Here is a 57,671-nt window from a genome sequence, read left to right as displayed (position 1 = left end):
TGAAACATCGGGACAATGGCCAGGATACGGTCGGCCTCGCTCACTGCCAGGGCGTTCGACGTGCAGGCGGTCAGTGCATGTAGGTAGGTCGAACGGTGGCTGTAGACAACACCTTTGGGATTTCCAGTAGTCCCGCTGGTGTAGCACATGGCCGCGGCGGAACGCTCATCGATCTCGGGCCAATCGAAAGTCTCCGGTTGCTGCGCCAGGATCTCCTCGTAACGCAACACCGTCTTCCCGCATCGCTGCAGCGGAGCGAGGTCGCCGCCCCCGGTGGCGATGACCGTATGCACCGACTCCATCGCTGGTAGCGCACTAGCCAACAATGGCGCAACCGACGCATCCACCAGGATGATCTGATCGCTGGCATGGTTGGCGATGTACGCGAGTTGCTCTGGAGCCAAACGAATGTTGAGGGTGTGCAGCACCGCGCCCATGGAGGGAACCGCGCAGTAGGCCTCGAGATGTTCTTGGTTACTCCACTGAAAAGTGGCCACCCGTTGATCTGCCGTTATTCCGAGCCCGCGCAACGCATTGGCAAGTCGGCCCGCTCGCCCCAGGACGCTACGGTAGGACATACTTCGGTATCCAATTCCGTCGGGGGTGATCACCTCGCTGTTTCCGTGAATGGAGGCGGCATGGCGGACAATTGCCGAGATTGTGAGCTGGACGTCTTGCATCGTGCTGTGCATTACGCATCGGCCCTTCAGGCGAACAGGTCTGGATGGCGACTCGCATCGCCTATGAGCGTCCCGTAGTGGGTTCTGAGCGCTTGCAGGATCTCTGCCAGCGGTAGATCGTCGAAGGCGCCTCGATCCCTCAGATATTCCATGTGTTGTGTGCCGTCACCGGCGAACCCGTGCAGCAGGGCGTCTGTGCGCCCGTCGAAATCAATTGGCGGGACGCCGAACCGTGCGCATAGCTCGCGATTGAACGCCGGAGTTGCCTTGACCCAGACACCGCAGAGATGCATGAGGCTGTATCCGTGGTAGACGAAGACGTCGGTACCGCCCATCCGCTCACGCAATGTCTCGGTCTGAAGGTGGTTTCGGACATCGGCGAACCCCAGCCGCGCTGGGATGCCTGCTGCTCGGCAGGCCGCCGTCAAGAGCACCGCCTTCGGGACGCAGTAAGCGCGGTCTGCAGTTGCGATGGTGCTGGCGCGATACGCATGCGGGTCATCGGTCACGGTGTAGGGGTCATACCAAATCGAGTCGCGGACCGCAGTGAAGATGGCTATGGCCTTCGTGGTGTCGTCGACCGCGCCGCGGGTCGCCGATGCAACGAAGTCGCGTACCGATTCATGTTGCCAATCGAGGAACTCCGTGGGCTCCAGGTAAGGCGAGTTCTCACCGCTCATCGGTGCCGCAACGTCACAGGCAGTCCGTCCACGGGAATGGGCAGCGAGGTGTTGTCCCAACGCACGTGATAGTCGTTTGGGACCGTCCAAGTGTAGGTACGCAACATCTGGTGCAGGATTGCCTTCACCTCGAGTGTGCCGAACTGCATCCCAATGCATTTGTGCGCCCCCCCGCCGAACGGCACCCAGGCGAATCGGTGCTGTTGGTCCTCGCGCCGGGGCTCATCGAAGCGCGACGGATCGAAACGGTCCGGGTCGCTCCATATTCTGCGGTCGAAGTGATTTACGGCGGGTGTGATTGCGCACAAGGTTTCACGGGGGATGTGATAGCCGTCGATGGCGACATCGCGGACGGTCTTGCGCATCACCAGCGGAACGGGCGCCAGCAGACGCAGAGCTTCTTTGAGGATCAGATCGAGGACCGTCATCCGCTCCAGTTCGTCGATATCTGGCGAATCGTGACCGAAGGACCGCGCCTCCGCCGCTGCCTTCTCCTGCCACTCAGGATGTTTAGCGAGGAAGTAGGTGACAGCAGTGGTGGTGATCGTGGAGGTGTCATGGGCGGCCATCATGAGAAAGATCATGTGGTTGATCACATCCTCGTCGGAGAACCGTTCACCGTCTTCTGTGGTCGCCTGGCAGAGGGCGGCGAATAGATCGTCGGTCTCGCCTGCACGCGCGGCCGGCAGGTGTCGGGAGAAGTAGTCCTCCAACACGCGCCGCCCATGCACGCCGGCGCGGAACCTGGTGCCCGGGAGTGGAACTCGCACAAAGGAACTCGCCGCGCGAACAGTGGACACGAACGCCTCGTTGACAGCAGCGCTCTCGTCCTTGCCGCGGCCACCCATGAAGACATCCGTGGCAATATCGAGGGTGAGATTCTTCAACAACGGGTAGATCCGGACCGACGGACCGGTCGGCCACGCGGGCACGGCTGCGCGAACGCACGGGGCCACCTGCCCGACATATCCGGTCAGGCGAGGACGCGTGAACGCCTCCTGCATGATGCGCCGGTGCATCAAATGTTCGTCGAAGCTCATGAGCATCAACCCGCGATGGAAGAAAGCATCGATCAGGAAGGACCAGCCATCTTGAGAAAAGGCCTTGGCTTCGCTTGTGAACGCCTCACGCGTTGCGTCTGGACCGGCGATGACCACCATTTTGGTACCGAATGCGCCCATCCACGACACCGAGCCCAAACGTTCGTAACGCTCCCGACTGAATTCTGAACCAAATCGGATGTAGTCGACAGTGTGCCCCAGCAACGGGAGTCCAGCGTCCCCTAGGACGGCTCTCAGCCCAGATCCGGCGGGGGCCGGCGCAAGTTCCCGGACTCTCCAGTCCCGACTCCACTGTCGCCATTTGTCATCGACGACGCGGGGGGCGGGCGCCAACAGGACAGACGTCAACCGCTCCTTGGGGTGACGCGTGATTGCGAGAAGCTGATTAGCCACGATGCCTCCTGGGCGCTCTGCTGCACGGGTATCTGGTAATAGTTTACATAGATGTGCTGAATGTCAATATTCGAACAGTTAACAGTGAAATGTTAGACACCGCCTGCGACCCGGATCATCTGCGCAGCCTCGCGCGGTTCTCACTCGGGCCGTCTAACTGAAGGCGTTCAACGTGCCTGAATAGATAATCGTGACTGCGTGGTTTGCGGGTGAGGATCCGGTAGGCAAATGTAGGCCCAGGCCAGTTCGTCGGGATCGCGCCACTCGAGGTCGTGTACCAGCTCGCGCAAAGCGCCCACACCGACCTTCGCAGCCGCCGGCTCAATCGTGTGTTGTAGCTTTGCTCGATGTCTGGCCTGACGTCGACCGTACGCCCTGGGTCACTCGCCAAAATCTTGATGAGGGCACCGACATAGCGGACCTGAGACTCGATCATGTAAATGATCGACCCGGAACCGACATTCGTGTTCGGGCCATAGAGGAGAAAGAGATTCGGGAACATCGGGACTGTAATGCCCAGGTATGCGTGCGCCTGCGTCCCCCACACCTCGTCCAGAGTCACTCCGCCCCAGCCGCGAACACGCATCGGGGCGAGGAAGTCGGTAGCGCGGAAACCTGTTCCGTAAATGACGACATCCGCGCGATGGAGTACGCCATCGTCGGTCACGACTCCCTTGTCGCAAAGCTTCGCAACCGCGTTGGTCACCAACGAGACTTCACCGTTGGCAATCGCGGGGTAGTAATCATTCGAGAACAACACCCGCTTGCACCCCGGCGCATCTGATGGCGTGAGTTGCCGGCGCAGCATTGGATCGGCAACCTGCCGATGGAGGTGGTAGCGGGCGACCGCGCCGAGAATGCGTGACAAGGGCTTCGCGTCGACCAACGTCACTGCGAGCACTTCAAAAATCAGCCATACCGCGAAACGCTCAAGACGCAGCCACAGCGGCAGAACCTTAATCAGCTGTTGGTGAAGACGTCCGTACCTGCTGTCCCACTTCGGCAAAATCCAAGGCGCCGTGCGCTGATACAGCGTTACGCGCTGTGCCTCGTGTGCGATCCGTGGCACAAACTGTATCGCGCTTGCGCCTGTCCCGATGACGGCTACTTCCTTGCCGCGCAGCGATACCGAATGGTCCCAACGCGCCGAATGAAAACGCGGCCCCTCGAAGGTGTCTTCGCCGGCAATATTCGGCGTATGAGGTCGCGAGAGCTGCCCCACGGCCGAAATCACGACATCGCACCAGATCGTCTCGCTGGATCCGGTCACCAAACGCCAACGGCCGGCCTGTTCATCGAAGGTCATCTCGACGACTTCGGTCCGCGTGCGCAAATGCAGGTCCATTCCGTCGGCCAGGACGAGTCGGCGAAGATATTGGAGTATCTCGGGCTGTTCTGCATAACGTCTCGACCAACGAGTGTTGGGCTTGTCCGAGAGTGAGTACAACGCTGACGGCACGTCGCAAGCCGCTCCTGGATAGGTGTTGTCGCGCCAGACGCCGCCGATGTCTGCAGCCTTTTCCACCATGGTGAAGTTGGTGAATCCGTCCCTCTTCAGCTGATGGGCCATGGCGATACCCGCGACGCCGGCCCCGATGATCACTATCGACGGATCGTGTCCTCGAGGATCCCTCGCAAAGCCGCCTGTCATGAGACAGCTAAGAAGCAGTTGATGGCGCGGTGGCAGTGGAGCATCCACGGTCCCAACACTTTCACCGGTGGGCCGAAGCTTTCAGGAAGTTTCCAGCGCGGTGGATCGCCTCACGAGCCTCGGGCAGGATTCGGAACATGGCTTGGAACACGTGGATCTGTCCCCGGTACACCTGTATCTCAACGCTTGATCCGGCCGATCGGAGGCGGTCGGCAAGATGCCTCGAGTCATCGATCAACATTTCTCTTCCGCCTACCTGAATCAGGATCGGTGGCATGGACCTGAGGTCTGCGTCGAGCACGCTGATTCGCTCATTGCGGTGATCTGCACCAGCCACGTACAGGTCAAGAGCGCGGGCCGCGGACCGAGCAGAGGCGAAAGGATCACGGCGGCGAAGTTCGCGTGCCCTCGCGAGTTCACATGTCAGATCCAGGACCGGAGACATGAGAAGCATCGAATCCGGCAGCGGCAGTCCGTCACTACGTGCGCCAAGGGCGGTGGCCATCGTGAGCTGGCCGCCCGCCGAGTCCCCGGCCACCGCAACACCGCGTTCGCCGGAAGCCGAAGGCTGCCCTGTGACGAGCCAGCGGTATGCGTTCAGTGCATCGTCGGCGGCAGCGGGAAAGGGATAGCGTGGAGCTAGCCGATACCTCACCGCAAAGATGGGCCGACCGCTCGCGGAGGCAAGTTCACCGAGCAGGCCGCGGTGGGTAGCCGGTGAGCACATGGAGTAGGCGCCGCCATGAATGTAGAGCAACGGAACCGCGTGTGGATCGACTGCAGGAGAAGTGATCCAATCCCCGCGTATCTGATTCCCGGCGAACTCGGTATCTATTGTGCGAACCGCCACGCTTCGGCGGGGCCGCGATCCCACAAGCGCCATCCGGAGTACGCGATCCATCACCGCGAGGCCGTGGGCGCTCGACGGGATGAGTTGCGACAGCGGACGCAGTGTGTTTCGCGAAGTCATTGCCACGAAATGACTTGCAAGACTGGGGCGCCGGTCCGCCGCATCAGTGTTGGTCACCGTGCGCCAACGGATTCTGCGCGACGTTCAAATCGGTAATCGGAGAGCCGGAAGGTGCGGCTACGCCAGTAAGTCTCCAGGGTAGTTGACGGACGCAACGGAACATCGCCGTGTTTGTCGAAATAGTAACTGTTGGCATTGGAACAGCTCGGCTGCCAGAAAACCTGTCGATGTCGGCGGCTAACCATGTCACCGAAGTAGCGATCGTTCGCCTGCTGTCTGACCTCTACGTAATCAGCCTTCAGCGTGCGCGCACGACGAAGACAGCGGACGATATGCCGACTTTGCGCCTCGATGAGTGTGAAGTACGAGGAGCCGTTGTAACCATAGGGACCGAAGATATTGAAGTGATTCGGGAACCCTGGGACGCTCACACCCTCGAAGGCTTGGAGGCGGTGCTCATCCCACCAGGCAGACTGCTCCACTCCACCGCGTCCCTTCAGCACATAAGTCGGCATATTGCCCGACTCCATCACTTTGAACCCGGTGGCCAAGACCATGACATCGATCGGATAACTCTTGCCATCTTCAGTGTGAACCGAGGCATGGTCGACATGGGTGATGCCGCTGGTCTCGAGCGAAACATTGCGACGGTTGTACGTTGCGAGATAGGAATTGTGGAAACTCGGTCGCTTACAACCCAACGAATAGCGAGGAATGAGTTGGTCTCGAGTCACCGGATCGTCGACCGCCCGACGCATATAGCGTTTCGCCGCCTCTTCCATGAGGTCCGACACAGGGATCAACGAGTGAAAATGAGCTGCGATGGGAAATGTGAACTCGACGAACGCCTGACTCGCAGTGCGCGTCATCAGTTGTGCCCCTGGCACCAACCGCATCACTGTCGCGGCCCAGCTCGGTATGGAGAAATCCGGCTTCGGCAAGCAGTAAATCGGCGTTCGCTGGAAGACCGTCAGACTTGATGCGATCTTCGCGACTTCGGGAATCAGCTGCACCGCAGATGCCCCAGTCCCGATCACCGCCACCCGCTTACCGGTGAGATCTTTCGTATGGTCCCATCTGGCCGTATGCAGCGTCACGCCGGCGAAGTCGCGCACTCCTGGAATATCAGGCCACTTCGGCCGACTGAGAACGCCAGAGCAATTTATCACAAAACGCGCGGTCAGATTCTGACCAGAGGAGCAGCTCAGCCGCCATAGTGCGGCGCCTTCGTCGAAACAGGCTTCGTCCACAGTCGTGTTGAACCGGATGTAATTTTGGAGTCCGTATTTTTCTACACACCGCTCTGCATAAGCCTTCAACTCATCCCCGTGAGCGTAAGTACGTGACCAGGATGTTCGCATCTCATAAGAGAACTGGTAACTATAGGACGGAATATCGACCGCTATTCCCGGATACGTATTCCAGTGCCATGTACCGCCGACGCCATCGGCGTCATCGACTATAAGAAAGTCCGCAAATCCGGCCTTCAACAGGCTGATCGCTGTACCAATCCCAGAAAACCCGGCTCCGACTATTACAATTTCGTAGTGCTGCCCAGACTCAGAACCCATTACTTCCTCACGTGCGCTTTGATGTTTACCCTATCCGCTGCTGCAGTTCAGCGTGTTTGTGTCAACTTCAGGTCAGCATCGTCACGCCGAGTGATATCGTAATCCCGCATATCCAGACGGGACAGTTCCCTGGTGAACTGAGTCGCAAAGCCCGGATACATCGTGCCGTTATAGCCATCCTCTGTTAAATACCAGCTGCTGCAACCCGAGTTCCATGTCGTGCGTCGTAACCGCCGCTGAATATTGGAGTGGTACGCGTTTTGGCTATTCTCTTTCACATCCAGGGTATGGACTCCGTTACCTTGGTCGCGCAAGAGCTCGATCGCTTTTACGATGTAATCGATTGCCGCCTCCATATATAGAAGAGCGGAGTTGTGGCCAGGACCGGAATTAGGCCCGAAAGTGAAGAACAAATTCGGATACCCGGCCACACTCACGCTCTTGTAGGCAAATCTCCCCTCAGACCACGCGTCTTCGAGTTTTCGCCCGTCGCGCCCCAGGATCGGAAATGGCGTACCGCGTTTACACACATCGAAGCCTGTCGCGAATACTATGCAGTCCACCTCATGCTCGATGCCGTCGGCGGTTCGAATTCCGTTCGGAGCCAGTGTGGCGATCGGCCAGCTGACGAGTTTGCAGTTATCGGCCTGGAGAGCAGGGTAATAGTCGTTAGTCATAAGCATGCGTTTGCACCCAGGTCTGAACTGCGGTGTTAGCTGACGTCTCAACCAGGTATCCTTCACCTGCCGACGCAGATTCGCCTTCGCGGCCGCTTGGATGACAGATGTGGCAGCGGTATCCCAAACCATGCCCACGGCCATGACCTCATGCGCCCAAAACCACGCACCTCGTAGGGCCTGTTCGGTTGCCGGCATGCGCTTGAAAGTCGAACGCGCCCAGGCCGGATGCCGGAAATTCACCCTCGGTAGGACCCAGCCGGGCGTCCTCTGAAACACCTTGACCGACGCCGCCAACTGGACCAATTCGGGAACGATCTGCACAGCGCTCGCCCCGGTCCCGATAACCGCCACCCTCTTACCGCTCATGTCATAGGAGTGGTCCCACCGAGCACTGTGAATCTTTTTCCCCTCGTACGACTCGATGCCACGAATATCCGGGAAACTGGCGTCAGCAAGTGGTCCGCTAGCCATCACGACTGAACGGCCCCGATACCGCCTGCCGCCGGTCGTGTCGACAACCCACTCTCCGGCATCCTCGTCGAATTCCAGTGCACTCACGTCCGCACCGAAATGAATGAACCTCCCAAGATCGTATTTCGCGACAATCGCGTCGATATAGGCGAGGATCTCTGCGCTCCCCGAGTATGCGCGAGTCCAGCCTGGGTTCGGCTCGAACGAGTAGGAGTACAGCAATGACGGAATGTCGCAGGCGGCGCCGGGGTAAGTGTTGTCACGCCAGGTGCCCCCGACGCGATGTGATCGCTCCAAGATGACAAAGTCGTTAACGCCCGCTTGAAGCATTCTCATCGCCGTACCGATACCCGCGAAGCCGGCGCCGACGATCAAAGTCGTTACCGTGTCCGTCATTTAGCGACCGGTTCATAGGTCAGTTCATCCGTCCATGAAGGCGGTCGCCCGAGTACTTGCACGGGGAAGATGTCGATCGCATTGCCTAAGCGCTGGGAAACGAAGTGAAGGGGTTGGGACCGCTTGATCGAGGAGGACATGTGGGCCTTCAAGATGTGATATCCAGGCACCCTCCGCGTGTGCTCACTGCGGTCCCCGACATTGCCATATCGCGTCACCGCGTTGTACAGCTTCTCTTCGGATAGCCCCATCGCGTTGAGATTCATCAACATGCGCGTGAGAAGCGGTATATACAGCAACGCGCCAGTGAGAATACGGGGGTCCATCACAGCGCCGACCGTTTGGATTGCATGGATTCGCATGGGACTGGCGCCGAGGTCATTCAGGACTTGAAAACCTACTGCAAGGTGCCGCGATTCGTCGCTGTTGACCTTATTGAATACTTCCCCGCAAATTGGGTCGTCGACCTCATCAAGGAGAAATTTCAGCAGGGCCCCGTCCAGCGCGGTCTCCAGTGCGGGAATCGCGGCGCCGATGACAGTCAGAGGAAGAGCCTCAGCGTACCGATCTAGCCACTCGATCACGAGACGGATGTTCTTATTCGGTACAGGCTTTTCGCCTTCCTCGATCATGCCCCAGCGACGCATCAGAGCAAGTTCGGCGTTGGCGTGACGCTGCTCCTCGGCGTGAAAGTAACGGTAAATGTCTCCGAGCGCTTCGAAGGGCGCCTTCGGGGCCATCGCAGCAAAGGCGCGCGCTCCGACATGCTCAATCCACACCACGTCGGACATGAATTGCTTGAGTTTGGGACGCTGTTCGTCGGTGATCAACTCCGCACCAGGGGCGCCCCAATCGATATCGGCGAGAGCCCATTGCTTGTTCTTGATCGTCTCGAGCATGTCGCTATATGCGAACGCCATTTCACTGCTCCCTCTGTTCGGCTGGATCGTTCCATGAGGCCACGCGCTCCACCAGCCCCAACGCCCGCGTAAACTGACCGGGTAAAGCTCTTTTCAGTTGCCACAAAATTTTCGCGTCCAGTTGGGGCACTACATAGATTTGTCCGCGATCGTGCGCGTTCAAGGTCGTTCGAGCCACTTGATCCGGCGAAATGCCGGTCCACCTCATCAGGTTGGTCGCGAGTTTCGCCGCCGACTCCTCAATCTGAGGATTTTTGGCGATGTTCGTCTTGACGAAGGTGGGGCAAAGCACTGTGACATTGACGTTAGTACCGCTCAGTTCGGCCGCCAAGGTCTCGGACAGAGCGAGCACTCCGGCCTTACTCACGTTGTATGCCCCCATTCGGGGCGCCGAGCCGAAACTCGCGGCGGACGCCACATTGATCACTCCGCCACGGCCGTTGCTCCGGAGCCGGGGAACGAAAGTCTCGCACCCGTAGATAACACCCCAAAGGTTGACAGAAATCGCAGCGTTCCAGTCCTCGACCGACGTAGCGCCGATGCGATTGCCGCCCGCACCGATTCCGGCGTTGTTGATCACCAGGCTCGCCGCCTTGCCAAACCAGTCTTCACTGGCATCAGCGAGGTTACGGACCTGCTCAAGGTCGGTGACGTCGCATACGACGTCGAAACCCTCGCCGCCGGCCTGCCTCACCAACTCGGCCGACTCTTTCGCAGTGATGGGGTCTTTGTCCGCACACACAACACGTCCACCTCGGCGTGCAAGCTCAACGGCGAACGCGCGGCCGATACCGCTCCCTGCGCCTGTGACTACTGCGTGGGCGCGGTGGGTTCTACCTGGTGAACTACCGAACGGCAAGAACCTCATCTGCTTGCCTTTCGGATCGCGACACTGATTTCCGGTGCGGGAGACCATTGATTTGGGGGCATCAGCCACCATTGGTGTCGCATGCCACCAGTTTGGTCGTGAGCCCGACGTTTTGTCAAGATGTTTGATGTGCGGTCGAGAAACACGCGCTGGGGTGGTCGGACCGGTGCTGAGCGTCGAGCAGAGCGACGGCAGCAATTGATCGAGGCTGCGACCGAGATTTGGAGTGAGAGCGGTTGGGCCGCAGTGACTATGCGCGGCGTGTGCGCCCGGACAGGGCTCAACGATCGATACTTCTACGAGGACTTCAAGACGCGCGAGGATCTTCTCGTCGCAGCGTGGGATGGCGTTCGCAATGACATGCTCGGCGAGGTTTCCGCGCTCTTCGACGAGCGTGTGGATCGGCCGCCGATCGAAACCATCACCGCGGCGATCGCCATCGTGGTCGACCGGATCGCACGCGATCCTGGCCGGGCGCACATCCTCCTCGCTCAGCATGTAGGTAGCTCACCGCTGCAAGATCGCCGCGCTGTGGCGCTGCAGGAGGCAACGCAGTTGGTCGTCGAGGCAAGCCGGCCACATCTCAGAGAAGACGCCGACGAGACGGCCCTTCGTATGGACACTTTGGTTGCGGTGGGGGGGTTCGTCGAAGTCATCACGGCCTGGCACTCCGGTTTGCTCGCGGTGACCGAAAAGGAAGTGGTCGCGCACACGAGCCGACTGGCTGAAACCTTGGCTCAACGCTACGTCGTCAGCGGCTGAGGCTTAACCTTTCCGTGAGTTTCGAGGCCGACTGCACTTGTCTGTATGACTGTCGCCTTGACCCGCCACCGGGCATCCAATCCGTGACGACAGGCGCGCTGTCGATTGTTTGGAGGAACGACGCAGAAACAGTGTCTTTCTGCGTCGCCCTCCTCACGCACTTTTGCTACCCCGGCTGAGCGATGACCTTCTGTGAGCCGTCTTGGTCGAACAGTTCCTTGCTCCATCGCTCCAGGACCGCGGTGCTGTCCCAATCATCAGGGTGGAAGCCGGGGCGGTTGTACGAACGGAATCGCTGCAGCGCATCGGCGGTGAACATCGGGGTGCGACTGAAGCGACGTAGGCTACGCACCAACGTGACCGGGTTATACGAGGCCTTGTCAGAGGCCATCGACAGCGCAGTCTGCAGAATGAGTTCGCCGAACAGAATTGCAGAGGCGATCCGCATGCCCCGTACGCGGGTGCGCTCGGTGCCTCCAATCAGCCGATAGGCGTCGAAGGCGACGGCTTTGTGCTCCGACTCCTCGAACGCATGCCACAGCAGAATCGGTCGAACCTCTGTCTGTCCGATGAGCTTCTGCGCGTCATCGCTGGTGAGAATGATTTCAGCGAGCGTCGCGGTGTAGTGCTCCAATGCAGAGGTCATCGACAGCCGCATTTCTGGCGAAAAGCGCCGCTCCAATCGCTTGATCAGGCGTGCGACGTGGCGGTCGATCCGCGCGGTCGGATAACCCATGGCCTGGAGCCGTTCGTTGAGGAGCCGATGCTGGTGTCGGTGTGTGGCCTCTTGCCCGATGAAACCCTTGACCGCTGTCAGCAATTGGGGATCGTCGATGGAACTCTGGAAATACTTGACCGAGCGGATGAAGAAGTCTTCCCCTTCCGGGAAGGTCGCAGAAAGCACCGAGATGAAATGGCTCATCACCAGGTCGCCATCCACGAAGTGTCGCCGCTTCGTGGAGGTGGGCATGGGGAAACGAACGCGCCGGGGTTTTGGCAATACACGGCTCTTGGTCGAGGCTCGATCTTCCGGCATCTTGACGGGGTCCTTCCTCCGTTGCGTGATCTGACTTTAGGCCTTGTCACATGAGACTGCCAGAATGTAGGGCATGAGTCCAGCACGTGTTTATGGCGGGCTGTCCGCAACTCAACGCGATGCGCAGCGCCGCGCACTGCTGATTGACGCCGCGGTCGCGCTCATGGGCAAGCAGGGAGCCGCCGCGTGCACCGTGACCGCTGTGTGTACGGAGTCAGGAGTGACGAGCCGGTACTTCTACCAGCAGTTTCGCGACAGAGACGCGCTCCTGCGTGCGATGTTCACCAAGATCTCCACCACCTTCCAAGCCGTGATCACCAAGGCGATACCGGATGACACCGTTGCTCCTCAAGAACTCGCTTACGCTCCGATAAAGGCCCTGGTTCAGATGATCGAGAACGATCCCAGCATGGCCCGCATATTGTTTGTCGAATCGGGCGCTGAACCCCTGCTTCGGCAGCTGCGAAGCGAACTGATGTCCGAATTTGCGGAGCTCGTCCTCAGAGAGGCCCGCCTGCATCTCGATATACCCAGCGAGGTGATTCAGGTCGCAGATCTCGCCGCTACCTACGGTGTCGGGGGCCTGTTCGAGATTCTCCGTCGCTGGATAGACGGACAACTAAACCTATCGACCGAAGTGCTTATCGAGCATTGTGCGGGTTTTCTCGGCAGTCTTGGCCTGTATACCCTCGGCCAGAAACCTGACCCGGCCGCTTCGCACATCCAGGTCGATATCAACTCCCCGGCGGGCCACAACAGATGAGACCGGCGGTATTTTCGCCGACACGCTGCGGCGTCACGCTACCGAAGGCTGGTACACCACGATGTGGTCGAGTACGCGTTTGCTTAGCAAACCCCCTGTCGGCCCCGGTTCAATCCTGAGCAGCCTGCGCCGGTTGAAAAATGAGCAGATTTACGGGTTGAGTCATCCTTCCCAGGGTGGTCGCGCAGTGCAGCGTATTGACGACGCCTTCTGTATGGAGCTAGTGAAGTGATCCAGCGTGACGACGACGAATAACCCGGACGCGGACGCGACCAGCTGGCCGGTGGCTTCCTCGCGCAATTCTGTCCGCACTTCGAGTTTCCGGCCGGTTCTGGACACGAGCTCCGCGCTGACCTCGTAGGGAACCCCCAGCAATACCGGCGCGAAGAACTCGGTGTCGAGCTTACGGGTGACGGCCATCTCACCGACGACGTAGAGCAGCATGCCCACCGTGTCGTCAAGAACCGTCATGACTGCGCCGCCATGTGCGATCCCGGGTGCGCCGCGATGTCGGCCGTCGAAGATATGCCTGGCGCCCACCCCGTCGCCACGCCGACGCGCTCGCAGGCGATGACCGTGCGGATTGTCTGTGCCGCAACCAAGGCACCACGGATGGTGCGCATCGAGGTAGTCGCCGTCGGCGGCGATAACACGATTCTGAAAGTTATGCCACCACGCGATGGCCGAATCTTCTTCCGCTTGCTCGTCGATGACGAAATCCTCCTAAATAGGACCACGCAGTGCATGGACCACCATGCGACTGAAGAACTGCGCCGACGTCGGCTGGGCTGATCGCCCGAAGACAGTATGTAAAGGACTCGTTAGCCCGCCGAGATCATCGCTGCGGTACACCTTCCAGTTCCGTCACTATCAGCCATTTGGTCCTGCCCCGCAATACGCCCTCGACGCTGTCGCCGCATAGCTCGCCCGATAATGCTCGGGGTCGTCGTCGGTGCTATAGGGGTCATACCAAATCCTGTCCCCCACAGCGGTGACGGTCAACCTCGCCTTCTGCACAAGGGTCACGAACGTCACCGACCGCGTTCTGGGCGAAGCGCTGAACATCGTCATGCTGCCAATCGAGAAACCAGTAGTCTTCAGGAAACTCGATTGATTTGAAGTGCCACTCACAGATAGCCTTTCAGATGAGCTTCGATGCCGGTATCGACAGTGCCAACGGATCGACTGGCCGTTTCGAGGGCTTCGACGAGGCGCGTTTCGGCGTCCGGGATCGTCGCGGCGACTTTGGCCGCAGCTAGACTACGACTCCGTAGCGATGTGCCGGCATCCGTGGCTGCGGCCGCAAGCGTAGACCACGCTTTGGAAGCATGTCGGGCCGCGGCAGCCGCTTCGGCAGTGGCGGCGTCATCTAGGAGATCGGCGATGTTCTGGCAACCGTCTGCCTGCAGCGTACGAAAGAGCCCGCCGCCGGTACCGGCTTTCTCGATGAACGCCCCGAGCCCGAACAATGCCGCGGTCAGGGCATCGTCATCGAACAGCGTTGGCCAATGCCCTACGTCATCGGCGAAGTCCTGCACACCCTTCAAACCGGAAGATTCGACTTCAGCTGCCTCGATGCGCAGTAGCGGCGCACCTACGGCACCGCCGCGCATGAACGCTGCGCTCGCGGCGAGTGCAGCGGCCGCGATCGGCCCAAGGTCTGGCACTCGCTCTGGCCAGTCGACGTGATATGTGGTGTGCCGGGTAGGTGTGGGAAACCCGACCGAGGACCGCGCCCGGCGTAGGTCGTCGTAGGCCACCGTCTGGGTTGTCTCGCGGTCATTATCGACCACATAGGCGACCCGTTGTTCGTCATCGTATCCGGTGATGACAATGTCGTGACGGCTCATGTGCAATCGGACGCGCAGGTAAGGAAGTTCGCCGATGTCAGCCCAGACCATGACGGGTCGACCTTTGTCGATTTCGTCGGTCACAAATGCCCATCCCACGTCCGGGTCATCGGTCGATCGCACGACGAACTTTGCGCCAACCCGGGAGAGGTAATCCTGTTCCAGGTCGCTTCCTCGTCCTACCAGGTACACCTGGGGGAACAACTGCGTAGAGCGGACGTACGAGAAGTCCAAGACTCCGCCGAGGGTGAAGACCAATCCTTCACTGAGTGCTTCTGTCCCCCATCCGAGTTGGGCCCATTCAGTAAGGTCACGAAGCGCACCGGAACCACAGTGCCCTCCCCTCCTATGGGGATAGGGAACTTGAATCCTCGTCATCGCCGCTTCCTTCCTTGTCAGTAGCACTGTTGAGACTCGTCAAAAGCTACGTTTCATCACGGCTTCCCGGCTGACAGTAGGTGCCAACACCAACACGCGTGACCGCAGCCAACCTCAGCCGCGCATCTCGACAGCCTATGGCGATGGGGCACATTGACTTTCGATCGCTAGTCCTGCATCAACACGTCAACGGTAAGAGCCACAGACGCGCAGCACTCAACCGTTGTACTCAGCTCGCTTGCTCCCGTGGTCGCGCTCCCGCGCTTCGGCTGCTTTATCAGAATCGGATGAGTCCTCGGATGTTGCGGCCCGATCGCATATCCGCGTAGCCTTCGTTGATCTGATCGAGGGTGTACTCACGGGTGATCAGCTCATCCAGCTTGAGGTGTCCGGCGTTGTAGAGCTCGACGAGCCGCGGGATGTCGTGGGCGGCGTTCGAAGAACCGTACAGAGCGCCGCGGATCTGCTTTTCATACAGCGTCAATTCCAGCAGTGAACCCGACATCGAGGTGTCTTCGGGGTGCCCGATCGCGGTAACGACCACACGGCCGCGTTTACCGACCAAGGACAGCGCCTCGCCGATGTAGGACCCTTCGGCGACATCGGTGGTCAAGACGCAGACATCGGCGAGTTTGCCGCGGGTGATGTCACTGATCAGTGACCAGGCCTCGTCGATCGTGGCAACGGCATGCGTCGCACCGAAACCGCCGGCTTGTTCACGCTTGAACGCCACCGGATCGACAGCCACGATGTTCAACGCGCCCGCGATGCGGGCACCCTGAATCGCATTCATGCCGATGCCACCGGCTCCGATCACCGCCACGGTATCCCCGGCACGCACCTCACCGGTGCGCACCGCCGACCCGTACCCGGTCGTCACACCACACCCGATCAACGCCGCCTTGTCCAGCGGTGTCCCCTGGTCGATTTTGACCAGAGACGCCTTGGGGACCACGGTGTATTCCGAGAACGTGCCCAGCAGGCACATCTGGCCGACGTCCTCACCCCTGGCATGGAAACGGTAAGTGCCGTCGATCTGGGGTCCCATCATGAGCGCGGCACCCAAGTCGCACATGTTCCCCATCCCCCGCGCGCAATAGGAACAGTGCCCGCACGACGGCAGGAACGTCAGGATCACCGAATCGCCCTCGGCGACGTTCTCGACACCCGCACCCACTTCGACCACGGTGCCGGCACCCTCGTGGCCACCGACGACGGGCAGCGGAATGGGCAGGTCGCCGGTCACGAGGTGTTCGTCGGAATGGCACAACCCGGTCGCGGTCAGCTGGACGAGCACTTCATCGGGGCCGGGAGGATCCAACTCGATGTCCTCGACTTCCCACTTTTCTCCTAGGCCCCACAGCACTGCAGCACGTGTCTTCATGTGTGTCTCCTTAACGTCAGTGTTTCGGTCGCAGTGGATTGATGATTCACGCCAGCGTCTCGATGATGAGGTCACCGTCGGCGAACTGGCGGCGCAGCTTCTTCTTGTCGAACTTGCCAGTGGAAGTCAGCGGAATGTCGGTGACGAACGCCCACCGTTCCGGTAGCCACCACTTGGCCACCCGCGCACGCAGAAATTCGGTCAGCTCCGCCGCGGTGGCGGTGCGGTCGGCAGCCAGGACGACCACCGCCAGCGGCCGTTCCTGCCACTTGTCGTCGGGCACTCCAATCACCGTGGCGGTGCGCACCGCAGGGTGAGCGGCCAACTCGTTCTCCAATTCCACCGAGGAGATCCATTCGCCCCCGGACTTGATGACATCCTTGGAGCGGTCGGTCAGCGCGATGAGCGCGTCCGCGCTGATCGTCCCGACGTCCCCGGTACGCAACCACCCGTCCGGCGACGCCGCCGGACTGTCATTCTCGTAATACGACTGAGTGATCCACGGGCCGCGGACTTGAATCTCCCCCACCGATTTTCCGTCCCACGGTTGTTCTGCACCGCTGTCATCGACGATGCGGGCCTGCACACCGGCCACCACCCGGCCTTGGGTTGCGCGCAGGTGAAGCGACCTCTCCGGGGTATCAGAACTCCGCGGCAGAGCGACCGAGGCCAGCGGGGAAGTCTCAGTCATCCCCCAAGCCTGCACAATGCGGATGCCCAGCTCGTCATAGGCGGTCATCAACGACCGCGGAACCGCCGAACCACCGCAGGCCACCATCTTCAGCGAACTCACGTCATGGCCAGGATTGTCGCGCAAGTAATGCAGAACATCGGTCCAGATTGTCGGCACCGCCCCCGCCATCGTCGGCCGCACCGCCTCGATCATCTCCACCAAAGGCCCCGCCTGCAGGAAACGGTCAGGCAGCAGAAGCTGCGCGCCGGCCATCATCGCCGCATACGGCAACCCCCACGCGTTGGCGTGGAACATCGGAACGATCGCCAACACCGTGTCGTCATGACCGATGCCCAAGGCATTCGAGGTGCACGCCGCCTGAGAGTGCAACCACGTCGAACGATGGCTGTAGACAACACCTTTCGGGTGCCCGGTGGTACCGCTCGTATAGCACATCGCTGCAGCCGACCGCTCATCGACATCGGGCCACTCGAACGTACTCGACTGGGCGGCCACCACATCGTCGTACCGTAGGACGTCCTTTCCGCACCCCTCGACCGCGGCAAGATCGCCGGTTCCGGTCACTAGCACCGTGCGCACCGAGGTCATCGACGGCAACGCCGCCGCCAAAAGGGCAAGCACCGTACTGTCGACGATGATCACCCGATCCTCGGCATGATTGGCGATCCACGTCAGCTGTTCCGGCGGCAGCCGCAGGTTCAACGTATGCAGCACCGCGCCCATCGACGGCACCGCCGCGTAACAGTCCAGATGCTCCTGGTTGCTCCATTGCAGCGTCGCGACACGCTCATCTCCACGGATGCCGATCTGGCGCAAAGCATTTGCCAACCGTGCCGCACGCTCACCCACCTCGCGATAGGACACCCCAGAGATCTGCCGGGGTCCGCGCGCAGTCAGCACCTCGCGATCGCCATGGACTGCCGAAGCATGGGCCACGATCGCGGGCACAGTCAACGCAACGTCCTGCATCGTGCTCCTCATCGCACACCCGCCCTACAGCCCGCGGTGAGGCGAGGGTCACGCATCGATGAGGTCCTGCCGATTCTGGCTCTCCAGCATCAACCGGTACTCGGGGAACAGGTTCTTGGCCTGCGGGATCAACTTGATCAACTTCGGCACCGGACCTTTCGCACGTACCGTTCCCTTGGCCATCGCCATCGTCAAGTTCACCTTCCCCAACCAGAACTTGTTCCCCGTGTCTGCCGACATGAACAACTCCACGTTGGGCACCGCGGTACTGGCCGCTCCGGTCTCCACCACCTTGTTCGGCATGTCCACCGTCACAACCGCATCCGGATCTGTGTAATGCACCCGCAACACCACACCCGAATTCGCGAGCTTGTCCGCCAGACCCTCCTTCTCCAAACCCCGCCGAAAGATCCCGCCCAGGAAGGCATAGACCTCGTCCTCGTCCCTAAATACCGCCACCGTCAACCTCAACTAACCTCATTGTCAGAACAGAACAGAACAGAACAGGCACCGACTTCTGACGCTGCTCCTCCGGAAAGAATCGTCATGCTCGTTGGGAAACCCCACTAGGTCCTGATGCGCTGCGCCAAGGCGACCGCCGGGCAGCCGCTAGCGTTCCTTTGCCAGCGGGGCTGGATGGCAATTGTCACTGAAGTACCTCTCCAAGACACGCGTCGCATCCGCCGTCGTCGTTCCCACCGCCTACGCACCGCCGGCACCTCAGTCCGAGCCGGCGAGCACCAGTTCGGCCCGTTCGACGGCGACTTGCTGCGTGATGACCCGCTTGCTGAACATGAAGTCGCGGGGACGGTTGATGCAGTCGGCGGCAAGAAGCTCGCCGGCACGGAGGTAGAAGCAGGTGAAGTCGCGCTCCCGGGTCGGGTCGCCGCTGAGGACGACCTCGTCGTACCCGGTGTTGAGACCGGCGATCTGGAGCTTGAGGTCGTATTGATCTGACCAGAACCATGGAAGGGCCGCTATCTTCTTGGACTTCCCACAGACGGTCGCGGCGGCGACCTTGGCCTGCTCGGCCGCGCTCGGCACGGACTCCAGGCGGATGCGACGGCCGTAACGGGCCATGTCGTGGCTGGCGCAGTCCCCGGCGGCCACGATGTCGGGGTCGCTAGTCCGGGCCTGATCGTCGATCACGACGCCGTTGTCGACGACCAGGCCCGCGGTGGCGGCGAGCTCGGTGTTCGGCTCCACGCCGATGCCGACAATGACGAGGTCGGCGGGAATTGATTCGCCACCGGCCAGGATTACTTCGCGGACCCTGCCGTCGCCGGACAGAGCCTCGACCAGCGTGCCCGTCCGGATGTTGACGCCCTCCTCCCGGTGGATCCGGTCGAAGAACTCCGATACCTCCGGGGCGGTGACCCGTTCAAGGACGCGCCCGGTCGCCTCGAGCAGGGTGACCTCCAGACCCAGTGCACGCAACGAGGCGGCTGTCTCCAGTCCGATGTAGCCGCCGCCGACGATCACCGCCCGACGCCCGGGGCCGGCGGCCTCTCGGATCATCTCGCCGTCCGCGGCGGTGCGTAGGTAGAAGACTCCGGCCAGGTCCGCTCCCGGGGTGGGGAGCCGACGAGGCCGGGCGCCAGTGCACAGCGCGAGCTTGTCGTAGGGCAGTGCGTCGCCGGTACTCAGCACGACATGACCAGCCGAGCGGTCGACCGCCGCCACCGTCGCCTCCAGGAGTCGGATCCGCTGCTTGGCGTAGAAATCCGAGTTGCGGATCGCGAGTTCGGCCAGTTCGCATTTGTCGGCCAGGTACGACTTGGACAGCGGGGGCCGCTGGTAGGGCAACGCCGACTCATCGCCGACGAGGACGATTTCGCCGTCCCACCCTTCTCGGCGAAGACTGGCGGCGAGCTGGGTGCCCGCGTGGCTGGCCCCCGCGATGACCGCTCGCTGCACGGTCATGCGCCACCTTTCGGGGTGAGGCGGACCATCAGCTTACTGATCCCCCTCACGAAGTTGGACTGCACGTACTCGGGCTCACCGACGACCTCGATGTTCTCGAACCGCGGAAGCAGCTCCTCCCACAGGATCCGCAACTGCATCTCGGCCAGCCGGTTACCCATACAGCGGTGCACGCCGAAACCGAAGGAGATGTGGTTACGGGCGTTGGCCCGATCGATAATCAGGTCATCGGGCCGATCGAACACGCGCTCGTCGCGGTTGCCCGAGGCGTACCACATCAGGACCTTGTCGCCCTTGCGGATGAACTGCCCGTTGAGCACAGTGTCGGCCTTGGCGATCCGGCGCATATGCGCGAGCGGGGTTTGCCACCGGATGATCTCCGAGACCATGTTGGGGATCAGCTCGGGGTTCGCCTTCAGCTTCTCAAACTGGTCAGGGAACTCGTTCAGCGCCAGAACACCACCGCTCATGGAATTGCGGGTCGTATCGTTGCCACCCACGATCAGCAATACCAAGTTGCCCAAGAACTCCATCGGGCGATCGATCAGGTCCTTGGTGCTCTCGTCGCTCTGCAACATGGTGATCAGATCGAAGCCGGGCAGCTCTCCGGCAGCTGTCCGGGCTGCCTTGTCCCGCCAGTGAGCGCTGAGACCTCTAGCCATATCGACCATGCCGCGAAATATCTCGTCGTTGTCCGAGGGCCCACCGTTGGCTTGCTCCATGGAGGTGGCGAGATCGGACCATTGGACGAGCTTGCGCCGCTGCTCGAACGGGAAGTCCAGCAGCGTGGCCAGCATGCGCGCGGTTAGCTCGATCGAGACGTGCTGCACCCAGTTGAACGGTTCGCCAAGCGGCAGAGCGTCGAGCACGTCTACCACCCGCTCGCGGATGAGGCCCTCCATCTCACGCAGGTTCTTCGGTGCGACCACACCCTGGACAGCCTGCCGTTGCCGGTCGTGTTTTGGGGGGTCCATCGCGATGAACATCGCAATGTCGAGGAAGCGCGGCGGGCTCCCGATGACGATGAACGGCTCGGAGGAGAAGACCTCGTGGTTCTTGTCGACGGCCACGATGTCGGCATGCCGCGTCACCGACCAGAACGGGCCGAACGCGCTGTGGGCCTGATAGTGCACGGGAGCCTCGTTGCGTAGGCGCTCGTAATAGGACTTCCAGCGACCCTGACGATAGAGGAAAGGATTGCTAAGGTCGATGTCGGTCAGTTCAACCTCGTCAGCCGGCGGGATCGGTCGCTCGATGAAGATTTTTTCACCGTTGGTGCCGGTGACCCAGCGCCGCGTTCTGTCGTAGAGGTGGGCGCCCTGGATTATTCGGTCCATCGGAATTGTTGCCTGAGCCTTGGCAGTGACTGCCTCGCGAATATTGCTCACGTCTCACCTCTCTTTCGTCATCACAGTTGGAACTCGGGCAGATGGACGATCAAACCGTCCCACGCCTCAGAGACCTGCATCTGGCAGGACAGCCGGGAGGTCGGCTGACGCTCGGGGTTCATCGCGAGCATCTCCTCTTCATTGGCCCCGGAGAGGCCGACCCGATCGGACCATTGCGGATCGACGATCACATGGCAGGTGCCGCACGCGGCTTCGCCTCCGCAGTCGCCGTCGATGCCGGGCACCGCATTGTTGGTCGCGACCCGCATCAGTGACTGACCTTCCTCGAGAGGCGCCTCATACTTCTCGCCGCCGTGGGAGACAAATGTGACAACTGCCATAGCCAGGCTCCTTGCGTGTCCTCAGTTACTTGACACAAGTCTTGCGCCAGATGAGCGCTGCGGCTATGTTCGCCGGAGTCAGAAACTTGTGATTTCGGCTCAAAGGGGCCATGGTCAGTGAACCCCAATGACGCGGGTGTGCCCCCACTCGCATTCGTGCAAATGCTCGAGAGCCCGGCGTTTGACCCAGACGCCGTCGCGCGGCTTCGCAACATCATGGCTCGCGAAGGAACCGACGAGGCGACGCTGATTCAGCGTGATATCCAGGCCCCGTTACGGTGGTTTCGTGAGGCGTACCCCGGTCTAGACATCGATCAGGCAACGCTGCTCGGATTTGCGTTAGCCGAACAGGCACAGTTGACGTCCTTCGGCCCGCTGAGTGTTCCGCTGGTCAGCGCGGGCTCAGTGGCCGAGATCGTAGAGCTGCTGACTTATCTGCCGTTGATCACGACGGCTGTCAAAGCACAGTTTCATCCAGATGACCAAGGCCTCACCGTCGGGCTCTGGGGACACACCAGCGATCGTGCCCTGGACTGCCTCGCCGTCACGTACGCCGGGTTGGCGTTGTTGCGACTGCTGGACATGCTCGTCCGTGCGGCGCCGACCCTCACACTCCACTTGAGTTGGCCAGCGCCCGCCGCCTTGAAAGATCGCGAGGACGACCTTACCGCCGGGCGCCTGTTCTTCGACGCTCCGATGTCCTTCCTCCATGTTCCCGCGGACACGCTCAACGAGGTGTGCCGGTTCTCCGATCCCGTCGCATACCGACTCGCCATCGTCGATCTGCAGCGAACTCTCGACCAGCGGAGCGAAACCACGTCGTTCTCGGAGAAGGTGAGACGGCTGCTGCAGAAGGAGCCCGGACGCCGAAGTAAACATTGGTTCGCACATGAGCTGTCGATGTCCACCAGCACACTCAAGCGGCGCCTCTCCGAAGAGGAGACCACCTTTCGCGAGTTGCGCCAAGCATTCCTGCGCGAGCGCGCGATGCTGCAGCTACTCGACCGATCCCTATCGGTGAGTGAGATCGCCACGGATCTCGGATACAGCGACCTCGCCAACTTCTCACACGCCTTCAAGCGATGGACCGGCCGCTCTCCGAGCGAGTTTCGGCTCTCACCACATTGAGCTGTCCCGGCGGGTCCGGAGATCCCGACCTTTGCGGCGTCTTTCTGCAGCGTCGCCTCTCCCCGGGTGTTCGATGAAGGCCCGAGCCTGCGCGCCGGGCAGCAGATTCACCCGGTCACACAAGCCGGCCAGATGCTCGGCCAGCACCGAATCCAATTGGCGGGCATAACCGAAAGTGAACTCCCGCAACAGCGTTCCCATCGTTGACGGGGGATACACCCGGCGGAAAAAGGGTTTTTATGCCGCCAGCGCGGACCAGGTCGACATCATCGATGTAATCCGCGCCCGCGTACATGCTCGCGATCAGGGTGGCCAGTTTCGGAGCCGGATTGGCCGACCTCGACTTGACCCTGGGAGCTGCGATGTGAATCTTGTTGGCCAACAACTCCGATAGGCCTGCCTGCTCAGCCAGCGCCATCACCGGCACCAGGCCCGCGCACGACACCAGATGTCCTCATCGAACACATCGGACCGCGGGGTGAACGTGTGGGACACTCGCGCCGGAAGTGCCGTTCTCGAACTGGACCGATTGTTGCCTGAACAATATCAATCTTCCCAGCTCAGAACGCACTTTCCTTATCCCGACACCCCGACAAACAGTCCATTGTCAGTGGATCGAGGCTAAGACCGCTCAAGTCACAGCTATCTATAGCCAACGCCGAGGTAGCGGAGCGCCACCCGCGAGATCCGCGCACCCGTGGTGGCGATGTCCGCGGAGGGAAGGACGACGTGACTCACGGTGAGCCGCACCAGAACGTCTGCGACCTCCTCGACGTCTTCGGAGTCGAGATCGGCGAAGTGGTCGTGAAACCACGCGACCAAAGCCGCGGAGGAGAGCTGGAGCAGGGACGCCGATGTCGGCAGGAGAGGAAGAACGCCCGTCGTCGGCGCACCGGCGCGATCATCCCCTGAGTGGCTGGACGTCAGCACCGACTTCAGGAGCGGACTGGCTTCTGCTTCACGCAGGGTGAACCGCACCGCTGCGGTGATGCCGCCCTGAACGTCGCCGGTGTGTTCGGCGAGGATGGCGTGGATACCCTCCAGGAAGCGCTGACCCTCGGCCACCACGAGCGCGTCACCAAGTCCCTGCTTATCGCCGAACTCCTTGTATAGCGTCGGTCGGGAGACGCCGACAAGTTCGGCGACCTCACTCACTCGGACTTGTTCCCAGCCCTTCTCAATGGTGAGTTCCCGTGTCGCCCTCAAGACCTGCTCGCGGATATGTCGGCGAAACGACATCCGCGCCGAATCAGTTGGCATACGAGCAGAATAGGTGGCGAACTGGGATCTCCCGCGCAGCCCGACGACTGGCGTCAAACGGTACGGTCGAGAAAGTCGACGACCGCCGTCGAGAATGCGTCGTTGTTGTCGCCAGCAACCATGTGGCCCGCGCCCGACACGTCAACGGTTTGCGCGTGGGGAACCAAGGTGAGGAAATCCTTCACTGTCTCTTCGGAGACTATGTCCGACAGCAGGCCGCGGACCAGCAGCGCCGGCGCGGACACCTGTCGCGCGCCATCGACAAGGAATGCGCTCATCATCTCGAACTCCTCTGCGCCGTCGTCTGAATCACTCTGCAGGAACTGAAAATTCGACGTCGCAAACGCCGGATCCCATCGCCAGGCCCAGCGACCGTCTCCACGTCGGCGGAGGACTTTTTGAAGGCCGTCGACGTTTTCGGGGCGAGGGCGGTGCGGGTTGTAGGCGGCGATCACGTCAGCGGCCGACTCTAGGCTGTCGAAACCTTCGGGATGGGCCGACATGAACGATAGGACTCGGCGGGCGCCGTGCATCTGCATTCGCGGAGTGATGTCAACCAGGACGACGGCCTGCCATAGCTCCGATGGGGCGAGCAAGTGCGTGCCGAGGATGGTCAAACCGCCCAACGATGCCCCGATCGCGGCAACTGGGCGGGCGGAGCCGGCGTACGCGCGCACGGCCAACAGGTCGGACCCCAGCCGTTCGATGTCATAGCGTCCGTCTGGATCCCAGTCGCTGTCACCATGTCCCCTTGCGTCGTAGGCGGCAACGGTGTAGCCCCGCTGATGCAATCGTTGGGCGGTGACATCCCAGGCGTGCCGGCTCTGACCACCGCCGTGAAGGAGCAACACGACCGCCCGCGGTCCGTCACAGCGGTAGAAGTCGACCGCCAGCGAGAGCCCATCCACCGTGGGCACGCGCTCGACGACAGGAGCGGACGAATCATGTGCTCTGTTTGCAGACATCAAGAGATGGCCTTCGGTGCGACGACGGTGACGGTGCCCTGCGCCGCACACACCGCTCTGCCGTCGTTGCAGATGTCGATACGTGCCACACCGCTGGTTCTGCCCAGCGAGATGATCTCAGCCGTGGCTACACAGGTTCCGCTGGAGACTGGACGAAGCAAATTCAGTTTGAACTCCGTCGTCGCGACCCAGGATCCCATCGGAATCACGGGATAAAACACCACTCCAAGGCAATGGTCGACCATGGCCGACAAGCAGCCGCCATGCAAGTTGCCGAAAGGCGTCTTCAGGTCGTCGCGTGCGTCCATCTCCGCGACGAGCCGTCCAGCAGTGAATTCAGTGTGCCGGAAGCCGAGGTAACCGGCCAGCCCGCCCGTGGTTTCTGCTGCGCTCTGCAGTTGTTCAGCGACCTGCTGGTTGAACGCGGTGAACTGCACAGACATGTCCGGCCTCCTACCTCAGCTGTGGTTGAGACATTACGCCTTGTCTGTCACATCGGTCGACAATGGTCGCTCGCCAGGATTGCGGGAAGGAGAAACCTTGAAAGAAATGTCCGGAGCCCGTCACGACTGCGCTCCCGCGGTCCTCGAACAGTCAGCAGGCTCAGTATCGTGCGGAGAACCCACTCGGCGGCGTCGTCGACGGAGACGCCCGGTTCTACGTAACTCCAGTGTCTCCTGAAGATGGGACGGAGAAACTCGGTGACGAGTTCGAAGAGTGACGTCGAGGTCCCCGCCGCGAGGCCAACGCCGGCGAGTTCCTCGTCGCTGCCGAACAACAATCCGATGATCTCTTCGCGGCGCGCGGCCTCAACTGTGTATTCCACGAAATCGACGAGAGCGGAGCCCAGATCGGTGTGCTCCGCGATCCGGGGGTTGATGCGATCGAGATAGCGCTCGGCGGCGCGAATGATGACGCCCGACATCACCGCCTCCCGATTAGGGAAGTAGCGATACACCGTTGCCCTGGAGACACCCGCTGTTCTGCCGATGTCCTCCATGGTCGTGCCTACCACGCCGCAACTCTCTAGGCACCGCTCGGCAGCATCTAGCAATCGGTCGCGAGCGGAATCACGATCTGACGGCGCGGCGGCACCCCATCGCACCAACTTCGTCGACACAACAGCCAGTATGCCGCGGGCGCACACCATTGTGGCTTGACTGCAGATATGACACCATCGCATTCGTGTCTCACAACAGCCCGTGGCCCTGAGCGAGTGATCGATTGTCGGTAGAAGCGCGTACTCCGGTGGCGGTCGGCGTAGGCGAAGTCACCCATCGCGGGGACGACGTCGTCACCGGCCTCGGTTGGTATTCGACGAAACATTCGGTCGGTGTGTGGTCGGCCACCCCTCCACCAACCGGGTGGCGACTGATCGACACGGCAGACGAACAAACTCCGATCGATTCATCGCGGCTGGCCGTCGCAGGCGTCGACGAGGCGACCGGTCGCGCGACAGTGGACGGGTACACGGTCGAATACGACCGAGACGGGCGACCTCGATGGACACCGACCATCGCGCACCTGTCCGACGGGCGAAGAGTCGTCGCACGCAGCGACGATCCGCAGATTGCCGAGGCGATGGCGGGCGAGATGTACGTTGGCAGAACGGTTTGCCTCCGAAACACAGGGTCGTCCACGGGATTCGAGCTTCCATGATCGCCGAGGCCATGGTGTTGACCGGACCGCGGAATCTGGAGCGGCGCCAGATGACCATCCCCGACGTCGGTGACCGCGGTGCGATCCTGCGAGTTGAAGCATGTGGTCTATGCGGTACAGATCACGAACAATTCACCGGACACCTGCCTGCCGGCTTCTCATTCGTTCCAGGTCACGAAATCGTCGGCATCGTCGAACATGTCGGCAATGCGGCCAGCGAACGCTGGTGCGTCCGGGCCGGCCAGCGCGTGGCCGTCGAGGTGTTCCGGTCCTGCCGAGACTGCCCGGAGTGTCGCCGCGGCGAATACCGGCGATGTGCGGTGAACGGCATCGCCACCATGTTCGGGTTCGTCGACGTGGAGATCGGCGCCGGGTTATGGGGCGGATACGCCACCCATGTGGAGCTTCCGTGGGACGCGATGCTACTCCCGATTGCCGAAGACATGGACCCCGTTCTCGCCACGTTGTTCAACCCTCTCGGGGCCGGTATCCAATGGGGGAAAACTCTTCCCGACACCAAGGCGGGGGGTATCGTAGCGATACTGGGACCGGGCATCCGCGGGATCTGCGCGGCGGTGGCGGCGAAAGAGGCGGGAGCCGCTTTCGTCGCGATGACCGGCATCGGTCCACGCGACGATCAGCGACTGGCCATAGCCAGATCATTCGGTGTCGACCTGCCCATCGACGTATCGCAGGACGATGCAGTGACAGCGCTCCAGCGTGAGACAGGCGGACAGCTTGCCGACGTGGTCATCGATGTCACCGCCAAAGCACCCTCCGCGTTCGCCGACGCCGTCGCCCTTGCCAGGCCTGGCGGCAGGGTCGTGGTTGCTGGCACCCGCGGCGGAGGCGGCGCGCCCGGCTTTGAACCAGACACGCTGGTGTATAAGGAATTACACATCGCCGGTGCACTCGGCGTGGAGTATCCCGCCTACCGGGCAGCCCTCGAGATTCTGGCCACGCGCCGCTGGCCGTTCGACCGGATCACAAGAGAATCAACCGGATTCGCTGGTCTCGCGCCGCTGCTCAGTTCGCTTGCAGATGAAAATGCCAAATCGAGTGCGGCCCTGCACAACGTCTTCGTGCCCACGCCCTCACAGCATGCGGAGCTTCAACAGAGGAAGGTCACACGTGACGAGAACGGAACGCGTACCGATGCTCGACCTTGAGCAGGCCCGGCTGCGGGCTGCCGAGTGTGGGCTGCCCGCAGAGATGGCAGAACTGTCAGTATTTCGCGTGGCACTTCACCAGCCGAGCCTCGCAGTGGCCCTGTACGGAATGCTTGAGGCGCTGCTATTTAACGGTGTGCTCGACGCCCGGCTACGCGAATTGATCATCATGCGCATCGGCTGGGTAACGGGGTCGGTATATGAGTGGACACAGCATTGGCGAATCGCGACGCTGCTCGGTGTGGCTTCGGATGACCTTCTGGCGGTGCGTGACTGGCAGAGTTCCAATCGTCTGGGCCATGCCGAGCGTGCGGTCCTGGCGGCGACCGATGATGTGGTACGTGACGGGGTCATTGCCGAGGAAAACTGGGCCGCGTGCCACAAGGCATTCAATGGCGATCACGCGGTTTTGGTCGAACTTGTCGGAGCGATCGCCAATTGGCGGCTCTTTTCGATCCTGCTTCGATCCTTGAATATTCCGCTTGAGTCGGGTACCGACTCCTGGCCGCCCGATGGGCGAGCCCCTCGACGTGACGATTGAGTAAAAACGGTTGTTCAGCAATCGCACCCAAGTTGAAGCTCGGTTACCCCTTATGTTCCTAGTCAGTTGTGGGCTATTGAATTTCAAACGGGTAGTTGTGATTTCGGTCTCTTAGCCACGGTCTCGGGGTAATGCCACCAACTGGACATGTGGAGCCAACTGTTCTGGGACGCCTACACCAGCTTGAAGCACGCTCCGTCATACGAATACGATCCAAGGGATGTCGAGGTTCTTCGCGACTCAGGCCAACTGTTACTACTGGGAGAGTCGTTCAATCGGGTCGCTGGCAACAGAACGCCAATGAAGGCGATCGTCGGCAGTCACCGCACACAGCACCTCACGCAGAGAATTCAAGAGCCCGCTGCTGCAAGCTAGACCCGGCGTCCGACACCGAGGCGCTGCCGTCTTCATACAGCTGACCACGAACGCCAGCCGCGCCGAAGTCCCACCGGGGACGGCAAACACCTTCCGCCGCAACACCTTCGGATGCAGCTTGGACGGAAGGCCACCAGCCACCATAATATCGACCGTCTCGGCGTCGCCAGCACCGCGGACGAATCGGTGTACCGGCCCGTTGCCACCTCGCCTCCGGCTTGCGCGGGTCAATCTCTCAGGTCGTCGTTGCCACACTCAGAAGTGACATGTACAAATCACGGTTCAGCGAGTGTACAGTTCACGGTGTGGAGGTATCCGTGACCGAGTTGCGCGCGCACCTTAGCGATTGGCTCGATCGAGTTCGGGCTGGTGATGAGGTCGTCATCACCGACTGACCCGTCCCGGTGAGTCCGGAGACTGCGTTCGTTGAATCACCCTGCCTTTGGTGGGGTGCGTCTGTGATCGTAGTGGAGTTTCTCGACGGCCTCGGGGGTGAAGTCGTCGAGGTACTCGTGCGGGCGTTCGGTGTTGAACCACACCACCCATTGGGCGGTGGCCAGCTCGACCTGGTTGACGTCGCGCCAGGGGCCTTGCCGGCGGATGACTTCGTTCTTGAAAGACCCGATGGTGGTCTCGGCCAATGCGTTGTCCAGGGCGTCACCGACCGTGCCAACCGAGGGGTCTGCCCCTTCGTCGATAAGCCGTTGGGTGAACGCCACCGAGGTGTATTGACTTCCCGCGTCGCTGTGCGCTATCAGCCCGCGCAAGGTGGTGGTGCCTTCCTGGGCGCGGGTGAAGAAGGAGTGTTCAACGGCGTCGAGGACCAGGTCGGTGGTCATGGATCGGGCCGCGCGCCAGCCGACGATTCGGCGGCTGTAGGCGTCGATGACGAAGGCCACGTAGACGAATCCCAGCCATGTCCACACATAGGTAAAGTCAGCTACCCACAACCGATTTGGTGCGCACGCGTAGAAACGTCGGTCCACCAGATCTGGATATCTGACATGGTTTTCGTCGGCGATGGTGGTCTTGTGCTTGGCCCCGTAGCGCGCACCCTCCCACCCCTGCTCGCGCATAATCCGCTCCACCGTGCAGCGGGCGACATCGTGGCCCTGGCCGCGTAGCCAGATCCACAACTTGCGTGACCCCAACGTTTGGACGAACCGCCCGTTTTTCTTGTCTTCCCTTGCTGCCGTGATGATCTCGACCACCTCGGCATCACGCAGTTGGCGACGCGTCGGAGTCTTGGACATCCACTCGTAATAAGTTGACGGACTGATCGACACACCATGCTCGGACAGCACGGCGCACATGGGCTCGACACCCCAACGCAGCCCAGCCCCACCATCGGGGCCGGCCACCTGGTGGTCCTTGTGTTCGGCGATGAACCGGATCACCGTCTCCCGGGCCGGTCGAGCTCGGCCCCGAAGAAAATCGCCGCTGCTTTCAAGATCTCATTGGTTATCTGAGGCCCTGAGCAGACCGTCCACGATGTAAGCGACACACGGTTCAAAGTGCCGGGAAATGCTTTGTGGACTGGTTATCTTCGGTGTCTATGACGGGTCCTGGGTTGCGGGTGCAGCCGGTGGTGATGCCGTTCGGTGATCGTCAGTCGTGGACGCTGGTCGATCGGGATTTCGTGGTGGTCGAACCGGCCGAGGGGTTCTTATCGCATCTGCATGCAGTTGAGCGGTCACCGAACACGGTCAAGGCGTACGCGCATGATCTGCGGGACTGGTTCGAGTTCCTCGATCAGCGTGGCCTGGTGTGGTCGCAGGTGCGACTGGAGGACGTGGGCCGGTTCGTGGCGTGGCTGCGGCTGCCGGCGAGCGCACGGCTGGGTAACGTCGCGGCGCTGCCGACGGTGGAGAGCGTCTGCGCGGAGGCGACGGTGAACCGGAAGTTATCGGCGATCTCAGCGTTCTACGAGTTTCATCAACGCCACGGGGTGGACTTGGGCGATCTGCTGACAACCTGGCAGCGGCGCGGGACGCGTGGTGGATCGTGGCGGCCGCTGTTGGCGCACTTGGGATCTCGACCGGAACGCAGCAGGCGGATTCGGTTACGAGCCGAGCGGCGCATCCCCGACACTTTGGATGCTGAGCAGATCGCAACGATCGTGGCGGCCTGTGATCGGCTGCGGGACCAGTTCCTGTTTTCTGTGCTGGCTGCGTCGGGGTTACGGATTGGTGAGGCGTTGGGGTTGCGGCACAGCGATATCGACGCCGCGGCCCGGTTGATGTCGGTGGTGCCGCGACGGAACGCGAACGGGGCGCGGGCCAAGGGGGTGGGTGGTCGGCGGGTACCGGTGCCGGCCGGAGTGATCCGGCTCTATGCCGATTACCTGCACACCGAGTACGGCGATCTGGACAGCGACTACGTGTTCGTCAACCTGTGGTCGGGCCCGATCGGGCATCCGATGACCTATCCCAGTGTCTATGATCTGGTCTGCCGGATTCGGGAGCGGACCGCAATCACGTTCGGGCCGCATACTTTTCGTCACTCGTATGCCACGGAGTTGTTGCGTCGCGGGGTGGCCGTGGAGGTGCTGGCCCACCTGTTGGGTCACTCGTCGATCGCCACGACCGGCGACGCATATGCGCATTTGAAGGTCGAAGACGCTCGCCGCGCCTTGGTGGCCGCGGGTTGGCTGGCAGATCAGGATGGACCGCGGTGAGCATCGAGGCGCTGGCCGGCTCACCCGTGCCGACGCTGGCCGAGCGCCTGGATGCGCTGGTGCGTCCGGAATTCCGGGTGGAGGTGTTGGTGCCCGCGGTGGGTCATCCGATCCTCGGGTCGCCCGGGTGTGCGGTGCCCGGGTGTGTGCACTCGAGCCGATACGCCGGGCTGTGTCTGGCCCATTTGCGCCGTTGGAAACAGGCCGGTCGCCCACAGCGTCAGGGGTGGGTCGCGACCGCAGATCCCGCGGTGATGGGTCATCGACCGCTGCAACCCTGCCTGGTGGGCGAGTGCGGGTTTGGTCAGCACCGATATCGGTTGTGCTACCGGCATTCCCACGCCTGGGACAAGTGCGGGCGGCCACCGCTGGATCAGTGGCAGTCGGTGCTTGCCGAAGTGTCAACCCCGGAGTGCGCACTGCCGGGGTGCGTGTTGTGGGCGGAGCTGGACGGGGGCTGGTGCCGGTCGCATCACACTCGGTGGCGGCAGCGGGGCCGTCCGCCGACCGCCGCGTTCATCGCGTACTGCGCCAGCTACGGCGAGGACCGTTTTGACTTGCGGGCGCTGCCGGCGGGGCTGCGGCTGGAGATCGGCTACGCACTGCAGTGCCGGGTCGATGCCAACCGGACCCGCACCATGCCCCGCTCGGTCAAGCCGCTGCTGGATCATCTGGTCGCTAGCGGCGCACAGTCGCTGTTGGAGCGTCCGCTGACCGAATGGCTGGCCGGGCTACCGGCTGCTGCGGCGGTGAACACGCCGCGGGCGTTCTTGGGCTATGCCATCGAGTGCCTGCTCGACCTGCGTGAGGGAGCAGGCTGGGACAGCGAATACCAACGTGACGTGTGGCTGCTGCGTCGCCTCGGAGTCGCCGGCCATTACGGTGCCCGCCTGGATTTCACTGCGGTGCAACCACTATGGCTGCGGGATCTGGCCAAGCGGTGGTGCCGCTGGCGGATGTCGTGCGGGATCGGGCTGGGCCAGCTGCGCAAGGACCGTATTGCGCTCGTCCGCTTCTCGCAGTTCACGCCCGGGTTGGCGAACTCAGCCGGGCCGGGGACGCTGGACCGGGCGGCGCTGGAGGTCTACTTGGCCCGGTTGGCCGTCGAGATGGCGCACCCCAAGACCCGCAGCACCGACATCGGCGCTGTGACCGGCTTCCTGCACGCCGTGCGTCAGCAGCGGTGGGCGTCGCTCCCCGCAGAGGCGCAGCTCTATCCCAGCGACCAACCCCGCCGCGACGAGACACCAGCACCGCGGGCGATTCCCGAATTCGTCATGGGCCAGCTGGAAAGCCCGGCCAACCTCAATCGGATCAGCGACCCGCGGATCCGGCTGCTCGTAGAGATCCTCATCCGCACCGGACTGCGCATCGGGGATGCCACCCGGTTGGCGTTGGACTGTTTGATCCGCGACCCGCAGAGCGCGGTCTATCTGCGCTACCGCAACCACAAGATGCGCCGCGAGGCGGTGGTGCCCATTGACGACGAACTAGCCACCATGATCGAGGCGCAACAGGCGCGCACCCGGACCCGGTTCCCCACCACTGGCGTGCTGTTGCCGCGCGGCAGCGCCAACCCCGACGGGCACCTGCCAATCCCGACCGCGACATTCCACCTCCAACTCGGCCAGTGGCTGCAAACCTGCGGTGTCACAGACGAACTCGGCCAGCCAGTCCATGTCACCGCGCACCAGTTCCGCCACACCGCGGCGACCCGGTGGATAAACCATGACGTGCCACAAGAAGTGGTCCGTCGGCTGCTCGACCACACCAGCCACACCATGACCGCGGTGTATGCCCGCCTGGCCGACAGCACCGTCCGCCAACAGTGGGAACGCGCCCAGAAGATCAACATCCGCGGTGAGCCCGTCGACACCACGATCGACGGACCGCTCGCCGATGGTGAGTGGATGAAGCAGAACCTTGCCCGCGCGACAATGACGCTACCCAACGGCTACTGCGGGCTGCCGCTGCAGAAATCGTGCCCGCACTCCAACGCGTGTCTGACCTGCCCACTGTTCGTCACGACCGCCGAATTCCTGCCCCAGCACCGCAAGCAGCTCGAGGACACCCGCGCATTGATCGCCCGCGCCGAATCCGACGGCCACACCCGCCTGGCCGAGATGAACCGCACCGTCGAAACCAACCTGCTCACCATCATCACAACCCTCAACGCCGAGCAACACGACTGCCCATGCGCCACAGCGGACAGCCAAACATGCTGCGGGAAGGACTCATCCGATGCGCCCTGACAACAGCCACCACCTCATCGCCGCTGCCCAACGCCGCCACGCCGACACCCTCCAACGCGCCCACAAAGCCCTACAGGAACTCGGCGAAACCGGCCAACAGCGCACCGTCACCCAGATCGCTGCCCACGCCGGCGTCTCCCGCTCATGGCTGTATGCCCAACCCGAACTACGCGACCAACTCCGCAAACTGACCGCTGCACCCCAGCCGGCCGATCCAGCGGCCGCCCAAGTCGAACGCAGCTCCAAGGCATCGCTGCGCCACCGCCTCACCCTCGCCCACGAACGCATCCGCGAACTCGAAAACGACAACCGTCACCTACGTGACCAGATCGCACTCCTGCACGGACAACTCCGCACCAACCGCATCACCGCGACCCCCGTCACGGACACCGTCCACGACGCAAACACGCAGGTCACGCTGCCAAACAGCCCATCCGGCCCAAGATAACATTGGCCCGACGCAACTCGGCGATCTCCCTACGCAGCGCCTTATTCTCCTCGGCCATCTGTGTCGTCACACCCGGACGCTGCCCGGCATCGACTTCCGAGCGTTGGATCCAGGTCCGCAACGTCTCCGGGGTGCCGATCCCCAACATCCCGGCAACCGCGGTGATCGCCGCCCACTGCGACGGGTACTGCGGGCGCACCTCAGCGACCATGCGCACCGCCCGCTCACGAAGCTCCTCAGGGTACTTGCTGACACGTCCCATAACTCAGATCCTCCCAAGATCGGGAGTCTCCGGAAACGCCGGGACGGGTCAGACCGCGGGATTCCGGTCGCGCGACTCGCTGCGCTGGACAGCGCAGGCACCTTGGAGCGTCTCACGGCCGAAGGCGTGATTGCCAGGGCCACCGCGCAGCGGCCCGTCGCTGCGGGACGGTCCCGGCCCCGACCGCGGCGGCCGGTGTCTGACCAGGTCAGCGACCAGCGGCGCTGACCGGTGCCGCTCGTCTACTTCGACGCCAGCGCCTTCGTTAAACTTCTCACCACCGAGACAGGAAGCTCGCTGGCATCCGCGCTGTGGGACGGCTGCGACGCCGCATTGTCCAGCCGCCTGGCCTACCCCGAAGTCCGCGCCGCACTCGCTGCAGCAGCCCGCAATCACGACCTAACCGAATCCGAGCTCGCCGACGCCGAGCGTGACTGGGAGGACTTCTGGGCCGCCACCCGCCCAATCGAACTCACCGCCACGGTTGAACAGCACGCCGGCCGCCTCGCCCGCGCCCATGCCTTGCGCGAAGCCGACGCTGTCCATCTGGCCAGCGCGTTGGCAGTCGGCGAACCCGGCCTGATCGTCGCCGTTTGGGACCGACGCCTGCACGCCGGAGCCCAAGCCGCCGGGTGCCGACTCGCCCCCGCCCAACTCGACCCCTAATCCGACCGCTCGACGTCAGAGGTGGGTCGACCCCGGCATGGATGACGATCAGGTACCGATTCGCCAGGTCAGAACCCGTGTCGTAAGTGGCCAAGTCCCCCCTCGGACACCAAATCTGTACAGCACCTCCGGCGGAAAGCCGACGTCCGAATCCGCCGGTCGATACGCTGGCGTGGGTGCGACAGCGGCCTCTTCAGCGGGCCTCTTCAACGGGCCTCTTCAACGGGCCTCTTCAACGGGCCTCTTCAACGGGCCTCTTCAACGGGTCTCTTCAGCGACGCTCCCATGCTTTGTCCCGGAAGCAATCCCGTCGACACCGATCTGGCCCGGCGTGCGCGGGCACGCTGGGCGGCGTTCGCGCACAACGGCATTGCCGCGCTCGGGCAAACGTCGCTCGCCATCTGACCGCAACACCCGGCGAACACGGGCGGGTAGCGAGGGCGGCAGCGGCGCCCAGTCGTAGGCTTGGTGTTGCCAGCAGCCGGGAGTTTGCCCATGGACCGACCCAGTCGCTTCCTGCGGCGGACGGCGACCCGCAGGTTCCGTGACCGCCGGGAAGCCGGTCGCGTCCTTGCCGACGCCTTGGCGTCCTACCGTGCCGCATCCGGCGTGCTGGTGCTCGGACTGGCCCGTGGCGGCGTCCCGGTGGCTTGGGAAGTCGCTTCGGCGATAGGTGCCGATTTCGACGTGTTCCTGGTTCGCAAGCTGGGCGTGCCGCACTGGCCGGAACTGGCGATGGGTGCGCTGGCAAGCGGCGGCCGGGTGGTGATGAACGACGACGTGGTGGCCAGCCTGCATATCACCGACCAGCAGGTCCGAGCCGTCATCGATAGCGAGACCGCCGAACTCGAGCGTCGCGAGCAGGCGTATCGGTGCGGGCGCCCGGCGATCGACCCGCGCGGGCGGGTGGTGATCCTGGTCGACGACGGAATCGCGACCGGCGCGAGCATGCTGGCCGCCGTGCGGGCGGTGCGATCCGGCGGACCGCAGTCAGTGGTCGTCGCCGTACCGGTCGGACCGCTTTCGGCCTGTCGGCAACTTTCTGCGGAAGCCGACGACGTGGTGTGTGCGACCATGCCGGCCGCCTTCGAGGCCGTCGGACAGGTCTACGCCGACTTTCACCAGGTCAGCGACGACGAGGTGCGCCAACTCCTGGCCACGCCGACCAGCGGCGCCCCCACGGACTGACTACTTGGCGCCCTCGTCGCGGGCCGGGGCCGACTCCTGACGCGTTTCGGCGCCCGTCTCGGGCTCGGCGTCGGCCTCTTCCGGATAGTCGACGGCGTCAGCGGACTCGCCGTGGTCGAGCGCGTTGTCGTGATCCTCGTCCTGGTCCCGATCCTCGGCCGGGTCCCGATCCTCGTCCCGGTCGTGGCTATCGGCGTCGCGGTGCTGGCGTTCCCGCACCGCGTCGATGATCAACAGGATCACACCCAGCACGCTGGCACCGATACACACCCACGCCACCAGCTCGTTGCTGGTCACGACCGCGAACACTAGGGCGACGAGCCCGATCAGGGCCAGTACAAGCGCAATGATCAGCATTGGTCACCCTCCAGCCGGTGCGGGTCGACGGCTGCGGACATCAAGCCCGCGGCGCGCCCGGCCGGTTCCCAGCTAATTATTTCCCCGGTTGAATTGGTCGAACCCGCCCGCATCGGCGCTGGAATCGACCGGGGCCGCCGACCCACGCTGGCCGAGTTCCTCCAGCTGGGACTCCAGGTAGGTCTTGAGTCTGGTGCGGTATTCCCGCTCGAAGGTCCGCAACTGCTCGAGGCGACCTTCCAGCACCGTGCGCTGCTGGTTGATGGTGCCCATGATCTCGGAATGCTTGCGTTCGGCGTCGGCCTGCAGGGCGTCGGCCTTCTCCTGTGCCTGACGCAGCTGAGTCTCGGAACGGGACTGGGCGTCGGCGAGCATGCTGTCGGCACGCTGGCGCGCCTCGGAAACCGTGGTCTCGGCTGTGTGGCGGGCCTCGCTGAGGATCTGGTCGGCATTCGCGCGGGCGTCGGCCAGCATCTTGTCCGACTCGGCCTTGGCGGTGCTGGTCAGCCGGTCCGCGGTGTCCTGGGCCAGGCTGAGGACTCGGGCGGCCTTGAGGGCGTGCTCCTCGTTACTGCCGCTGCTGGGCTGCGCGGGCGCTGCTGCCGGTGCGGGCTTGACCGGCTCCGGCTCTGGCTCGTAGGTCGGAACCGGCTGGGCAACAGTCGGGGCCGCACCGCCGCTCCCCCCACCGGCGGCCAATTCCTGGTCGAGCTCGGCGATCCGCTGACGCAGATCGGAATTCTCCTCGATAAGCCGGGTCAGCTCGTTCTCAACCAGGTCGAGGAAGGCGTCAACCTCATCTTCGTTGTACCCGCGTTTGCCGATAGGCGGCTTACTGAACGCCACATTGTGGACGTCGGCAGGTGTAAGCGGCATTCTTTGTCCCCTCAAGTCCCTGGACGGTCGAACGATCTGGAAAGTGTAGAACGTAGCGGTAGCCGTCGCGCAACTGCCGCCCATCCTGTCACACCAGACTCGGCGGTTGCCGATTGGAGTAATAAATAAGGAGCAATTTCAATCTCTAAGCCAATAAATCACGTTTCTTAGATTGCAAAATCGCGCGGGTCAAAGTTGTCGCCGAATCGTGGCCGAACCGTCTCTTTACTCCGTCGGACTACTCGTACTGGGGGTCGGACAAATGGCGTCAGGCCGCCGCGCTGAACGCCAGTTGCATGCCGATGAACGCGACGAGCAACAGCACCAGGATCGACAGATCCAACCGAACGGCGCCGATGGTGATCTGAGGGATCAGCCGGCGCAGCAGCTTCACCGGCGGATCGGTGATCGACATGATGATCTCGAGGATCACCACCGTCACTCCGGTGGGACGCCAGTCCCGACTGAACGAGCGGATCCACTCAATGACAACCCGGGCGATGAGCAGCAACCAGAAGGTGAACAGCACAAAGCCGAGGATTTGAAAGAACAGCACCAACGAGAGCCCGACCTTAACGATGAGGATGACGAAACGCGTGTCGCCGCCAATGATGGCAGCGCCTGCCAGCCTACCGACCCCGCTGCCGCGCACACATCGGCCAAGCGGCCCAGCATGCGCTCAGCCCGGTCGGCCCACCTGTGACCTACCGGGCTGTGCAGCTCTGAGTGCGGTTATTGATATGCGTAGAAACCGGTTTCGGCGATCCGGCGGCGCTCTTCCGGGGACACGTCGACGTCCGCGGGCGAGAGCAGAAACACCTTGGTAGCGACCTTGTCGAACGAGCCGCGCAATGCGAAGGCCAATCCGGCGGCGAAGTCGACCAGCCTCTTGGCGTCAGCGTTGTCCATCGACACCAGGTCCATGATCACCGGGGTGCCGTCGCGGAACCGCTCGCCGATGGTGCGCGCCTCGCTGTAGTCCTTGGGGCGCAGCGTGGTGATCTTCGACAGCGGATGCCCTTCCTCGAACATCATCGCCATCCGACGTGGGTCCATCGCGAGCGCACCGCGGGTGGCACCGCGGCTGAGCCACGAGCCCAGTCGCGGCCGCGCCATGTCGGGGCGGTCGAACTCCCGCGGTTGGAAGCGGGGCTCGTCCACGTAGCCGCCGCGGTAGCTGCTGGGCGGGGGATAGTCGGCGGGTTCCGCTCGCAAGTCGACGCGCGGGTCCCGGCGGGCATCCTCGTACTCGCGGTCACGTCCTTCAAAACGGCCATATTCGTCGTCGAAGCGAGGCCGTGAATAACCCCGGGACGGCGTGCGGTCGTCGTAATACTCGTCGTCGTAATCCTCCATCGGAGCCATCCCGAAGTAGGCCTTTACCTTGTGCAGTGTGCTCATCGTTGGACCCTTCTAGCCTGGGATCTTTGTTGTCTGTGATGAAGGTGTGACTACAGTGACATTCACGGTGACGGTAACCGTCGTTGACCCAATAGCGCGGTACCGACACGCACACATGTCGAACCATGTTTGATGGCAATTTCCAGGTCGTTGGACATGCCCGCTGACAGTCCGACGGCGTTGGGGAAGTCCTGACACACCCGGCCGTGCTCCGATTGCAGCCGGTCGAAGGCCTGTTCAGGCTCCCAGTTCAGCGGCGGGATACCCATCAGACCGATCAGTTCCAAGCTCTCCGAGTTCTCCACCTGCGCGCAGATCTCATCCACTGTGCCCGCCGCGCCAACGTCGACCCCGCCGCGGGACACGTCACCGTCCAGACTGACCTGAACGTAGATCCGCAGCGGCTTGCTGCGGCGATGTTCGGCCAGGCTGCTGGTAACCGCCCGATCCAGCGCAGTCACCAGTGGGGCGCTGTCGACAGAATGTGCCGTGTGCGCCCAGCGGGCGACGGCGCGAGCTTTCTTCCGCTGAATCTGGCCCACCATGTGCCACTGCATTTCCCGCGATCCCGTCGGCTGCGAGCGCGCTAACAGCCGCGTGAGTTCGGTCACCTTGGCGGCGGCTTCCTGTTCTCGCGATTCGCCGACCGCACGACATCCCAATCGGGACAAAATCGCTACATCGGTTGCAGGGAAGAATTTGGTAATCGGCAGCAGTTCAATTTCTCCGGCATTCCGCCCGGCCGCCTCAGCGGCGCGGGCCAGTCGCGACCGCACCGCCGCCAACGCGCGCGTCAATTCTGATTGGCGCTCCGTTTCCGCTGAATCTGCCACCGCCATCGCAGTCATTCCATCCACACCAGCGACGCCAGCCGGCCGGTCGGCGCAGCGCGCCGGTGGCTGAACAGCGTCGGGTCGGCCACCGTGCAGCGCGGGTCGACCTCGATGGACGGCACGCCCAAATCGTGTAGCTGCCGGGCGATTCCGGCGCGCAGGTCCAGTCCCGGGGTACCCGCGGCGGTGGTCGTGCGACTGCCAGGCAGCGCCGCCTCCACCTCGGCGGCCATGGCCTCCGGCACCTCGTAGTTGCGGCCGCTGACCGCTGGCCCCAGCAGGGCCGAGATGTCAGCGGTGTGCGCACCCAATCTCTGCATCTCCTCCACCGCCCGGGGCACCACGCCATTCTGGGCGCCGACGCGACCGGCGTGCACGGCCGCGACGACACCGGCGCGCGCGTCGGCCAGCAGGACCGGGACACAGTCAGCTGTCACCACTGCCAGAGCCAATCGAGGCGTCGCGGTCACCACACTGTCGGTGTCGGCGACGGGCGCGCCCGGCGGTGCGTCGACAACCTCAATCCGGGTGCCGTGCACCTGGTTCATCCACACCACCCGGTCAGCGGGCAGCCCGGTGGCCTTGATCAGCCGGGATCGGTTGGCCCGCACGGCTTTCGGGTCGTCTCCGACGTGGTCGCCGAGATTGAAGGTGTCGAACGGCGGTTTCGATACACCGCCCGCCCGGGTGGTGGTGACCCGGCGGATGCGAACGCTCACGTGCCCAGTATCCGGACGCGGCTGTCTGCCATGCTGCATCGACGTCGGGCCGCAGTGTTTTGACGCCGGTTTGTCGCGCACTGGCAAGCAAACCGAGACTTCAGCGGCGCATGAAGGGCGGCACATCGACGTCGTCGTCGTCACCACCGATGCTCAAAGTCGCGCCGTTGGTGTGAATCGGCACACTGACGGCGTCGACCGGCTCGAACAGGGTCGAGGTGAGCTTGCCGGCCTTGGCCGACTCGATGCGGTGGGCCCCCCCGGTCTCGGTGCCGGTGACCGGCGTGCGGCCCGGACCCGCGTCAAAGCCGGCCGCGATCACGGTGACGCGCACCTCGTCACCGAGCGAGTCGTCGATCACGGTGCCGAAGATGATGTTGGCGTCTTGATGCGCGGCGTCCTGCACCAGCGAAGCGGCCTCGTTGATCTCGAAGAGGCCCAGGTCACTACCACCGGCGATCGACATCAGCACGCCCTGGGCGCCCTCCATCGAGGCTTCCAGCAGCGGCGAGTTGATGGCGATCTCGGCGGCTTTGAGCGAACGCCCCTCGCCGCGCGCCGAACCGATGCCCATCAGGGCGGTGCCGGCGCCGGACATGATGCCTTTGACGTCGGCGAAGTCGACGTTGATCAAGCCCGGCGTGGTGATCAGATCGGTGATGCCCTGGACGCCGTTGAGCAGTACTTCATCGGCGCTGCGGAAGGCGTCCATCAACGACACGGCCGCATCGCCCATCTGCAGCAGTCGGTCGTTGGGGATCACGATCAGGGTGTCGCAGCTTTCCCGCAGGGCGGCGATGCCGTTCTCGGCCTGATTACTACGCCGCTTGCCCTCGAAGGAGAACGGCCGGGTCACCACGCCTACGGTCAACGCGCCGAGTTTGCGGGCAATGCTGGCGACGACGGGCGCACCGCCGGTGCCGGTGCCGCCACCTTCGCCCGCGGTGACGAACACCATGTCGGCGCCGCGCAGCAGTTCCTCGATCTCTTCTTTGGCGTCCTCGGCGGCTTTCTTCCCCACTTCGGGGTCAGCACCGGCGCCCAGGCCGCGGGTGGAGTCGCGGCCGACGTCCAACTTGACGTCGGCGTCGCTCATCAACAAGGCCTGCGCGTCGGTGTTGATCGCGATGAATTCGACGCCTTTGAGGCCTTGCTCGATCATTCGGTTGACGGCATTGACGCCGCCACCACCGATACCCACGACCTTTATGACGGCCAGATAGTTGTGTGGGGGGGTCATCATTCGTCTTCCTCCCTGACGGATTCAGTTCCCTGGGTCTGCTCGAAAAGTTCCGGTGTGTCTGCTTGCAAAACCCTCAACCTCAACCATAGAGTTAGAGTTATGTCAAGTAGTTCCGCGTAACCAGAACCGTATGGGTACGACGGGCGCTAGCCGTGCAGGCGCGCCGACACGCCACACGGATTTTTCGGTTGCGCCGAGCGTGAAGGCAGCTTCACATTCGACGCCGAGCGTGAGGCTGGCTTCACGCTCGGCGCGAGGCTGGGCGCGCGAGGGTGGGCGCTAGGCGCTGGGGAGCGCTACTTGACTGTCGGCAGGTCGGGACTGGACACGTCGTAGGTGCGACCCGGCTGAGTTAACAGCGCGGCCAGTTTCTCGGCCTTCTCGTCGGCCCGGTCGGTAGTCCCCCAAATCACTACCCGCCCATCAGAGAGCGTGAGCGTGATCGACGACACCGACGGTGCCGCGATACGACCGACCTGCCCCGCGACTTCCGGTCGCAGTGCGGTCAGCACCTTCAACGCGGCCAAGGTGGCCGGGTCCGTCGGCCCCGGGTTCTCGACGTCGATATAAGGCAGCGCCGGTGGCGGCGGGTCGGTCGCGAAATCCACCCCGTCGCGGTCGAACAAGTGCGGGCCGTCGGGAAAGTCCTTCACCACCACCGGCACCCGCTCCACGATGGTGATCCGCAGCGCGGACGGATACTGTCGCTGCACCCGGGCGCTGGCCACCCGTCGGATTGCGGCCACCCGATCCGCGACCTCACTGGTGTTGATCTGCAGCAGCGGCGTGCCGACGCGCACCTGCGCGGCATCGAGTACGTCCTCGCGGGTCACCACGCCGGTCCCGGTGACGACGATGGTGCGGGCCGACATCGCCGGCGTGAAATAGAGGATCAGTGCCAGCCCGATGCCCAGCACTAGCAGCAGCACGGTCGCCAGCATCATCCGCAAACCCCGCACCACACCGCGCGCGACCGGTTTGGGTTCGGTGTAGGCATGCCCGCGGGCGCGGCGCTTGGCCTCGCGGCGGGCATGTTCGATCGCGGTGGCGCGATCCTGAGCGGCGCGGCGTTCGGCGCGTTCCCGGCGAGCGCGCCGGCGCGGACCCTCGAAATCCTCTTCCTCGGCGGGTTCCTTGGCGGGTTCGTTGGTCTGTTCCCTGGCCGGTTCCTTGGCCTGTTCCTTGGTCTGTTCCTTGACCGGCTCCGGCGTTTTCGTGGTGGCGATGGGTTCAGTGGCCGCCTCCGCGCCCTCACCTGCCCCGCTGGACGCGCTGGTCGCGCCGCCCTCGCGGGCCGCGGCGGAATCGGCCGGCGGCTCCTGCGCCGGCCCGTCTGCGACCAGGTCGGTCGGTTGACCGTCGGGGGGCTCGGTCACTGCAAGATCCCCGGCCGGCCAGGCGCGCCGCGGTTGGCCCGCACCCGCAGCGCGGTCACGATCTCAGGGCCCAGCATCGTCACATCGCCCGCGCCCATGGTCACGATCACATCGCCGGGACCCGCGGCGGCCGCCACGTACCGCGCCACCGCCGAGAAGTTCGGCAGGTAGTGGACGGGCACGCTGACGTACGCGGCGACGCTGGCTCCGCTGATGCCGGCCAGCGGTTGTTCGCGGGCACCGTACACGTCGAGCACGAACACCTCGTCGGCGCCGTTCAGGGCGTGTCCAAACTCCTGCGCGAAAGCTTTTGTGCGCGAATACAAGTGGGGTTGAAAGACAACCAATGACCGCCCGCCCCCGGTCTGCTGAACCAGCGCTCGTACCGCCGCCAGCGTCGCGCTGATCTCGGTCGGATGGTGGGCGTAATCGTCGAACACCCGCACCCCGTTGGCGGTACCCACCAGCTCGAATCGCCGACGCACCCCTTCGAACGCGGCCAGGCCGTCCAGCACGTCGTCTGTCGGCGCGCCGATCTCGGTGGCGGCCAACAGCGCGGCCAGCGCGTTGAGCGCCATGTGCCGGCCCGGCACCGACAGCCGCATCACCCGCTGTTGCGGCTCGCCGGCCAACTGAATATGGGCTATCGCTTCGGTGCCCTGTTGCTCCCATGACAACAGCCGCGCAGCAAGATCGTCACCGGTAGAGCCGTAGCGCAGGACCCGGATACCGAGCTCACCCGTGCGCTGGGCCAGCGCGGCCGAGCCCGGGTCGTCGGTGCACACCACCAGGGCGCCCCCGGGGGCGAGCCGCTCGACGAACGAATCGAATACCCCGACATAGGCGTCGGTGCTGCCGTAGAAGTCCAGGTGGTCCGATTCGATGTTGGTGACCACGGCGACATTTGGCGTGTATTCGAGCAGCGTGCCGTCGCTTTCGTCCGCCTCGGCGACGAAGTAGTCACCGCTGCCGTGGTGGGCGTTGGTCCCGGCCTCCCCCAGCTCGCCACCCACCGCGAACGACGGATCGCGCCCGCAGTGCTGCAGCGCGACGATCAGCATCGAGGTGGTCGTGGTCTTGCCGTGGGTGCCGGTGACCATCAACGTGGTCCGGCCGGCCATCAGCTTGGCCAGCACGGCCGGCCGCAACACCACCGGAATGCCGCGGCGCCGAGCCTCGACGAGCTCGGGGTTGGTCTTCGGAATAGCGGCGTGAGTGGTGATCACGGCGGTGACGCCGCCGGGCAGCAGGTCCAGCGACGACGCGTCATGACCAATACGGATCAAAGCGCCGCGCGCCCGCAACGCATGGATGCCGCGCGACTCCTTGGCATCTGAGCCCGAGACCAGCCCGCCGCGGTCGAGCAGGATGCGCGCCACGCCCGACATGCCCGCCCCGCCGATACCGACCATGTGCACCCGCTGCAATTCGGCGGGCAGCTGCTCGCTCACGAGCCCACCCCGGACTCGGGGACGGCGGGCAGCACGCCGATGCGGCCCTGTCGCGCCAGGTCCAGCGCCGCCCGGGCCACCTGCTGCGCCGCGTCGCGGTGCCCGACCTGTGCCGCCGCGGCCGTCATCGCCGCCAGCCGCGGCGCGTCGGTGAGCAGGCCCGCTACCTCCCGCGCCACCAAGTCCGGTGTCAGGTCCGGGTCGGCGACCAGCATGCCGCCGCCCGCGTTGACCACCGGCAGCGCGTTGAGCCGCTGCTCGCCGTTGCCGATCGGCAGGGGTACGTAGATGGCCGGCAGCCCGACGGCCGACACTTCGGCCACCGTCATCGCCCCGGACCGGCAGATCGCCAAGTCGGCCGCCGAGTAGGCGAGGTCCATGCGGTCCAGGTAGGGCACCGCGATGTAGGGCGGGTCGCCGGGCTCGGGCGTGCGCAACTCCAGGGTGTTCTTAGGGCCGTGCGCGTGCAGGACGGACACACCGGCCGCGGCGAGGTCCGCGGCGGCAGCCGATACCGCCCGGTTCAGGGAAACCGCGCCCTGCGAACCTCCGAATACCAGCAGCACACGGGCATCCTCGGGGAAGCCGAAGTGGGCACGTGCTTCGGCGCGCAATGCCACGCGGTCCAGCCCGGTGATGGTTGCGCGCACCGGTACCCCGACCACCTCCGCGCGGCGCAGGCCCGAATCCGGCACCGCGGACAGGATGCGGTCCGCGGTGCGGGCACCGACCCGGTTGGCGATGCCCGCCCGCGCGTTGGCCTCGTGGATCACTACCGGAATGCGCCGACGACGGCGCCCCGGCAACCCGCGGGCCGCGAGGTAGGCAGGTAGCGCGACGTAGCCGCCGAATCCGATGACGACGTCGGCGGCGACGTCGTCGAGCACCGCACGGGTCTCGCGCACCGCGCGCCACACCCTCGGTGGCAGCCGGGCCAGGTCGACGCTGGGTTTGCGCGGCAACGGCACCGGGGTGATCAGCTCTAGGTGGTAGCCGCGTTCCGGCACCAAGCGCGTTTCCAGCCCGCGGGCGGTGCCCAGTGCGGTGATCCGGACCCGCGGGTCAAGTGCGGTCAGCGCGTCGGCGACGGCCATCGCGGGTTCCACATGTCCGGCGGTCCCCCCGCCGGCCAGCACCACCGATAACGCGGCACCGGCGGGCAGGGGACTCACCCCTTGCCCGCCGGCAGACTGCCTGAGCTGGTCATTCACCCGTAACGTTGACCTTCCAATGCGCGTACGCGCCGGCTGCGACGGGGCCCGGCGTACTGCTGACCAGCTCCATTTTGCCTTTCCCGCAAATGGCCGGTACCTCCAGATCGCCGGTTCGGCCGATCCGCGGCCCGGGCCGCCGCCTGCTGCGGTCGGCCGGTGGCCCGCCGCGGCGCCTCGCGGGATGCTCGACGTGCGGGTTGCGGCCCAGGTCTCGGTTGCGGTCGCTTGCGGTCGCGGAACGCCTCCAGGCGGGTTGGCACGTACGGCGCCGGCAGCGGCAACCGCAGCAAGCGGTTCACCTTGTCGTCGCGCCCGGCTCGCAACGCGGCCACCGCTTCGGGCTCGTGCCGGGCCGCGCTCGCGATGATGCCGATTTGGGTCAACGTCGCCGCAGTCGACGTACCACCCGCCGAAATCAACGGCAGCTGCAGGCCGGTGACCGGCAACAGACCGATCACGTAGCCGATGTTGATGAATGCCTGTCCCAGCACCCACAGCGTCGTCGTCGCGGTCAACAGCCGCAGGAACGGGTCGGCCGAGCGCCGCGCGATCCGCATGCCGGTGTAGGCGAAGAGCCCGAACAGCCCGAGCAGGCCCACCGCCCCGATCAGGCCCAACTCCTCGCCGATGATCGCGAAGATGAAGTCGTTGTGCGCGTTGGGCAGGTAGTTCCACTTGGCCACGCCCTGCCCCAGTCCGTCACCGAAAATGCCGCCGTGGGCCAGTGCGTACTTGGCCTGTCTGGCCTGGTAACCCGAGTCCATCGGGTCGTCTTCGGGGTTCAGCCAGGATCGCACCCGGTCGGAGCGATACCCGGCGGAAACGGCCAGGATTCCGCCGGCGACGAATACCAGCGCCAGGGAGGAAAGGAACACCCGCAGCGGGAAGCCGGCGTACCACAGCAGCCCCAACAGAATGATGCCCAGCGAGACCGTCTGTCCCAGGTCAGGCTGCAGGACGATCAGTGTGAGCGCCACGATCGCGGCCGGCACCAACGGGATCAGCATCTCGCGCAGCGAGGCGCGTTCCATGCGCCTGGCGGCCAGCAGATGTGCACCCCAGATCGCGAACGCCATTTTGGTCAGCTCGGATGGCTGCATGGAGAAGCCGGCAACCACGAACCAGCCGCGGGAGCCGTTGGCCTCTTTGCCGATCCCGGGGACCAGCACCAGGATCAGCAACACGATGGTGAACGCGAAGCTGGTGAAGGCGATCCGCCGCATGAACTGCACCGACATCCGCAGGGCGACATAACAGCCGATCAGGCCCACGACCGTCCACATCACCTGCTTGCCGAAGATCACCCATGCCGACCCGTCGTCGTCGTAGGAACGCACCCCCGACGCCGACAGGACCATGATCAGGCCCAGCGTGGTCAACAACGCTGCGACGGCGATGATCAGGTGAAACGACGTCATGGGACGGCCCAGCCAGGCGCCGAACCGGGAGCGCGGACCGCTGGACTCAACCTTGGGCGCGGCCTTTTCCTTCTCCGGCGCTTTGTCGGGGACCGTGTCGTCGGTCTGCGTGGCGTCGACCGCAGGCTCGGCCTCGGGTGCGGCGTCGACGCTTGCCTTTTCTGCCTTGTCCCGGCGCAGCCGCCGGGTCAGTGCGTTACCCACACCGCCTACCGGACCGCGGCGCGTACGGCGGCCGCGAAGGCGTCGCCACGTGCGGCGTATCCGCTGAACTGGTCGAACGATGCGCCCGCGGGCGCCAGTAGCACTGTGTCGCCGGGTTTGGCCATGTCCCGGGCCGCGGCTACCGCGGCGTCCATCACGCGAGCGCCGACAGTCTCGCCGACGTTATTCACTTGTGTCACATTTGCAACAGGAGCCCCAGCAGTCGCATGCATCTCAACATCCTCGCCTGTAACAACCTGAACGACGGGGACATCGGGCGCGTGTCGTGATAACGCCTCGGCAACCTCTGCGCGGTCGCGGCCGATCAGCACCGCTCCGACCAGCCGCGGTGCGATGCGAGCGACCTCCGCGTAAACGGACGCGCCCTTGAGCATGCCGCCGGCCAACCACACCACCCGGGGGTAGGCCAGCACGGAAGCCTCGGCGGCGTGCGGGTTGGTGGCCTTGGAATCGTCGACATAGGTCACGCCGCCGACGACGGCGACGATTTCCGAGCGATGCCGGCCGGGCCGGAATCCGGCCAGTGCCGCCGCGATTGCCTCGGCGGACACCCCGACGCTGCGCGCCAGCGCCGCGGCCGCCAGGGCGTCGAGGACGCCGACCGGACCCGGAACCGGTATCGAATCCACCGGCAACAACGACAGATCATCGGCGAAGGCACGGTCGACGAGCTGCCCGGCGCGTACACCGAGCTCTCCCGGGCCCGGTTCGCCGAGCCGGAAGCCGACCCGGATGGGGGCTCGGGCGGTGTCTCGCAGTGCAGCCGCCCGGGCGTCGTCCAGCCCGACGACGGCGACCCGGCCGGTCAGCACCCGGGCCTTGGCCGCGGTGTAGTCGGCCATGGTGTGATGCCAATCCAGATGGTCTTCGGCGATGTTGAGCACCACGCCCGCCTCGGGTCGCAACGACGGCGCCCAGTACAGCTGGAAGCTGGACAGCTCCACGGCAAGCACCTCGGCAGGCCGGTCGAGCACATCGAGTACCGGGTCACCGATGTTGCCGCACACTACGCTGCGCAGCCCCCCGGCCAGCAGCATCTCGTGCAGCATCGAAGTGGTGGTGGTCTTGCCGTTGGTGCCGGTGACCGCAAGCCAGCGGCGCGGCGGCCCGTAGTGTTCCGCCGAGTCGAGCCGCCAAGCCAGCTCCACATCACCCCAGATCGGTACGCCCGCCTCGGTGGCGGCGGCCAGCACAGGCGTGGACGGCTGGAAGCCGGGACTGGTCACCACCAGCTGGAATTCGCGGATCCGGGCAATCGCGGCCACCGGATCCAGCGTGGCGACGCCGTTCTCGGCATGCGGCGCCAGCATGGCGGGATCGTCGTCGCACAGTGTCGGCACGGCACCGAAGCGGGCCAACGCCGCCAGCACCGCCCGGCCGGTCACCCGCGCACCGGCAATCAGCACCGGCGCACCGGGCGCCAACGGGTCCAGCACCTCAGGCACCGATCGTGGAGAGCCACTCACCGTAGAACAGGGCCACGCCCAGACCGCAGGTGATTGCGGTGAGCAACCAGAACCGGATGATCACCGTGGTTTCGGCCCAGCCGACCAGCTCGAAATGGTGATGGAAAGGCGCCATCCGGAAGACCCGTCGGCCGGTAGTGCGGAAGGCCAGGATCTGCAGCACCACCGAGGTCACCTCGGCGACGAACAACGAACCCAGCACAACGGCCAGCATCTCAGTGCGGCTGGTCACTGACAGTCCGGCGATGATGCCACCGAGCGCCAGCGACCCGGTGTCACCCATGAAGATCTTGGCGGGCGCGGCGTTCCACCACAGGAAGCCGATGCAGGCCCCCGCCGTGGCGGCGGCGATCAACGCCAGGTCCAACGGGTCCCGCACGTTGTAGCAGGCCAGGCCCGGCGCGGTGACGCAGGCGTTGCGGTACTGCCAGAAGGTGATCAACACGTAGGCGCCGGTGACCATCGCCATGCAGCCCGCGGCCAGGCCGTCCAGGCCGTCGGTGAAGTTGACCGCGTTCGACCAGGCGCTGACCACGATGACGCAGAACAGCACGAACACCGCGGGCGCGAACGTGACGGTGGCAATCTCGCGCACGTAGGACAGGTCGGCGCTGGCCGGGGTCAGGCCGGCGTTGTTCGGGAACTGCAGCACGAGCACCGCGAACAGCACGGCGGCGGCGATCTGCCCGAGGGCTTTGGCGGTCTTGTTCAGGCCGAGGTTGCGCGATCGGCGGATCTTGATCATGTCGTCGATGAATCCGACGCCGCCCAGCGCGGTGGCCAGGCCCAACACCAGCAGACCCGAGGCGGATATGCCTTCGCCGTCGAACGCCAATCCGGCGAGGTGGGTACCGAGGTAGCCGGCCCAGATGCCGGCCAGGATGGCCACGCCGCCCATCGACGGGGTCCCACGTTTGCCTTTGTGGGTCGGGGGGCCGTCCTCGCGGACCTGGTGGCCGAAGCCCTGTCGGGTGAACATCCGGATCAGTGCCGGCGTGAGCAGGATGGACACGGTCGCCGCGATGGCGACGGCGATCAAGATCTGTCTCACGGCCGCGCGGCTCCCTCGTCGGCACTGTCGGCGACTTCATCGGCACTGTCGGCGGCGAGCGCGTCGGCGAGTGCCCCCAGACCGGCCGAGTTGGACGCCTTGACCAGCACCACGTCCCCGGGCCGCAGCTCGGCGCGCAGCAGCGCAAGCGCGGCGTCGCGGTCTGCCACGTTGACGGCCTCACTCCCCCAGGAGCCCTCCATCACAGCTCCTTGGTGCATGGCGCTCATCGGCCTCCCGGTTCCCACGACAACGAGTCGAGACACATCTAATCGCACCGCGAGCCGGCCGATGCGATCGTGCTCGGATATGGCGTCCTCCCCGAGCTCGGCCATCTCTCCCAATACCGCCCAGCTGCGGCGGTTTTCGCCGGCGGGGTCTGCGCCCCCGCGCGCAATCCAGGCCAGTGCCTGCAGGCCGGCCCGCATCGAGTCAGGATTGGCGTTGTACGCGTCGTCGATCACGGTCACGCCGTCGGCGCGGGTGGTGACGTGCATGCGGCGTCGCGACACCGGTCCCGCTCCCGCGAGCGCGGCCGCTACTTGCTCGACGCCGGCGCCGCATTCCAGTGCGACCGCCCCTGCGCACAGCGCGTTGCTGACCTGATGGTCGCCGAAGACCCCGAGCCGGACCTCGGCTGCTGTGGCGCCGGCATGGAGGGTGAACTGCGGCCTGGCGAGTTCGTCGAGCGTCACCGGGCCGGCCCAGATGTCGCCGTCGCTGGTGCGGCTGACCCGGACCACGCGGGCCGAGGTGACGGCCGCCATTGCCGCCACGGCCGGGTCGTCGGCGTTGAGGATGACCACTCCGGGCGGCGGAACAGCTTGGGCCAGTTCGGATTTGGTGCGTGCGATGGCCTCCCGGGAACCGAACTCACCCAGGTGGGCGGTGCCGACGTTGAGGACCACACCGATGGACGGCGTTGCGATCTCGGCCAGCGCGGCGATGTTGCCGGGATGGCGCGCCGACATCTCCAGAACCAGGTAATCGGTGGCCCGGGTCGCGCGCAGCACCGTCCAGGGGTGTCCGAGCTCGTTGTTGAACGATCCGGGCGGAGCGACCACCTCGCCCAGCGGCGCCAACACCGCGGCTACCAGGTCCTTGGTGGACGTCTTACCCGAGGATCCGGTGATCCCGATGATGGTCAGGCCGCCTGCGACCAGTTCGGCGGCCACCGCCCGGGCCAGCCGGGCCAACCCGGCCAGCACCGCGGCACCCGATCCGTCGGCGTCGTGTTCGAGCACGCCGGCCCGGCCGTCGACCGCAGCCCGCGGAGTCACCACGATCGCGGGCACACCGACCGGGCGGGCGGCCAGCACCACGGCCGCGCCGGCCGAAACCGCGGCCGCCGCGTGATCGTGTCCGTCAGCGCGCGCACCGGGCAGCGCCAGGAACAACCCGCCCGGACCAACGGCGCGAGAATCGAATTCGACGGTTCCGGTGACGCGGGTGGTTGCGGCCCGCTCCGGCGAGATGTCGGACAGGGTGCCCCCGACGATCTCGGCGATCTCGGCGATCGTCAGGTCGATCATCGGCCCGCCGCCAGGGCTTCCAGCGCTTCGGCGAGTTCGGTGCGGTCGTCGAACGGGCGGGTCTCCTCGCCGACGCGCTGCCCGGTCTCATGCCCCTTGCCGGCGATCAGCACGACGTCACCAGGCTTGGCCCAGGCCACCGCGTGCCGGATTGCGGCGCGACGGTCGGGGATCTCGACCACCGCCGGACCATTGCCGGCGCCGGTCAGGATCTGCCGGCGGATCGCGGCGGGATCTTCGCCTCGGGGGTTGTCGTCGGTGACGACGACCAGATCGGCGAGTTCGGCGGCCACCGCGCCCATCGGTGCCCGCTTGCCCGGGTCGCGGTCGCCGCCGGCGCCGAACACCACTGCCAGCCGGCGGCCCGGCCGCGTCAGGGTGGTCAGCACAGCGCGCAGCGCGCCCGGCTTGTGGGCGTAGTCGACCAGGGCCAGGAAATCCTGGCCGCGGTCGACCTGTTCGAGTCGCCCCGGGACGCGGGTCTGTCGCAGCCCCGGCGCCGCCTGCTCCGGGGACACCCCGACGACGTCCAGGATAGCCAGTGCGACAAGCGAATTGGCGACGTTGTAGTGCCCGGGCAGATTGATGGCGACGCGGTGGTGCACGCCGGCGGGGTCGATGACGGTGAATTCCTGCCCGGCAGCACCACTGGACGCCACGTCGACGGCGCGCCAGTGCGCGGGCTGATCGGTGACACTCACCGTGATCGCGTCACCGGCCCGGGCGGCCATGGCACGTCCGGCGTCGTCGTCGACGCACACCACCACGGTGCGCGCCCGCAGTGCCGACGCCGGGTCGAACAGCAGTGCCTTGGCCTCGAAATACGCTTCCATGCTCGGGTGGAAGTCCAGGTGGTCGCGCGACAGGTTGGTGAAGGCGCCGACCGTGAATTCAGTGCCGTCCACCCGGCCGAGGGTCAGCGCGTGGCTGGACACCTCCATCACCACGGTGTCCACGCCGCGCTCGGCCATCGCCGCGAACATGGCTTGCAACGCGGGCGCCTCCGGGGTGGTCAGCGCGCTGGGGATGTCGGCGCCGTCGATGCGGATGCCGATGGTGCCGACCAGGCCGGCCACCCGGCCGGCAGCCCGCAGACCCGCCTCCACCAGGTAGGTCGTGGTGGTCTTGCCGGACGTGCCGGTGATCCCGACGATCCGCACCCGGTCGGACGGGCGCCCGTACACCGTGGCGGCCAACCCGCCCAGTACGCCGCGGGGCGCAGGATGCACCAGGACCGGCACAGCGGCCGCGTGCGGACCCATCTCTGCGACCCCGTCGGCATCGGTCAGCACCGCGACGGCACCCCGGTCGATCGCCGTGCCTGCGTGCCGTGCACCGTGCGTGACCGAGCCGGGCAGCGCGGCGAACAAGTCACCCGGGCGCACGTCCTGGCCGCGCAAGGTCACCCCCGTGACGGGGATCGCCCCGCCGGATTGGTCGGTCAGCTCCGCACCGACCTGAGCGGCCAGCGTGGCCAGCGGCACGCCCGCTCCCACGCTGGGGCGCAGATCCGCAGGCACCACCGCCACCTCCGTCCGACGCTTGGATCAGCCTTGACACCCTACCTAGCCCGGGTGCGGTACCGCGCCTTCCGGCGCGCTGCCAGGTGCAGCGGAGTGCTACATCGCCTGCAGGGTCAGCGGCGGTCCCGGGTCGGGCGACAGCGGGACGTTCTCGCGCTGCATCAGCCAGCCCGCAATGTTGTGGAACAGCGGCGCCGCCGAGTGACCCGGCGTTCCGTCGGCGTTGCGCTGCGGGTTGTCCATCATGATGCCGATGACATAGCGGGGATTGTCGACGGTGGCCATGCCCGCGAAGGTGATCCAGTAGACGTCGTCGAAGTAGCAACCGCAACCGGGGTTGATCTGCTGCGCGGTTCCGGTCTTGCCGGCCATCTGGTAACCGGGTACCGCGGCCGCGGAGCCGGTGCCCTGCTGGTAGCCCATCGGGTCCTTCTGCACGACCGCGCGCAACATCTCACGCACCGTCTGGGCGGTCTGCGCCGAGACCACCCGCACGCCTTCGGGCCGCGGCTCCTCGGTGCGGGTGCCGTCTGCGGCGACGGTGGCCTTGAGGATCCGCGGCGGAATCCGCACCCCGTCGTTGGCGACGGTTTGATACATACCGGCCATTTGTAGCAGGGTCATCGAAACACCCTGGCCGATCGGAAGATTGGAGAAGGTACTGCCAGACCACTGGTCGATCGGCGGCACCAGGCCGGCGCTCTCGCCGGGCAGCCCGACGCCGGTGCGCTGACCCAGCCCGAACTTGCGGACCATGTCATAGAAGCGTTCGGGCCCCACCCGCTGCGCCAGCATGAGCGTGCCCACGTTGGACGACTTCCCGAAGACACCGGTCGTGGTGTAGGGCATCACGCCGTGCTCCCAGGCGTCGTGAATGTTGACCCCACCCATCGAGATGGTGCCGGGCACCTGCAGCACTTCGTCGGGGTTGCTCAGCCCGTACTCGATGACCGAGGCGGCGGTGATGATCTTGTTCACCGAACCCGGCTCGAAGGGCGAGGACACCGGCAGGTTGCCCAATTGCCGGTCGCCCTGGCGGCCGATGTCCTGTGACGGGTCGAAGGTGTTGTCGTTGGCCATGGCCAGCACTTCGCCGGTCTTGGCGTCGAGCACGACCGCGGACACGGTGTGAGCACCCGACACGTCCTTGGCCTGCTGTACCTGCTGCTGGACGTAGAACTGGATGTCGTCGTCGAGGGTGAGTTGGACGGTGGATCCATGCACCGCCTTGTGCCGGTTGCGGTAGCTGCCGGGAATGACGACGCCGTCGGAGCCGCGGTCGTAAGTGACCGAGCCGTCGGTTCCGGCGAGCATCGCGTCCAGCGAGTCCTCCAGACCGAGCAGGCCGTGCCCGTCCCAGTCGATGCCGCCGACGATGTTGGCCGCCAGTGATCCGCCCGGGTACTGACGCAGGTCCTGGCGCTCCGATCCGACCTCGGGATATTTAGCCGAAATCGCATGTGCGATCGCAGGATCGACATTACGGGCCAGGTAGACGAAGGTCTCGTTGCTCTGCAACTTCTTGAGCAGGGTCGCGGCGTCCGGCTTGTTGTTCAGCTTGCCCGCAACTTCCTTGGCGATGTCCTTGAGCCGCTCCTGCGGGTCCGGCGCGTGCGGCGACTTCTTCCGGGCCTCCTCCAGCTGCTCACGAATCCGCTTGGGCTGGAACGTCAACGCCCGCGCCTCGATGGTGAAGGCCAACCGGTCGTTGTGACGGTCGATGATGGCGCCGCGAATAGCGCGTTCGACGTCGGTGACCTTCAGCTGCCCGGCGGCCTGCGCGTTGAGCTGGGGCGCATTGGAAACCTGCAGATAGAACAGTTGCGATACGGCCACCAGCATTAACACGCAGATGACGATGTTGCCGGCCCGGTGGCGGAAGACGAACGACGCACCCCGGCTGGCCACCTCGACCGCCTGGCGGGTGCGCCGCTCACGGGCGGAGTGACCCGTCTCGGGACGCGCGGTGGCGCGAGACTGCTTGGCTTGCTTCGGTTTCCGGGATCGCTTGGGTTGACCGGCGTCCTGGGTAGCACGCGACTTGCGGGACCCCCCTCGGGGGTCTGCTGACCGCGGGTCCCGCCTCACCGCGGGATCCCTGGCACGGTCGGCGCCACCGGCGCGGCGGGGACGACCTGTTCGCCGGTGCCCGGCGCCGTCGAGACCCCATGCACGTCGGGAACGGTGGGGGCGGTGGGCAATCCGGGGACCGGCGCTCCCGGGATGGGCGCGGGAACCGGCGGTGGCATCTGAACAGGCGGCGCTACCTGAACCTGTGGCGCTAGCTGGGCCGGCGGCGTTGTTTGACCCGGCGGCGGGGCCTGAACCTGTGGCACCGCTTGAACCGGCGGCGCCTGAACCTGTGGCACCGCCTGGCCTGGCACGGCTTGAATCGGCGGCACCGCCTGGCCCGGCACGGTCGGAACCTGCCCCGGCGCTCCGTGCAACGGGTCCAGGACGGTCGGCGCCTGGCCGGGCAGCGCGGGCAGTCCGGGCAGTTGCGCACCGCCCAGCGTGGACGATCCGTCGGGTCCCCGCAGCAGCACCTGTGGGCCGGTCCGGGCAGGCTGTGCCGGGTCGCCGGGGGCGGGCAGCACCCGCACCGCCACCTCCGGTGGCGTGACCGGCGGCTTGGGCGGCGGTGGCGGCCCCTCGTCGGGCAGCTTGGAGTTCAGTGGCGGCGGTGGAACGCCGTCGGCGGGTTTGGGTGTGCCGACCACCACCCAGTTGCCGTCCGGGGCCTGGACAAGATGGGCGGTGTCCCGGGTGGGGATCATGCCCTGCTTGCGTGCCGCTTCGGCCAGAGCCGGAGCGGACTCCGCCTCACGCACGTCGCGCTCGAGCGCCTCCTTCTGCTGTTGCAGCATGCGGGTGCGCTCGCGGGCGTGGCTGAGTTGGTAGGACCGTTCGGCGGCATCGGTTGACAACCACAGCGTCAGAGCCAGTCCGACGCCAAGCGACCCGATGACCAGTACGACGAACGGGACCCGGTTCAGCAACGTGTGCGGCCGCAGGTCGATCTGCGCCAGCCGGACGGCCAACCGTTCGGACAGTTTAGGCCGAACGACCTTGGGCGCCTTCGCCTTCCGTGCCTTGGAACGAGCCTTGGCCTGGCTGGCGTTCTTGGGGCGCGCCGGCCGGTCGACCGGGCGGGCTATCGGGCTGGTCTGCGGTCCCGACCTCGGCGCCCGGCTCTCACGCGCGGGTGCCGTGGACTTCCCGGCCCGGACCCGGGCCCGGCCGCGGCGCGATGGCGAGTCGACCGGGGTACGCATGCCGGCGGCACCGGTGCGTCGACCGCGACGCTCGCCCTCGCGGCGTTTCGTCGCCTCGCGCTTTGTGCTCATGCCTCCGCCTTCCCGTTCAACCGCTCGACTCGTCGCAGGGCCCGCAACCGCACCGGGGTGCTGCGTGGGTTGCGTTCCATTTCGGTCGCATCAGCCCGTTCCGCTCCCCGCGTCAACGAGGTGAATGACGGTCCGTGGCCGGGAAGTTCGACCGGGAGCCCCGGTGGGGTGCGGGAGGCCGTCGCGTCGGCGAACGCCCGCTTGACGATCCGGTCTTCAAGGGATTGGTAAGCCAGCACCACGATGCGCCCGTCCAGCGCCAAGGCGTCCAGCGCGGCGGGCACGGCGGCGCGCAGCGAGCCCAGTTCATCGTTGACCGCGATGCGCAGCGCCTGGAAGGTGCGTTTGGCCGGGTGCCCGCCGGTGCGCCGGGCCGGCGCCGGAATCGCCTCGTACAGCAGGGCGACCAGTTCGGCGGTCGAGGTGAACGGGGTGCGGGCGCGGCGGCGGACGATCTGGGCAGCGATGCGGCGGGCGAACCGCTCCTCACCGTAGCGGTGCAGGATGCCGGCCAGCTCGGCCTCGGGGTAGGTGTTGACGATATCGGCAGCCGTCAACGGCGCAGATGGGTCCATCCGCATGTCCAGAGGTGCGTCTTTGGCGTAAGCGAATCCCCGCTCGGCACGATCGAGCTGCATCGAGGACACCCCGAGATCGAACAGCACACCGTCTACCGATTCCGTTGTGCGGTAACCCGATTCGGCAAGAGCTGCGGAGATACCGTCGTAGCGGGTGTGTACCAGGGTGAGCCGGTCGGTGAAGCGGGCCAGTCGGTTACCGGCGATTTCCAGCGCGCTTGGGTCGCGTTCGAGTCCGATCACTCGCAGGCCCGGCAACTCGGTCAGAAACAGTTCGGTGTGCCCACCGGCGCCCAGCGTGGCATCGACGAACACCGCGCCAGAACCGTCGGCATTACGGCGGGTCAACGCCGGGCCGAGCAACTCGAGGCACCGCTGCGCCATGACCGGCACATGACCGAAATCGCCTGCGCCGGAACGTGACCCGTCGGGGTTAGGCATCGTGACCCCTCCCCGGCCGGCGCGGCCTAGTTGGCGGCCCGCCCGTGCACCGAGGCCCCTGTCCGAGACGCACCTGGCGTTGGGGAAGTACGCCAGGGTCGGTTCGGGCAGAGACCACGGTGCACAGGCATGCACCTCAGAAGATGTCGCCGAGTGCTTCATCGCTGGCCGCGGAGAAGTTCTCTTCATGAATTTGCTGAT

Annotated in this window: 50 protein-coding genes and 8 pseudogenes (1 of these 58 running past the window's edge); 14 read left to right on the top strand and 44 right to left on the bottom strand. The window is 64.6% G+C overall.

What is annotated here, in order from left to right:
* The 9 genes from A5636_RS09285 to A5636_RS09245 form a co-directional block, all read right to left on the bottom strand.
* On the bottom strand, nucleotides 1-692 hold the 5' end (the start) of the coding sequence (locus A5636_RS09285) for a fatty acid--CoA ligase (RefSeq protein ID WP_016889183.1). 934 nt of this gene lie to the left of the window's left edge; only the first 692 of its 1,626 coding nucleotides appear in the window; the start codon lies at nucleotides 690-692; the stop codon falls past the left edge of the window.
* Between the two features lie 14 nt (nucleotides 693-706).
* Nucleotides 707-1,360 carry a transglutaminase-like domain-containing protein gene (locus tag A5636_RS09280; protein WP_012394811.1) on the bottom strand — a complete coding sequence of 218 codons (654 nt, stop codon included), beginning with the start codon at nucleotides 1,358-1,360 and terminating at the stop codon, nucleotides 707-709.
* Nucleotides 1,357-2,814, bottom strand: coding sequence for a cytochrome P450 (locus tag A5636_RS09275; RefSeq protein ID WP_012394812.1), 1,458 nt, complete (start codon nucleotides 2,812-2,814; stop codon nucleotides 1,357-1,359). Before A5636_RS09275 ends, A5636_RS09280 begins: the two co-directional genes overlap by 4 nt.
* A 115-nt stretch (nucleotides 2,815-2,929) precedes the next feature.
* The gene (locus A5636_RS09270; protein ID WP_012394813.1) at nucleotides 2,930-4,465 is read right to left on the bottom strand and encodes a flavin-containing monooxygenase; all 1,536 of its coding nucleotides are present in this window, start codon (nucleotides 4,463-4,465) and stop codon (nucleotides 2,930-2,932) included.
* Between the two features lie 61 nt (nucleotides 4,466-4,526).
* The gene (locus tag A5636_RS09265) at nucleotides 4,527-5,492 is read right to left on the bottom strand and encodes an alpha/beta hydrolase (protein WP_012394814.1); all 966 of its coding nucleotides are present in this window, start codon (nucleotides 5,490-5,492) and stop codon (nucleotides 4,527-4,529) included.
* On the bottom strand, nucleotides 5,489-7,006 hold the full coding sequence (locus A5636_RS09260) for a flavin-containing monooxygenase (RefSeq protein WP_012394815.1): 1,518 nt from the start codon (nucleotides 7,004-7,006) through the stop codon (nucleotides 5,489-5,491). Before A5636_RS09260 ends, A5636_RS09265 begins: the two co-directional genes overlap by 4 nt.
* A 47-nt stretch (nucleotides 7,007-7,053) precedes the next feature.
* A complete protein-coding gene (locus tag A5636_RS09255; protein ID WP_012394816.1) occupies nucleotides 7,054-8,553 on the bottom strand; it encodes a flavin-containing monooxygenase in 1,500 nt (499 codons plus the stop codon).
* Nucleotides 8,550-9,473 (bottom strand): hypothetical protein, encoded by a 924-nt coding sequence (locus A5636_RS09250; RefSeq protein ID WP_012394817.1) that lies wholly within the window; start codon nucleotides 9,471-9,473, stop codon nucleotides 8,550-8,552. Before A5636_RS09250 ends, A5636_RS09255 begins: the two co-directional genes overlap by 4 nt.
* Nucleotide 9,474: 1 nt before the next feature.
* Nucleotides 9,475-10,341 (bottom strand): SDR family NAD(P)-dependent oxidoreductase, encoded by an 867-nt coding sequence (locus A5636_RS09245; RefSeq protein WP_012394818.1) that lies wholly within the window; start codon nucleotides 10,339-10,341, stop codon nucleotides 9,475-9,477.
* A 198-nt stretch (nucleotides 10,342-10,539) separates the two neighbouring features.
* Here A5636_RS09245 and A5636_RS09240 point away from each other — a divergent pair, with 198 nt between their 5' ends.
* Nucleotides 10,540-11,103: a TetR/AcrR family transcriptional regulator gene (locus A5636_RS09240; RefSeq protein ID WP_041324713.1), complete on the top strand. Its 564-nt coding sequence runs from the start codon at nucleotides 10,540-10,542 to the stop codon at nucleotides 11,101-11,103.
* 166 nt (nucleotides 11,104-11,269) lie between these two features.
* Here A5636_RS09240 and A5636_RS09235 read toward each other — a convergent pair whose 3' ends face one another.
* On the bottom strand, nucleotides 11,270-12,139 hold the full coding sequence (locus A5636_RS09235) for a metal-dependent hydrolase (RefSeq protein ID WP_012394820.1): 870 nt from the start codon (nucleotides 12,137-12,139) through the stop codon (nucleotides 11,270-11,272).
* Nucleotides 12,140-12,212: 73 nt separating this feature from the next.
* Between A5636_RS09235 and A5636_RS09230 the strand changes: the two genes are divergently transcribed.
* Nucleotides 12,213-12,902: a TetR/AcrR family transcriptional regulator gene (locus A5636_RS09230; protein WP_012394821.1), complete on the top strand. Its 690-nt coding sequence runs from the start codon at nucleotides 12,213-12,215 to the stop codon at nucleotides 12,900-12,902.
* A 162-nt stretch (nucleotides 12,903-13,064) separates the two neighbouring features.
* Here the strand turns inward: A5636_RS09230 and A5636_RS09225 are convergent, their stop codons facing one another.
* On the bottom strand, nucleotides 13,065-13,442 hold the full coding sequence (locus tag A5636_RS09225; RefSeq protein ID WP_016889187.1) for a PaaI family thioesterase: 378 nt from the start codon (nucleotides 13,440-13,442) through the stop codon (nucleotides 13,065-13,067).
* On the opposite strand from A5636_RS09225, the gene A5636_RS27715 reads away from it, so the two are divergent.
* Complete coding sequence (locus A5636_RS27715) at nucleotides 13,410-13,694, top strand: hypothetical protein (protein ID WP_012394823.1); 285 nt, start codon at nucleotides 13,410-13,412, stop codon at nucleotides 13,692-13,694. The two genes, A5636_RS09225 and A5636_RS27715, sit on opposite strands and share 33 nt — an antisense overlap.
* Nucleotides 13,695-14,029: 335 nt before the next feature.
* Here the strand turns inward: A5636_RS27715 and A5636_RS09210 are convergent, their stop codons facing one another.
* The 7 genes from A5636_RS09210 to A5636_RS09180 form a co-directional block, all read right to left on the bottom strand.
* Nucleotides 14,030-15,130, bottom strand: a complete 1,101-nt coding sequence (locus tag A5636_RS09210; protein WP_042789224.1) for a BtrH N-terminal domain-containing protein — start codon at nucleotides 15,128-15,130, stop codon at nucleotides 14,030-14,032.
* Between the two features lie 277 nt (nucleotides 15,131-15,407).
* Entirely contained in the window at nucleotides 15,408-16,514 is a 1,107-nt protein-coding gene (locus tag A5636_RS09205) for an NDMA-dependent alcohol dehydrogenase (protein ID WP_012394825.1), read from the bottom strand.
* Between the two features lie 46 nt (nucleotides 16,515-16,560).
* Nucleotides 16,561-18,177, bottom strand: coding sequence for a fatty acid--CoA ligase (locus tag A5636_RS09200; RefSeq protein WP_016889190.1), 1,617 nt, complete (start codon nucleotides 18,175-18,177; stop codon nucleotides 16,561-16,563).
* Nucleotides 18,178-18,225: 48 nt separating this feature from the next.
* Complete coding sequence (locus tag A5636_RS09195) at nucleotides 18,226-18,636, bottom strand: SCP2 sterol-binding domain-containing protein (protein WP_016889191.1); 411 nt, start codon at nucleotides 18,634-18,636, stop codon at nucleotides 18,226-18,228.
* A 261-nt stretch (nucleotides 18,637-18,897) separates the two neighbouring features.
* The gene (locus A5636_RS09190; protein WP_065158354.1) at nucleotides 18,898-20,100 is read right to left on the bottom strand and encodes an NAD(P)/FAD-dependent oxidoreductase; all 1,203 of its coding nucleotides are present in this window, start codon (nucleotides 20,098-20,100) and stop codon (nucleotides 18,898-18,900) included.
* Nucleotides 20,097-21,437 carry a cytochrome P450 gene (locus A5636_RS09185; RefSeq protein WP_046188902.1) on the bottom strand — a complete coding sequence of 447 codons (1,341 nt, stop codon included), beginning with the start codon at nucleotides 21,435-21,437 and terminating at the stop codon, nucleotides 20,097-20,099. Before A5636_RS09185 ends, A5636_RS09190 begins: the two co-directional genes overlap by 4 nt.
* 71 nt (nucleotides 21,438-21,508) lie before the next feature.
* Complete coding sequence (locus tag A5636_RS09180; protein ID WP_012394830.1) at nucleotides 21,509-21,829, bottom strand: 2Fe-2S iron-sulfur cluster-binding protein; 321 nt, start codon at nucleotides 21,827-21,829, stop codon at nucleotides 21,509-21,511.
* A 162-nt stretch (nucleotides 21,830-21,991) separates the two neighbouring features.
* Between A5636_RS09180 and A5636_RS09175 the strand changes: the two genes are divergently transcribed.
* Nucleotides 21,992-22,957 (top strand): helix-turn-helix transcriptional regulator, encoded by a 966-nt coding sequence (locus A5636_RS09175; protein ID WP_046188922.1) that lies wholly within the window; start codon nucleotides 21,992-21,994, stop codon nucleotides 22,955-22,957.
* A gap of 69 nt (nucleotides 22,958-23,026) precedes the next feature.
* Here A5636_RS09175 and A5636_RS09170 read toward each other — a convergent pair.
* The 5 genes and pseudogenes from A5636_RS09170 to A5636_RS09150 all read right to left on the bottom strand — a co-directional run.
* Nucleotides 23,027-23,452 (bottom strand): annotated as a pseudogene (locus A5636_RS09170) (IS1380 family transposase); the annotation flags it as partial.
* 147 nt (nucleotides 23,453-23,599) lie between these two features.
* Complete coding sequence (locus tag A5636_RS09165) at nucleotides 23,600-24,178, bottom strand: TetR/AcrR family transcriptional regulator (protein WP_172827193.1); 579 nt, start codon at nucleotides 24,176-24,178, stop codon at nucleotides 23,600-23,602.
* A gap of 92 nt (nucleotides 24,179-24,270) precedes the next feature.
* Complete coding sequence (locus A5636_RS09160) at nucleotides 24,271-25,182, bottom strand: alpha/beta fold hydrolase (protein ID WP_012394833.1); 912 nt, start codon at nucleotides 25,180-25,182, stop codon at nucleotides 24,271-24,273.
* On the bottom strand, nucleotides 25,182-25,619 hold the full coding sequence (locus A5636_RS09155) for a PaaI family thioesterase (RefSeq protein ID WP_041325313.1): 438 nt from the start codon (nucleotides 25,617-25,619) through the stop codon (nucleotides 25,182-25,184). Before A5636_RS09155 ends, A5636_RS09160 begins: the two co-directional genes overlap by 1 nt.
* Nucleotides 25,620-25,672: 53 nt before the next feature.
* A complete protein-coding gene (locus tag A5636_RS09150; RefSeq protein WP_008256180.1) occupies nucleotides 25,673-26,197 on the bottom strand; it encodes a TetR/AcrR family transcriptional regulator in 525 nt (174 codons plus the stop codon).
* 275 nt (nucleotides 26,198-26,472) lie between these two features.
* Here A5636_RS09150 and A5636_RS09145 point away from each other — a divergent pair.
* The 4 genes and pseudogenes from A5636_RS09145 to A5636_RS27175 form a co-directional block, all read left to right on the top strand.
* A pseudogene (locus A5636_RS09145) lies at nucleotides 26,473-26,841 on the top strand (hypothetical protein); the annotation flags it as partial.
* Nucleotides 26,838-28,010 (top strand): zinc-dependent alcohol dehydrogenase, encoded by a 1,173-nt coding sequence (locus A5636_RS09140; RefSeq protein WP_012394837.1) that lies wholly within the window; start codon nucleotides 26,838-26,840, stop codon nucleotides 28,008-28,010. The pseudogene A5636_RS09145 and the gene A5636_RS09140, both read left to right, overlap by 4 nt.
* On the top strand, nucleotides 27,973-28,551 hold the full coding sequence (locus tag A5636_RS09135; protein ID WP_012394838.1) for a carboxymuconolactone decarboxylase family protein: 579 nt from the start codon (nucleotides 27,973-27,975) through the stop codon (nucleotides 28,549-28,551). Before A5636_RS09140 ends, A5636_RS09135 begins: the two co-directional genes overlap by 38 nt.
* A gap of 486 nt (nucleotides 28,552-29,037) precedes the next feature.
* Nucleotides 29,038-29,318: pseudogene (locus A5636_RS27175) on the top strand (type II toxin-antitoxin system prevent-host-death family antitoxin); the annotation flags it as partial.
* A gap of 39 nt (nucleotides 29,319-29,357) precedes the next feature.
* Here A5636_RS27175 and A5636_RS09125 read toward each other — a convergent pair.
* Nucleotides 29,358-30,385 (bottom strand): annotated as a pseudogene (locus A5636_RS09125) (IS3 family transposase); the annotation flags it as partial.
* Between the two features lie 96 nt (nucleotides 30,386-30,481).
* Here A5636_RS09125 and A5636_RS09120 point away from each other — a divergent pair.
* From A5636_RS09120 to A5636_RS09110, 3 genes are read left to right on the top strand one after another with little or no spacing between them, the layout of a single operon-like run.
* Entirely contained in the window at nucleotides 30,482-31,603 is a 1,122-nt protein-coding gene (locus tag A5636_RS09120) for a tyrosine-type recombinase/integrase (RefSeq protein WP_081287694.1), read from the top strand.
* A complete protein-coding gene (locus A5636_RS09115; RefSeq protein WP_065158352.1) occupies nucleotides 31,600-33,855 on the top strand; it encodes a tyrosine-type recombinase/integrase in 2,256 nt (751 codons plus the stop codon). The genes A5636_RS09120 and A5636_RS09115 overlap by 4 nt, the downstream gene beginning before the upstream one ends.
* Nucleotides 33,845-34,303: a DUF6262 family protein gene (locus A5636_RS09110; protein WP_065158351.1), complete on the top strand. Its 459-nt coding sequence runs from the start codon at nucleotides 33,845-33,847 to the stop codon at nucleotides 34,301-34,303. Before A5636_RS09115 ends, A5636_RS09110 begins: the two co-directional genes overlap by 11 nt.
* On the opposite strand, the pseudogene A5636_RS09105 reads toward A5636_RS09110, so the two are convergent.
* Nucleotides 34,296-34,565, bottom strand: a pseudogene (locus A5636_RS09105) (transposase); the annotation flags it as partial. The gene A5636_RS09110 and the pseudogene A5636_RS09105 sit on opposite strands and share 8 nt — an antisense overlap.
* A 48-nt stretch (nucleotides 34,566-34,613) precedes the next feature.
* Here A5636_RS09105 and A5636_RS25350 point away from each other — a divergent pair.
* The 3 genes and pseudogenes from A5636_RS25350 to A5636_RS09095 form a co-directional block, all read left to right on the top strand.
* Nucleotides 34,614-34,793, top strand: a pseudogene (locus A5636_RS25350) (type II toxin-antitoxin system Phd/YefM family antitoxin); the annotation flags it as partial.
* A 3-nt stretch (nucleotides 34,794-34,796) separates the two neighbouring features.
* A complete protein-coding gene (locus tag A5636_RS09100) occupies nucleotides 34,797-35,231 on the top strand; it encodes a type II toxin-antitoxin system VapC family toxin (RefSeq protein WP_012394840.1) in 435 nt (144 codons plus the stop codon).
* Between the two features lie 456 nt (nucleotides 35,232-35,687).
* Nucleotides 35,688-36,419, top strand: a pseudogene (locus A5636_RS09095) (phosphoribosyltransferase); the annotation flags it as partial.
* Here A5636_RS09095 and A5636_RS09090 read toward each other — a convergent pair.
* The 19 genes and pseudogenes from A5636_RS09090 to A5636_RS26050 form a co-directional block, all read right to left on the bottom strand.
* Nucleotides 36,420-36,776, bottom strand: a complete 357-nt coding sequence (locus A5636_RS09090; RefSeq protein WP_065158348.1) for a phage holin family protein — start codon at nucleotides 36,774-36,776, stop codon at nucleotides 36,420-36,422.
* Nucleotides 36,777-36,848: 72 nt separating this feature from the next.
* Complete coding sequence (wag31, locus tag A5636_RS09085; RefSeq protein WP_065158347.1) at nucleotides 36,849-37,652, bottom strand: DivIVA-like cell division protein Wag31; 804 nt, start codon at nucleotides 37,650-37,652, stop codon at nucleotides 36,849-36,851.
* Nucleotides 37,653-37,920: 268 nt separating this feature from the next.
* On the bottom strand, nucleotides 37,921-38,211 hold the full coding sequence (locus A5636_RS09080; protein WP_036361001.1) for a YggT family protein: 291 nt from the start codon (nucleotides 38,209-38,211) through the stop codon (nucleotides 37,921-37,923).
* A 173-nt stretch (nucleotides 38,212-38,384) separates the two neighbouring features.
* On the bottom strand, nucleotides 38,385-39,053 hold the full coding sequence (locus A5636_RS09075; RefSeq protein ID WP_065158346.1) for a cell division protein SepF: 669 nt from the start codon (nucleotides 39,051-39,053) through the stop codon (nucleotides 38,385-38,387).
* Nucleotides 39,054-39,115: 62 nt separating this feature from the next.
* Complete coding sequence (locus A5636_RS09070; protein ID WP_065158392.1) at nucleotides 39,116-39,892, bottom strand: YggS family pyridoxal phosphate-dependent enzyme; 777 nt, start codon at nucleotides 39,890-39,892, stop codon at nucleotides 39,116-39,118.
* 5 nt (nucleotides 39,893-39,897) lie between these two features.
* Nucleotides 39,898-40,605: a peptidoglycan editing factor PgeF gene (pgeF, locus tag A5636_RS09065; protein ID WP_065158345.1), complete on the bottom strand. Its 708-nt coding sequence runs from the start codon at nucleotides 40,603-40,605 to the stop codon at nucleotides 39,898-39,900.
* Between the two features lie 100 nt (nucleotides 40,606-40,705).
* Entirely contained in the window at nucleotides 40,706-41,845 is a 1,140-nt protein-coding gene (gene ftsZ / locus A5636_RS09060) for a cell division protein FtsZ (protein ID WP_065131513.1), read from the bottom strand.
* Nucleotides 41,846-42,144: 299 nt separating this feature from the next.
* On the bottom strand, nucleotides 42,145-43,191 hold the full coding sequence (locus A5636_RS09055) for a cell division protein FtsQ/DivIB (RefSeq protein WP_437339815.1): 1,047 nt from the start codon (nucleotides 43,189-43,191) through the stop codon (nucleotides 42,145-42,147).
* A gap of 29 nt (nucleotides 43,192-43,220) precedes the next feature.
* The gene (murC, locus tag A5636_RS09050; protein WP_065158391.1) at nucleotides 43,221-44,636 is read right to left on the bottom strand and encodes a UDP-N-acetylmuramate--L-alanine ligase; all 1,416 of its coding nucleotides are present in this window, start codon (nucleotides 44,634-44,636) and stop codon (nucleotides 43,221-43,223) included.
* A 35-nt stretch (nucleotides 44,637-44,671) separates the two neighbouring features.
* Nucleotides 44,672-45,886 carry an undecaprenyldiphospho-muramoylpentapeptide beta-N-acetylglucosaminyltransferase gene (gene murG, locus A5636_RS09045; RefSeq protein ID WP_065158344.1) on the bottom strand — a complete coding sequence of 405 codons (1,215 nt, stop codon included), beginning with the start codon at nucleotides 45,884-45,886 and terminating at the stop codon, nucleotides 44,672-44,674.
* The gene (ftsW, locus tag A5636_RS09040) at nucleotides 45,883-47,511 is read right to left on the bottom strand and encodes a putative lipid II flippase FtsW (RefSeq protein WP_065158343.1); all 1,629 of its coding nucleotides are present in this window, start codon (nucleotides 47,509-47,511) and stop codon (nucleotides 45,883-45,885) included. Before ftsW ends, murG begins: the two co-directional genes overlap by 4 nt.
* Before the next feature lie 5 nt (nucleotides 47,512-47,516).
* Nucleotides 47,517-48,968, bottom strand: coding sequence for a UDP-N-acetylmuramoyl-L-alanine--D-glutamate ligase (gene murD / locus A5636_RS09035; protein ID WP_065158342.1), 1,452 nt, complete (start codon nucleotides 48,966-48,968; stop codon nucleotides 47,517-47,519).
* Between the two features lies 1 nt (nucleotide 48,969).
* Complete coding sequence (gene mraY, locus A5636_RS09030; RefSeq protein WP_065158341.1) at nucleotides 48,970-50,049, bottom strand: phospho-N-acetylmuramoyl-pentapeptide-transferase; 1,080 nt, start codon at nucleotides 50,047-50,049, stop codon at nucleotides 48,970-48,972.
* Nucleotides 50,046-51,581 (bottom strand): UDP-N-acetylmuramoyl-tripeptide--D-alanyl-D-alanine ligase, encoded by a 1,536-nt coding sequence (locus A5636_RS09025; RefSeq protein ID WP_065158340.1) that lies wholly within the window; start codon nucleotides 51,579-51,581, stop codon nucleotides 50,046-50,048. Before A5636_RS09025 ends, mraY begins: the two co-directional genes overlap by 4 nt.
* Nucleotides 51,578-53,110: a UDP-N-acetylmuramoyl-L-alanyl-D-glutamate--2,6-diaminopimelate ligase gene (locus A5636_RS09020; protein ID WP_155763715.1), complete on the bottom strand. Its 1,533-nt coding sequence runs from the start codon at nucleotides 53,108-53,110 to the stop codon at nucleotides 51,578-51,580. Before A5636_RS09020 ends, A5636_RS09025 begins: the two co-directional genes overlap by 4 nt.
* 90 nt (nucleotides 53,111-53,200) lie before the next feature.
* On the bottom strand, nucleotides 53,201-55,192 hold the full coding sequence (locus tag A5636_RS09015) for a peptidoglycan D,D-transpeptidase FtsI family protein (RefSeq protein WP_065158339.1): 1,992 nt from the start codon (nucleotides 55,190-55,192) through the stop codon (nucleotides 53,201-53,203).
* Nucleotides 55,189-56,451, bottom strand: a complete 1,263-nt coding sequence (locus tag A5636_RS09010; protein WP_065158338.1) for a hypothetical protein — start codon at nucleotides 56,449-56,451, stop codon at nucleotides 55,189-55,191. Before A5636_RS09010 ends, A5636_RS09015 begins: the two co-directional genes overlap by 4 nt.
* The gene (gene rsmH / locus A5636_RS09005; protein WP_081287693.1) at nucleotides 56,448-57,632 is read right to left on the bottom strand and encodes a 16S rRNA (cytosine(1402)-N(4))-methyltransferase RsmH; all 1,185 of its coding nucleotides are present in this window, start codon (nucleotides 57,630-57,632) and stop codon (nucleotides 56,448-56,450) included. The genes A5636_RS09010 and rsmH overlap by 4 nt, the downstream gene beginning before the upstream one ends.
* Nucleotides 57,607-57,671, bottom strand: a pseudogene (locus tag A5636_RS26050) (division/cell wall cluster transcriptional repressor MraZ); the annotation flags it as partial. The gene rsmH and the pseudogene A5636_RS26050, both read right to left, overlap by 26 nt.

Origin of the sequence: Mycobacterium asiaticum, assembly GCF_001673315.1 — a bacterium.
Classification (GTDB): domain Bacteria; phylum Actinomycetota; class Actinomycetes; order Mycobacteriales; family Mycobacteriaceae; genus Mycobacterium; species Mycobacterium asiaticum_B.
Note: the sequence above shows the minus strand (reverse complement) of the source record. Positions and strands in the feature narration are given on the sequence as shown.

What these genes read in the sequence shown, in the direction of transcription:
- A5636_RS09280 (WP_012394811.1), bottom strand. Translation starts at nt 1,360, where the DNA reads ATGAGCGGTGAGAACTCGCCTTACCTGGAGCCCACGGAGTTCCTCGAT.
- A5636_RS09270 (WP_012394813.1), bottom strand. Translation starts at nt 4,465, where the DNA reads ATGACAGGCGGCTTTGCGAGGGATCCTCGAGGACACGATCCGTCGATA.
- A5636_RS09260 (WP_012394815.1), bottom strand. Translation starts at nt 7,006, where the DNA reads ATGGGTTCTGAGTCTGGGCAGCACTACGAAATTGTAATAGTCGGAGCC.
- A5636_RS09255 (WP_012394816.1), bottom strand. Translation starts at nt 8,553, where the DNA reads ATGACGGACACGGTAACGACTTTGATCGTCGGCGCCGGCTTCGCGGGT.
- A5636_RS09250 (WP_012394817.1), bottom strand. Translation starts at nt 9,473, where the DNA reads ATGGCGTTCGCATATAGCGACATGCTCGAGACGATCAAGAACAAGCAA.
- A5636_RS09245 (WP_012394818.1), bottom strand. Translation starts at nt 10,341, where the DNA reads ATGAGGTTCTTGCCGTTCGGTAGTTCACCAGGTAGAACCCACCGCGCC.
- A5636_RS09235 (WP_012394820.1), bottom strand. Translation starts at nt 12,139, where the DNA reads ATGCCGGAAGATCGAGCCTCGACCAAGAGCCGTGTATTGCCAAAACCC.
- A5636_RS09230 (WP_012394821.1), top strand. Translation starts at nt 12,213, where the DNA reads ATGAGTCCAGCACGTGTTTATGGCGGGCTGTCCGCAACTCAACGCGAT.
- A5636_RS27715 (WP_012394823.1), top strand. Translation starts at nt 13,410, where the DNA reads ATGTCGGCCGTCGAAGATATGCCTGGCGCCCACCCCGTCGCCACGCCG.
- A5636_RS09210 (WP_042789224.1), bottom strand. Translation starts at nt 15,130, where the DNA reads ATGACGAGGATTCAAGTTCCCTATCCCCATAGGAGGGGAGGGCACTGT.
- A5636_RS09205 (WP_012394825.1), bottom strand. Translation starts at nt 16,514, where the DNA reads ATGAAGACACGTGCTGCAGTGCTGTGGGGCCTAGGAGAAAAGTGGGAA.
- A5636_RS09200 (WP_016889190.1), bottom strand. Translation starts at nt 18,177, where the DNA reads ATGCAGGACGTTGCGTTGACTGTGCCCGCGATCGTGGCCCATGCTTCG.
- A5636_RS09190 (WP_065158354.1), bottom strand. Translation starts at nt 20,100, where the DNA reads ATGACCGTGCAGCGAGCGGTCATCGCGGGGGCCAGCCACGCGGGCACC.
- A5636_RS09185 (WP_046188902.1), bottom strand. Translation starts at nt 21,437, where the DNA reads ATGGACCGAATAATCCAGGGCGCCCACCTCTACGACAGAACGCGGCGC.
- A5636_RS09180 (WP_012394830.1), bottom strand. Translation starts at nt 21,829, where the DNA reads ATGGCAGTTGTCACATTTGTCTCCCACGGCGGCGAGAAGTATGAGGCG.
- A5636_RS09175 (WP_046188922.1), top strand. Translation starts at nt 21,992, where the DNA reads ATGCTCGAGAGCCCGGCGTTTGACCCAGACGCCGTCGCGCGGCTTCGC.
- A5636_RS09160 (WP_012394833.1), bottom strand. Translation starts at nt 25,182, where the DNA reads ATGTCTGCAAACAGAGCACATGATTCGTCCGCTCCTGTCGTCGAGCGC.
- A5636_RS09140 (WP_012394837.1), top strand. Translation starts at nt 26,838, where the DNA reads ATGATCGCCGAGGCCATGGTGTTGACCGGACCGCGGAATCTGGAGCGG.
- A5636_RS09120 (WP_081287694.1), top strand. Translation starts at nt 30,482, where the DNA reads ATGACGGGTCCTGGGTTGCGGGTGCAGCCGGTGGTGATGCCGTTCGGT.
- A5636_RS09110 (WP_065158351.1), top strand. Translation starts at nt 33,845, where the DNA reads ATGCGCCCTGACAACAGCCACCACCTCATCGCCGCTGCCCAACGCCGC.
- A5636_RS09090 (WP_065158348.1), bottom strand. Translation starts at nt 36,776, where the DNA reads ATGCTGATCATTGCGCTTGTACTGGCCCTGATCGGGCTCGTCGCCCTA.
- wag31 (WP_065158347.1), bottom strand. Translation starts at nt 37,652, where the DNA reads ATGCCGCTTACACCTGCCGACGTCCACAATGTGGCGTTCAGTAAGCCG.
- A5636_RS09075 (WP_065158346.1), bottom strand. Translation starts at nt 39,053, where the DNA reads ATGAGCACACTGCACAAGGTAAAGGCCTACTTCGGGATGGCTCCGATG.
- A5636_RS09070 (WP_065158392.1), bottom strand. Translation starts at nt 39,892, where the DNA reads ATGGCGGTGGCAGATTCAGCGGAAACGGAGCGCCAATCAGAATTGACG.
- ftsZ (WP_065131513.1), bottom strand. Translation starts at nt 41,845, where the DNA reads ATGACCCCCCCACACAACTATCTGGCCGTCATAAAGGTCGTGGGTATC.
- murC (WP_065158391.1), bottom strand. Translation starts at nt 44,636, where the DNA reads ATGGTCGGTATCGGCGGGGCGGGCATGTCGGGCGTGGCGCGCATCCTG.
- A5636_RS09025 (WP_065158340.1), bottom strand. Translation starts at nt 51,581, where the DNA reads ATGATCGACCTGACGATCGCCGAGATCGCCGAGATCGTCGGGGGCACC.
- A5636_RS09010 (WP_065158338.1), bottom strand. Translation starts at nt 56,451, where the DNA reads ATGAGCACAAAGCGCGAGGCGACGAAACGCCGCGAGGGCGAGCGTCGC.
- rsmH (WP_081287693.1), bottom strand. Translation starts at nt 57,632, where the DNA reads ATGAAGCACTCGGCGACATCTTCTGAGGTGCATGCCTGTGCACCGTGG.